49 protein-coding genes and 2 tRNA genes (2 of these 51 running past the window's edge) are annotated in these 57,671 nt (G+C 65.4%); 20 read left to right on the top strand and 31 right to left on the bottom strand.

Features of this window, described 5'->3' with window-relative positions; all coding sequences use genetic code 11:
* Positions 1-325: the beginning of a YgiQ family radical SAM protein gene (locus WOC76_RS03110; RefSeq protein ID WP_445730596.1), read on the bottom strand. The gene continues 1,724 nt to the left of window position 1, outside the view; the window shows 325 of its 2,049 coding nt (coding positions 1-325); it begins with the start codon at positions 323-325; the stop codon falls past the left edge of the window.
* Between the two features lie 154 nt (positions 326-479).
* On the opposite strand from WOC76_RS03110, the gene WOC76_RS03105 reads away from it, so the two are divergent.
* Together WOC76_RS03105 and WOC76_RS03100 are read left to right on the top strand one after the other, a co-directional pair.
* Complete coding sequence (locus WOC76_RS03105; protein ID WP_341103943.1) at positions 480-1,655, top strand: pyridoxal phosphate-dependent aminotransferase; 1,176 nt, start codon at positions 480-482, stop codon at positions 1,653-1,655.
* Between the two features lie 58 nt (positions 1,656-1,713).
* On the top strand, positions 1,714-1,974 hold the full coding sequence (locus tag WOC76_RS03100) for a hypothetical protein (RefSeq protein ID WP_341103944.1): 261 nt from the start codon (positions 1,714-1,716) through the stop codon (positions 1,972-1,974).
* 204 nt (positions 1,975-2,178) lie between these two features.
* Here the strand turns inward: WOC76_RS03100 and WOC76_RS03095 are convergent, their stop codons facing one another.
* The 7 genes from WOC76_RS03095 to WOC76_RS03065 all read right to left on the bottom strand — a co-directional run bounded on the left by WOC76_RS03095 (position 2,179) and on the right by WOC76_RS03065 (position 9,126).
* The gene (locus WOC76_RS03095) at positions 2,179-2,637 is read right to left on the bottom strand and encodes a hypothetical protein (protein ID WP_341103945.1); all 459 of its coding nucleotides are present in this window, start codon (positions 2,635-2,637) and stop codon (positions 2,179-2,181) included.
* 196 nt (positions 2,638-2,833) lie between these two features.
* Positions 2,834-3,076, bottom strand: a complete 243-nt coding sequence (locus WOC76_RS03090) for a hypothetical protein (protein WP_341103946.1) — start codon at positions 3,074-3,076, stop codon at positions 2,834-2,836.
* A 1,098-nt stretch (positions 3,077-4,174) separates the two neighbouring features.
* A tRNA-Gln gene (locus tag WOC76_RS03085) sits at positions 4,175-4,249 on the bottom strand.
* Between the two features lie 90 nt (positions 4,250-4,339).
* The gene (gene rpe, locus WOC76_RS03080; protein WP_341103947.1) at positions 4,340-5,020 is read right to left on the bottom strand and encodes a ribulose-phosphate 3-epimerase; all 681 of its coding nucleotides are present in this window, start codon (positions 5,018-5,020) and stop codon (positions 4,340-4,342) included.
* Positions 5,021-5,142: 122 nt separating this feature from the next.
* Entirely contained in the window at positions 5,143-6,225 is a 1,083-nt protein-coding gene (fba, locus tag WOC76_RS03075; RefSeq protein WP_341103951.1) for a class II fructose-bisphosphate aldolase, read from the bottom strand.
* A gap of 19 nt (positions 6,226-6,244) precedes the next feature.
* The gene (tkt, locus tag WOC76_RS03070; protein WP_341108706.1) at positions 6,245-8,239 is read right to left on the bottom strand and encodes a transketolase; all 1,995 of its coding nucleotides are present in this window, start codon (positions 8,237-8,239) and stop codon (positions 6,245-6,247) included.
* Between the two features lie 11 nt (positions 8,240-8,250).
* Positions 8,251-9,126, bottom strand: a complete 876-nt coding sequence (locus tag WOC76_RS03065; RefSeq protein WP_341103953.1) for a phosphoribulokinase — start codon at positions 9,124-9,126, stop codon at positions 8,251-8,253.
* Between the two features lie 263 nt (positions 9,127-9,389).
* Between WOC76_RS03065 and WOC76_RS03060 the strand changes: the two genes are divergently transcribed.
* Positions 9,390-9,466: transfer RNA gene (locus WOC76_RS03060), tRNA-Met, on the top strand.
* A gap of 123 nt (positions 9,467-9,589) precedes the next feature.
* On the opposite strand, the gene WOC76_RS03055 is transcribed toward WOC76_RS03060, so the two are convergent.
* Together WOC76_RS03055 and WOC76_RS03050 are read right to left on the bottom strand one after the other, a co-directional pair.
* Positions 9,590-9,928, bottom strand: a complete 339-nt coding sequence (locus tag WOC76_RS03055; protein ID WP_341103954.1) for a P-II family nitrogen regulator — start codon at positions 9,926-9,928, stop codon at positions 9,590-9,592.
* A gap of 49 nt (positions 9,929-9,977) precedes the next feature.
* Positions 9,978-11,597 carry an efflux transporter outer membrane subunit gene (locus tag WOC76_RS03050; RefSeq protein ID WP_341389603.1) on the bottom strand — a complete coding sequence of 540 codons (1,620 nt, stop codon included), beginning with the start codon at positions 11,595-11,597 and terminating at the stop codon, positions 9,978-9,980.
* Positions 11,598-11,909: 312 nt separating this feature from the next.
* On the opposite strand from WOC76_RS03050, the gene WOC76_RS03045 reads away from it, so the two are divergent.
* Both WOC76_RS03045 and WOC76_RS03040 read left to right on the top strand, forming a co-directional pair.
* Positions 11,910-13,124, top strand: coding sequence for an efflux RND transporter periplasmic adaptor subunit (locus WOC76_RS03045; protein WP_341103959.1), 1,215 nt, complete (start codon positions 11,910-11,912; stop codon positions 13,122-13,124).
* A gap of 19 nt (positions 13,125-13,143) precedes the next feature.
* On the top strand, positions 13,144-16,401 hold the full coding sequence (locus tag WOC76_RS03040; protein WP_341103960.1) for an efflux RND transporter permease subunit: 3,258 nt from the start codon (positions 13,144-13,146) through the stop codon (positions 16,399-16,401).
* A 363-nt stretch (positions 16,402-16,764) separates the two neighbouring features.
* On the opposite strand, the gene WOC76_RS03035 is transcribed toward WOC76_RS03040, so the two are convergent.
* The 3 genes from WOC76_RS03035 to WOC76_RS03025 form a co-directional block, all read right to left on the bottom strand.
* The gene (locus tag WOC76_RS03035) at positions 16,765-18,705 is read right to left on the bottom strand and encodes a carbohydrate porin (protein WP_341103962.1); all 1,941 of its coding nucleotides are present in this window, start codon (positions 18,703-18,705) and stop codon (positions 16,765-16,767) included.
* 354 nt (positions 18,706-19,059) lie between these two features.
* On the bottom strand, positions 19,060-19,395 hold the full coding sequence (locus WOC76_RS03030; protein ID WP_341103964.1) for a hypothetical protein: 336 nt from the start codon (positions 19,393-19,395) through the stop codon (positions 19,060-19,062).
* A gap of 3 nt (positions 19,396-19,398) precedes the next feature.
* Positions 19,399-19,857, bottom strand: a complete 459-nt coding sequence (locus WOC76_RS03025) for a hypothetical protein (protein ID WP_341389599.1) — start codon at positions 19,855-19,857, stop codon at positions 19,399-19,401.
* Positions 19,858-20,260: 403 nt separating this feature from the next.
* Here WOC76_RS03025 and WOC76_RS03020 point away from each other — a divergent pair, with 403 nt between their 5' ends.
* Entirely contained in the window at positions 20,261-20,926 is a 666-nt protein-coding gene (locus tag WOC76_RS03020; protein WP_341431266.1) for a hypothetical protein, read from the top strand.
* A gap of 14 nt (positions 20,927-20,940) precedes the next feature.
* Here WOC76_RS03020 and WOC76_RS03015 read toward each other — a convergent pair whose 3' ends face one another.
* The 4 genes from WOC76_RS03015 to WOC76_RS03000 all read right to left on the bottom strand — a co-directional run bounded on the left by WOC76_RS03015 (position 20,941) and on the right by WOC76_RS03000 (position 26,777).
* Entirely contained in the window at positions 20,941-22,257 is a 1,317-nt protein-coding gene (locus WOC76_RS03015) for a carbohydrate porin (protein WP_341103968.1), read from the bottom strand.
* 271 nt (positions 22,258-22,528) lie between these two features.
* The gene (gene ppsA / locus WOC76_RS03010) at positions 22,529-24,976 is read right to left on the bottom strand and encodes a phosphoenolpyruvate synthase (RefSeq protein WP_341103969.1); all 2,448 of its coding nucleotides are present in this window, start codon (positions 24,974-24,976) and stop codon (positions 22,529-22,531) included.
* Between the two features lie 86 nt (positions 24,977-25,062).
* Positions 25,063-25,722, bottom strand: coding sequence for a phosphoribosyltransferase (locus tag WOC76_RS03005; RefSeq protein ID WP_341103971.1), 660 nt, complete (start codon positions 25,720-25,722; stop codon positions 25,063-25,065).
* 17 nt (positions 25,723-25,739) lie between these two features.
* Complete coding sequence (locus WOC76_RS03000) at positions 25,740-26,777, bottom strand: hypothetical protein (protein ID WP_341103972.1); 1,038 nt, start codon at positions 26,775-26,777, stop codon at positions 25,740-25,742.
* Positions 26,778-26,857: 80 nt separating this feature from the next.
* Between WOC76_RS03000 and WOC76_RS02995 the strand changes: the two genes are divergently transcribed.
* The 4 genes from WOC76_RS02995 (at position 26,858) to WOC76_RS02980 (ending at position 31,367) form a co-directional block, all read left to right on the top strand.
* Complete coding sequence (locus WOC76_RS02995; RefSeq protein WP_341103974.1) at positions 26,858-27,922, top strand: alpha/beta fold hydrolase; 1,065 nt, start codon at positions 26,858-26,860, stop codon at positions 27,920-27,922.
* Complete coding sequence (locus WOC76_RS02990) at positions 27,919-28,914, top strand: ribose-phosphate diphosphokinase (RefSeq protein ID WP_341103976.1); 996 nt, start codon at positions 27,919-27,921, stop codon at positions 28,912-28,914. The genes WOC76_RS02995 and WOC76_RS02990 overlap by 4 nt, the downstream gene beginning before the upstream one ends.
* Before the next feature lie 66 nt (positions 28,915-28,980).
* A complete protein-coding gene (locus WOC76_RS02985; RefSeq protein ID WP_341103977.1) occupies positions 28,981-30,780 on the top strand; it encodes a PHA/PHB synthase family protein in 1,800 nt (599 codons plus the stop codon).
* Positions 30,781-30,863: 83 nt separating this feature from the next.
* Entirely contained in the window at positions 30,864-31,367 is a 504-nt protein-coding gene (locus WOC76_RS02980; protein WP_341103978.1) for a bactofilin family protein, read from the top strand.
* A gap of 75 nt (positions 31,368-31,442) precedes the next feature.
* Here the strand turns inward: WOC76_RS02980 and WOC76_RS02975 are convergent, their stop codons facing one another.
* The gene (locus WOC76_RS02975; protein WP_341103979.1) at positions 31,443-33,890 is read right to left on the bottom strand and encodes a glycogen/starch/alpha-glucan phosphorylase; all 2,448 of its coding nucleotides are present in this window, start codon (positions 33,888-33,890) and stop codon (positions 31,443-31,445) included.
* A gap of 150 nt (positions 33,891-34,040) precedes the next feature.
* Positions 34,041-35,018, bottom strand: a complete 978-nt coding sequence (locus tag WOC76_RS02970) for an OmpA family protein (protein ID WP_341103980.1) — start codon at positions 35,016-35,018, stop codon at positions 34,041-34,043.
* Between the two features lie 172 nt (positions 35,019-35,190).
* Between WOC76_RS02970 and WOC76_RS02965 the strand changes: the two genes are divergently transcribed.
* Entirely contained in the window at positions 35,191-36,708 is a 1,518-nt protein-coding gene (locus tag WOC76_RS02965; protein ID WP_341103981.1) for a rhomboid family intramembrane serine protease, read from the top strand.
* Here the strand turns inward: WOC76_RS02965 and dnaN are convergent.
* Positions 36,705-37,823, bottom strand: a complete 1,119-nt coding sequence (dnaN, locus tag WOC76_RS02960) for a DNA polymerase III subunit beta (protein WP_341103982.1) — start codon at positions 37,821-37,823, stop codon at positions 36,705-36,707. The two genes, WOC76_RS02965 and dnaN, sit on opposite strands and share 4 nt — an antisense overlap.
* 248 nt (positions 37,824-38,071) lie before the next feature.
* On the opposite strand from dnaN, the gene WOC76_RS02955 reads away from it, so the two are divergent.
* Positions 38,072-40,351 carry a transglycosylase domain-containing protein gene (locus tag WOC76_RS02955; protein ID WP_341103984.1) on the top strand — a complete coding sequence of 760 codons (2,280 nt, stop codon included), beginning with the start codon at positions 38,072-38,074 and terminating at the stop codon, positions 40,349-40,351.
* Between the two features lie 163 nt (positions 40,352-40,514).
* Here the strand turns inward: WOC76_RS02955 and WOC76_RS02950 are convergent, their stop codons facing one another.
* From WOC76_RS02950 to WOC76_RS02930, 5 genes are all read right to left on the bottom strand, one after another.
* Positions 40,515-41,579: a cytochrome-c peroxidase gene (locus tag WOC76_RS02950; RefSeq protein ID WP_341103985.1), complete on the bottom strand. Its 1,065-nt coding sequence runs from the start codon at positions 41,577-41,579 to the stop codon at positions 40,515-40,517.
* A gap of 67 nt (positions 41,580-41,646) precedes the next feature.
* Positions 41,647-42,285: a S24 family peptidase gene (locus WOC76_RS02945; RefSeq protein WP_341103986.1), complete on the bottom strand. Its 639-nt coding sequence runs from the start codon at positions 42,283-42,285 to the stop codon at positions 41,647-41,649.
* A gap of 127 nt (positions 42,286-42,412) precedes the next feature.
* Positions 42,413-44,272 carry a cation:proton antiporter domain-containing protein gene (locus WOC76_RS02940; protein ID WP_341431265.1) on the bottom strand — a complete coding sequence of 620 codons (1,860 nt, stop codon included), beginning with the start codon at positions 44,270-44,272 and terminating at the stop codon, positions 42,413-42,415.
* Positions 44,273-44,446: 174 nt separating this feature from the next.
* Entirely contained in the window at positions 44,447-44,917 is a 471-nt protein-coding gene (locus WOC76_RS02935; RefSeq protein WP_341103989.1) for a DUF2147 domain-containing protein, read from the bottom strand.
* Between the two features lie 135 nt (positions 44,918-45,052).
* On the bottom strand, positions 45,053-46,258 hold the full coding sequence (locus tag WOC76_RS02930; protein WP_341389586.1) for a glycosyltransferase family 4 protein: 1,206 nt from the start codon (positions 46,256-46,258) through the stop codon (positions 45,053-45,055).
* A 130-nt stretch (positions 46,259-46,388) separates the two neighbouring features.
* Between WOC76_RS02930 and WOC76_RS02925 the strand changes: the two genes are divergently transcribed.
* The 5 genes from WOC76_RS02925 to WOC76_RS02905 all read left to right on the top strand — a co-directional run bounded on the left by WOC76_RS02925 (position 46,389) and on the right by WOC76_RS02905 (position 50,681).
* Complete coding sequence (locus WOC76_RS02925) at positions 46,389-47,234, top strand: alpha/beta hydrolase (RefSeq protein ID WP_341431264.1); 846 nt, start codon at positions 46,389-46,391, stop codon at positions 47,232-47,234.
* Positions 47,235-47,339: 105 nt separating this feature from the next.
* The gene (gene metX / locus WOC76_RS02920) at positions 47,340-48,587 is read left to right on the top strand and encodes a homoserine O-acetyltransferase MetX (protein WP_445730662.1); all 1,248 of its coding nucleotides are present in this window, start codon (positions 47,340-47,342) and stop codon (positions 48,585-48,587) included.
* Complete coding sequence (gene metW, locus WOC76_RS02915; protein WP_341103992.1) at positions 48,584-49,213, top strand: methionine biosynthesis protein MetW; 630 nt, start codon at positions 48,584-48,586, stop codon at positions 49,211-49,213. The genes metX and metW overlap by 4 nt, the downstream gene beginning before the upstream one ends.
* A 183-nt stretch (positions 49,214-49,396) precedes the next feature.
* Positions 49,397-50,212, top strand: coding sequence for a Crp/Fnr family transcriptional regulator (locus WOC76_RS02910; RefSeq protein ID WP_341103993.1), 816 nt, complete (start codon positions 49,397-49,399; stop codon positions 50,210-50,212).
* Between the two features lie 106 nt (positions 50,213-50,318).
* Positions 50,319-50,681 carry a DUF1636 domain-containing protein gene (locus WOC76_RS02905; protein WP_341389583.1) on the top strand — a complete coding sequence of 121 codons (363 nt, stop codon included), beginning with the start codon at positions 50,319-50,321 and terminating at the stop codon, positions 50,679-50,681.
* A gap of 31 nt (positions 50,682-50,712) precedes the next feature.
* Here WOC76_RS02905 and ppa read toward each other — a convergent pair whose 3' ends face one another.
* From ppa to WOC76_RS02890, 3 genes are all read right to left on the bottom strand, one after another.
* Positions 50,713-51,246 carry an inorganic diphosphatase gene (ppa, locus tag WOC76_RS02900; RefSeq protein WP_341103996.1) on the bottom strand — a complete coding sequence of 178 codons (534 nt, stop codon included), beginning with the start codon at positions 51,244-51,246 and terminating at the stop codon, positions 50,713-50,715.
* A gap of 192 nt (positions 51,247-51,438) precedes the next feature.
* Positions 51,439-52,323, bottom strand: a complete 885-nt coding sequence (locus WOC76_RS02895) for an anti-sigma factor family protein (RefSeq protein WP_341103997.1) — start codon at positions 52,321-52,323, stop codon at positions 51,439-51,441.
* A gap of 8 nt (positions 52,324-52,331) precedes the next feature.
* Complete coding sequence (locus WOC76_RS02890) at positions 52,332-52,832, bottom strand: sigma factor-like helix-turn-helix DNA-binding protein (protein WP_341103998.1); 501 nt, start codon at positions 52,830-52,832, stop codon at positions 52,332-52,334.
* A 220-nt stretch (positions 52,833-53,052) separates the two neighbouring features.
* On the opposite strand from WOC76_RS02890, the gene fabI reads away from it, so the two are divergent.
* Positions 53,053-53,910 (top strand): enoyl-ACP reductase FabI, encoded by an 858-nt coding sequence (gene fabI / locus WOC76_RS02885; protein WP_341104000.1) that lies wholly within the window; start codon positions 53,053-53,055, stop codon positions 53,908-53,910.
* Between the two features lie 265 nt (positions 53,911-54,175).
* Positions 54,176-54,373, top strand: coding sequence for a hypothetical protein (locus WOC76_RS02880; RefSeq protein ID WP_341104001.1), 198 nt, complete (start codon positions 54,176-54,178; stop codon positions 54,371-54,373).
* Between the two features lie 99 nt (positions 54,374-54,472).
* On the opposite strand, the gene WOC76_RS02875 is transcribed toward WOC76_RS02880, so the two are convergent.
* Together WOC76_RS02875 and WOC76_RS02870 are read right to left on the bottom strand one after the other, a co-directional pair.
* Positions 54,473-55,363 (bottom strand): hypothetical protein, encoded by an 891-nt coding sequence (locus WOC76_RS02875; RefSeq protein WP_341104002.1) that lies wholly within the window; start codon positions 55,361-55,363, stop codon positions 54,473-54,475.
* A gap of 197 nt (positions 55,364-55,560) precedes the next feature.
* Positions 55,561-55,728: a hypothetical protein gene (locus WOC76_RS02870; RefSeq protein WP_341104003.1), complete on the bottom strand. Its 168-nt coding sequence runs from the start codon at positions 55,726-55,728 to the stop codon at positions 55,561-55,563.
* A 351-nt stretch (positions 55,729-56,079) separates the two neighbouring features.
* Here WOC76_RS02870 and WOC76_RS02865 point away from each other — a divergent pair, with 351 nt between their 5' ends.
* Positions 56,080-56,910, top strand: a complete 831-nt coding sequence (locus WOC76_RS02865) for a class I SAM-dependent methyltransferase (protein ID WP_341431263.1) — start codon at positions 56,080-56,082, stop codon at positions 56,908-56,910.
* Positions 56,911-57,036: 126 nt separating this feature from the next.
* Here WOC76_RS02865 and WOC76_RS02860 read toward each other — a convergent pair whose 3' ends face one another.
* Positions 57,037-57,671, bottom strand: the 3' portion of a protein-coding gene (locus WOC76_RS02860; protein ID WP_341104005.1) for a M16 family metallopeptidase. It continues 649 nt past the right edge of the window; the window shows 635 of its 1,284 coding nt (coding positions 650-1,284); the start codon falls outside the window, past its right edge; it ends in the stop codon at positions 57,037-57,039.

Raw genomic sequence — 57,671 nt, 5'->3', positions numbered from 1 at the left:
AATCCATGTTGCCGCTGGTGACGCCGAAGAAGAGGTTGGGCCGCCCGAGCGCCCGGAAGGCGGAGGCGTCGCGCCAGTCGGGCTGGGCGATGATGCCCACGCGAAAGCCCTGCGCCTCCAGCAGCCGGCCGATGATCGCCATGCCGAAGCTCGGATGGTCGATATAGGCGTCGCCCGTGACGAGGATCACGTCGCAGGAATCCCATCCCAGCGCCTCCATCTCCGCGCGCGACATGGGCAGAAAGGGGGCGACGCCGAAGCGGCGCGCCCAGAACTTGCGATAGGAGAAAAGCGGCTTCGCGCCCTGCGTCTCGAGAGTGGCCATGGCCCAAGGGGTTTTCGTGGTTTTCGTGTTTTCGTGGAGGTTGCGTCCGGCCGCGCCGGACCATTGCCCAAATCCTACCACAGGCCGCGCGCCGGACGAACCTCCGTTCGGAGCCTCTATTGAACAGGCGGCGACGCCTGGGGTAGGGAGCGTCATGCACGACTCTCGCCGCCTTCAGGCTGTCACGACGCCCATCATCCCCGTGATCGCCGATCTGATCCGGGCCAATCCGGGCACGATTTCGCTCGGCCAGGGCGTGGTCAATTACGCTCCGCCGCCAGAAGCCGCCGCCGGGATCGCGCGCTTTCTGGCCGAGCCCGAGAACAACAAATATCAGGGCGCCTCCGGCCTGCCCGCGCTGCTCGAGGCGCTGTCCGAGAAGCTCGCGACGGAAAACGGCGTCGCCGTCGGCCCCGGACACGGAAACCGGCTCATGGTCACGGCCGGCGGCAATCAGGCGTTTTTCAACGTCGCGCTCGCCATTCTCGATCCCGGCGACGAGGTCATCCTTCCCGTCCCCTATTATTTCAATCACGAGATGGCCATCGTCATGGCCAATGCGCGTCCCGTGCTGGTCGCGACCGACCGCAATCACCAGCTCGACATCGAGGCCATCCGCGCCGCCATCACGCCGCGCACGCGCGCAATCGTCACCGTCTCTCCCAACAATCCCACCGGCGCCGTCTATCCCGCGGACGCGCTGCGCGAAGTCAATGCGCTTTGCGCGGAGCGCGGCCTCTTCCATGTGAGCGACGAGGCCTATGAATATTTCACCTATGACGGCGCAAAGCCCTTCTCGCCGGCCTCGATCGACGGCGCCGCCGCGCATACGATTTCGCTCTATTCCATGTCAAAGGCCTATGGCTTCGCCAGCTGGCGGATCGGCTGGATGGCCTTCCCCGAAACGCTCGAACCGGCGCTGCGAAAGATACAGGACACGGTGATCATCTGCCCGCCGGTCGTCTCCCAATACGCCGCCCTCGGCGCGCTGCGCGCCGGACGCGCCTTCGTGCAGGCGCAGGTGGAAGAGCTTGCGCAGACGCGCGCCAAAGTGAAGCGCGAACTTTCGCGCCTCGCAGAGGATGGCCTCGCCGAGGTTCCCGATGCGGCGGGCGCCCTCTATTTCCTGCTGCGCCTGAAGTCGGACCTGGCGCCGCTCGATTACGCCACCCGCCTCATCCGTGAGCACCGCGTCGCCGTCATACCGGGCGACGCCTTTGGCCTGACGCAGGGCTGTCATTTGCGCGTCGCTTACGGCGCCTTGCAGCCGGCCACGGCCACAGAGGGCGTCGGCCGGCTGGTCATGGGCGTCAGGGCGCTCGCCGGCTGAAAGGCCGGAACCGGGCTCCCCTTCGCAGGTTGAAGCGCGAAACGGAACGGAGAGGATCATGCGCCCGCGCGCTGCGGTTCTGACGCTCGCTGCTTTCTGCCTCGTCGCCGGGGCGGCCTTTGCGGCCGGGACGCCGCCGAACGAACGCCCCGGCGGCGAAAACGGCAAGTCGGGGAAATCGCTCAGCGAGAAGCTCGACAAGGGAAAAGGCGTCATCAGGCCCGCCCCTGGCGTCGATCCGAACATTGTGAGGCCTGCGCCGGAGTTGCCTCCGCAATCCATGCCGGTGATTCCACCGCCCGCGCCTCAGGCCAAATGACGCGTGCGCAATCGCACGGCGCCGAGCCTGCGCCCGTCCTATCCTTCCCTCATCGAAACAGGGAAATGAAGGGAACAGGACAATGACCAGGCTCTTTGGCGTTTTGATTGGCGCGTCGGTCTTCCTCGCGGTCGGCGTCGGTCTCGCCCATGCGGCGATCTGCTACAGCTGTTTCTGATGCCGCGGGGCCGTGCAAAAGCGGGGTCAGACGTGCTCTCTCAGCGCGCGGACCAGTTTCACGAGTCTGCGAATCACGCGCTGCCAGACGGCCTCATATCTCGATCTGATGACCGGGCGGGCGTCGACGACGGTGAGCCGCCAGCCGTCATCCGGGGCCCTCTCCAGGAGGCCTCGGCTTTCGAGCATGCTCAGCTTTCTGCGCGCGGTTTCCCGCGGGATCGTCGTGATGAGGGAGATTCGCGACAGGGTCAGCGGGTGATGCGGATGATGTGGCTGCGGGCCGTCCTCCGCCCCGGCGCTGATCCGCTCGTCCCGCAGATAATAGCGAGAAATCGAGATGAAGATCAGGAGAGCGTCGAGATCCCCTTCGAAGATCGCCCGCATGTCGACGAGATGGGCGAAGAGAAACTCCAACAGCTCGTGCTGAAACTTGACGTAGTTTTCCTCGGCGACAGTCTGAGGAATATCCAGCCTCTCATCCATCCTTTCGGGCCCTTGGCGTTCGACGCCTTCCCTCGGTCGATCACGACCCTTTAGCGCAGAGCGCGAGCGGAAAGCTTCAATACGAGTATAAATAAGCCAAGCGCGGCGCGCTGACTAAAAAACAGGATTCCGCGTCAAAGTATGGGCGCGATCGTAAACACCGCCCCGGCGGGGTATCAGGCAGGCGGGGACGGACTCACATCCAGGCGCGGCCGTAATGGCGGTCGATGGGCGCGCGATGTCCAACCCGATAGCTCTTGTTCGCCTCGTGGCGCCCATAGGCGCAGCCGGCGATGGCGCCGAGAACGCCGTGATGGCCCGCATAATGGCCAAGGACGCCGCCGACGATCGCGCCTTTCACGCAACCCTTGGCGAAAGCCGCCCCGTTCGGCGCCAGAAGACAGAGCGACAAGGACAGGCATACGGCAATTTTCTTCATTTTCGTTTTCCTCGCGGCGGTAAGCGAACCTGCGAGAGAAAGCTTTGTTCCCGCACAGGCGCCAGGCGCGGGACGTCGGAGCCTCGCGAAAAGGCTTCAGCCTCCCTATATATGAGAGGCTTCCGTTCCAGCTTCGACGACCCGATGAGACGATTGCTTCCCCTGCTCTGTGTCCTCCTGCCTCTACAGGCGCCGCCGGCTTTTTCGCGAACGCCTCATGGGGCCGTCCATGCGGATGGAGCAATGTGCGCCTATGAATCGCAAAGGGCGGTGGCCCGGCGTCATGGCCTGTCCGAGCGAGAATCGGGCTCCGTCGCCTTGCGGATCTACGCTAATCCGCATCTGAGCCTCGAGGCGGACAATGCGTTCGACGCCTGTATCAGGCGGCGATCCCGATAGCGTCGATCCACGCTCCTTCGGCGCCGCCGCGGCGAACCCTCCCGTTTTCGAGAGCCCTATCGGCCGAATTGCCTGGGAGGGAGGACGAAGAGAGCGGAGCCTGCTACGACGCGAAAGTTCTGGAGGGCCTGGATTTCACTTTCATCGAAGCCTATGGCCTCAATGATCACGCCGTCGTGCTGCAGCAGGAACGCGCACAAGACGGGGATCGCCGTCGCGTCGCTCTGGCAGAAAGAAAGCGTCCTTCGTTCCTGGTTTTCGGGAAAATAGACGAGCGCCGTCTTTATCATTCTCACACCCAGCCTTATCCCGCCAACATTCGAACGAAACCCCGCGCCTTTCAATGAGCGGGCGCCCAGACCGGGCTGACGACGCCCAAGCCGGGCGTAAATCTCGATCAGTGTCGATTCCCAGCGACAGCCAGGCGCCGAAATGATCGGATTTCGATCGGTTTTGAGGAGGCCGAGCCTTTTCTATTCTCGTGGAGGCTGCCGAGGCTACGCGGCCATCCTGCTGGCCCGACACGATCCGCTCTTGGCAAGTTTGAGGCCACGTAACAGACGCCGACGACAGCGGCGACGTGGTCGAGACGCAAAAACGATTGCCGGCCGCGCGCGCCTACTCGTCTCGATTCCGCATAAGCCACGACGCGCGGCGCCTTTTCAGCGTCTCTGCAAGTCTGGAGACATAGCGTCTGCGTGGCTGGGGCGGGAGGATTCGAACCTCCGTATGGCGGAATCAAAATCCGCTGCCTTACCACTTGGCGACGCCCCAAAGCGCCCGCTTTCCTTAATGCGGCTCGTCTTCCGCCGCAAGCCGGGGGACGCGCTCTTCACAACCTTGGCGGCTGCGAAGGGTGTGAAGCTAGACGCTCGTCGCGCCGGCCGCCTCCGCCGCCTGCCGCAAGGCGGCGATATTGGCGCCATATTGGCCGGCGCCGCCGCGGAAGGCCGCCGAGCCCGCGACCAGCGCGTCGGCGCCGGCCTCCACGACCGCCGTCGCCGTCTGCGGCGTCACCCCGCCGTCGACCTCGAGGCGGATCGGGCGCCGGCCGATCATCTCGCGGATGGCGCCGATCTTCTCGATCTGCGCGGGAATGAAGCTCTGCCCGCCGAAGCCGGGATTGACGCTCATGACGAGCACGAGGTCGATGTCGTCCAGGACGTAGCGCAGGCAGCTCTCATGCGTTGCCGGATTGAGCGAGACGCCCGCCTTCTTGCCCAGCGCGCGGATCGTCTGCACCGAGCGATGCAGATGCGGGCCGCCCTCGGCGTGAACGGTAATGATATCGGCCCCCGCCTCGGCGAAGGCGCTTATATAGGGGTCAACCGGCGCGATCATCAGATGCACGTCGAGCGGCAGCCGGGTAACCGGGCGCAGCGCCGCGACGACGCCGGGGCCGAAGGTGATGTTGGGCACGAAATGCCCGTCCATCACGTCGAGATGTATCCAGTCGGCCCCCGCCTGCTCCATGGCGCGCGTCTCCTCGCCGAGCCGGGCGAAATCTGCGGAGAGGATGGAGGGGGCGATGATGATGTCGGTCATTTTACTCGCATATCGGGAGGGCCGCTCGGCGCCCTCCCTGGACTTCCCCCGCCGGAGCGCCCGCCTTTCGGCGGGCTCTCGGCGGGAGAGGGAAAGCCAAATGGACTGCGGCGGGCCGCGCCTTACTCCGCCGCCTTCTTCGTTCCGAACTGCGGATCGAGCGCGCCGCTGGCGTAACGCTTGGCCATCTCGGCCATGGGAACCGGCCTGATCTTCGAGGCCCAGCCGGCCGTGCCGAATTCCTCGTAGCGCTGGCGGCAGACCTTCACCATGGCCTCCTGCGCGGGCTTGAGATATTTGCGCGGATCGAACTCGCCCTTGTTCTTGCCGAGCGTGGCGCGGATCGCGGCCGTCATGGCGATGCGGCAGTCGGTGTCGATGTTGATCTTGCGCACGCCGAATTTGATGCCGCGCTGAATCTCCTCGACCGGCACGCCCCAGGTCTGCGGCATTTCGCCGCCGGCCGCGTTGAAGGCGTCCTGCAGATCCTGCGGCACGGAGGAGGAGCCGTGCATCACGAGGTGGGTGTTGGGCAGGCGGCGATGAATTTCCTCGACCACATTCATGGCGAGGATCGCGCCGTCGGGCTTGCGAGTGAATTTATAGGCGCCGTGCGACGTGCCCATGGCGATGGCGAGCGCGTCGACCTTGGTGCGGGCGACGAAATCCTCGGCCTGCGCCGGGTCCGTCAGGAGCTGGTCGTGCGACAGCTTGCCTTCGGCGCCGTGACCGTCTTCCTTCTCGCCCTCGCCGGTCTCGAGCGAACCGAGCACGCCGAGCTCGCCCTCGACCGAGGCCCCGACCCAATGAGCGAGATCGACGACGCGGCGCGTGACGTCGACGTTGTACTGATAGTCCGCCGGCGTCTTCCCGTCGGCCTTGAGCGAGCCGTCCATCATCACCGAGGAGAAGCCGAAGCGGATGGCGCTGGCGCAGGTCGCTTCGCTGTTGCCATGGTCCTGATGCATCACGATCGGAATGTCGGGATACATGGCGATCAGCGCCTCGATCATCTTGGCGAGCATGATGTCATTGGCGTAGCTGCGGGCGCCGCGCGAGGCCTGGATGATGACCGGCGCGTCCACGGAGGAGGCCGCCTCGAGCACGGCGAGGCCCTGCTCCATATTGTTGATGTTGAACGCAGGCACGCCATAGTCGTGCTCGGCGGCGTGATCGAGCAATTGCCGCAGGGTAATCAGAGCCATGTTCGCCTCCGCTGATCTCTTAAGCCTCAATTAGGGTGAGGGCCGCTTCGGCCACGGCCTCGGCGGTAATTCCGAAATGTTCGTAAAGCTTTGCCGCCGGCGCGCTGGCGCCGAAGCCCGACATGCCGATGAAAACGCTCCTGTCGCCGAGCCAGCGATCCCAGCCGAGCCGCACCGCGGCCTCGACGCCGACCCGCGGCGCCGATCCCAGCACCTGCGCCCGGTAGTTCGCCGGCTGCGCCTCGAAAAGCTCCCAGCAGGGCATGGAGACGACGGCCGCCTTCACGCCCTTCGCGGCGAGCGCGTCGGCCCCCGCGAGCGCGATCTCGACCTCCGAGCCCGTCGCGAGGATCGTCACGTCGCGGCCGCCCTCGGGCTCGCGCAGCACATAGGCGCCCCTGGCCGAAAGATTCTCGCTCACGGGGCGCGACAGCGTCGGCAGGTTCTGGCGGGAGAGGCTCAGCACCGAGGGCGTGTTGGTTTGCGCGAGCGCCAGCTCCCAGCATTCGGCGGTCTCGATGGCGTCGGCCGGGCGGAACACCAGAAGATTGGGCAGCGCGCGCAAGGAGGCGAGATGCTCCACCGGCTGATGCGTCGGCCCGTCCTCGCCGAGACCGATCGAATCATGGGTCAGCACATAGACGACCCGCAGGCCCATGAGCGCCGAGAGGCGGATGGCGCCGCGCGCATAGTCGGAGAAGACGAGGAACGTGCCGCCATAGGGCGCGAAGCCGCCATGCAGCGCAATGCCGTTCATGGCCGCGGACATGCCAAACTCGCGTACGCCGTAATGAATGTAGCGGCCTGAGAAATCTCCCGGCCGCACCGAGCCCATGCCCTTGGTGATGGTGAAATTGGAGTGCGTCAGATCGGCCGAGCCGCCGATGGTCGCGTCCGTCGCGCCATTGATGACGGTCAGCGTCATTTCAGACGATTTGCGCGTCGCGACCTTGGGCTTTTCGGCCGCCAGCGTCACGCGGAAGGCGGCGAGCGGCGCGGCGATCTCCGCGGCGACGTCGCCCTTGAGGAAGGTCTCGAAGGCCCGGCCCTTGGGCGAGGCGTCGCGGCGCCTTTCCCAGGCCTCGCGCGCCCCGGCGCCCCGACGGCCGGCGGCCCGCCAGGCGGCGAGAATCGCCTCCGGCACCTCGAAGGGCGTGTGCGGCCAGTCGAGCGCGGCGCGGGCGGCGACGATCTCGTCGGCGCCGAGCGGCGCGCCATGCACGGATTCCTTGCCCTGCTTGCCGGGAGCGCCATAGCCGATCACGGTGCGGCAGGCGATCATGGAGGGGCGCGGGTCGGCCTTGGCCGCGGCGATGGCGGCCGCGACGGCTTCGGAGTCGTGGCCGTCGACGCGCTGTGTATGCCAGCCGGCGGCCGCGAAGCGGGCGCACTGGTCCATGGAGGTCGACAGATCGGTCGGGCCGTCGATCGAGATGGAATTGTCGTCCCACAACACGATCATGCGCGAGAGCTTGAGATGCCCGGCGAGGTCGATCGCCTCGTGGCTCAGGCCCTCCATCAGGCAGCCGTCGCCAGCAATGACATAAGTGTTGTGGTCGACGAGATCGTCGCCGAAACGGGCGGCGGCGAGGCGTTCGGCGATGGCCATGCCCACCGCGGTCGCCAGTCCCTGGCCGAGCGGGCCGGTCGTCGTCTCGACGCCGGGGGCGTGGCCATATTCCGGATGGCCGGCCGTCGGCGCGCCGAACTGGCGGAAGTTCTCGAGGTCGGCGCGGGTCATGCCGGGATAGCCGAGCAGGTAATGCAGCGCATAGAGCAGCATCGAGCCATGGCCGGCGGAGAGGACGAAGCGATCGCGATCGGGCCAGTTGGGCTCGGCTGCGTCGAATTTCATGAAGCGCTGGAACAGCACGGTCGCGACGTCGGCCATGCCCATCGGCATGCCGGGATGGCCGGATTTGGCCTTTTCCACCGCGTCCATGGCGAGCGCGCGAATGGCGTTGGCGCAGGAGCGGGCGTCGGCGGTCGTGGGGGCTTCGAGTGCGTCTGACATTTCCTTGACTTTCACGTCGCGCTCTTGCGGCGCCTGACGAGTTCGAGAATCCTCGGCGTGAGGATGAGTTGCATCGCGAGGTCGAGCTTGTTGCCCGGAATGACGATGGAATTGGCCCGCGACATCCAGCTGCCCGCGATCATCGTCACGAGATAGGGGAAATCAACCCCGCGCGGCTCGCGGAAACGGATCACGACGATGGACTCGTCGGGGGTGGGGATGGAGCGGGCGACGAAGGGGTTCGAGGTGTCGACCGTCGGCGCGCGCTGGAAATTGATGTCGGTCTCGGAAAACTGCGGGCAGATGTAATGCACGTAGTCGTTCATGCGGCGCAGGATCGTCTCGGTGACGGCCTCCGTCGTATAGCCGCGGGCCTGGCGGTCGCGGTGGAGCTTTTGCGTCCACTCCAGATTGATGACCGGGACGACGCCGATCTTGAGGTCCGCATAGCGCGCGACATTGACCTCGTCCGTCACCACGGCGCCGTGCAGGCCCTCGTAGAAGAGAATGTCCGTGTTGGGCGGCAGCTCTTCCCAGTCCGTGAATTCGCCGGGCGGGACGCCGAGCACCGCGGCCTCGTTCTCGTCGTGGGCGTAGTGGCGGTAGCGGCCGGAGCCGGTCTCGCCATATTCACGGAACAGATTTTCGAGCTCCGAGAGGAGATTGGCGCTCGGGCCGAAATGGCTGAAATGATAATTGCCGCCGGCTTGCGCCTCGGCCATCCTGAGCTTCATTTCCTCGCGGTTGTGGCGGTGGAAACTGTCGCCCTCGACATAGGCGACCTCGATGCGCTCGCGGCGGAAAATCTGCTCGAAGGTCTGCTTGACGGAACTCGTGCCAGCCCCGGACGATCCGGTGATCGAGATGATAGGGTGTTTGACCGACATGGGCGCGCTACCCGGGGTGTTTCCTGTCGAGCTCGCGGCGTGACGCGCCCGCAGGGCTGCCGCGCCCGGCTTGTCGCACGCCAGACCGGCAAAGAAAAGGCTCTTGAGGGCGGGCGGCGCAAAGCGGCCCGGACTTTGCGGCCTGGGAGCGGCCCGAGGCGGCGCGGTCGCGCTTTTTCGCGCAGGGCCGCCCTGGCGTCTTGACTTGGCGCGCGCGGGCGAACTATATCGCTCGCGTTCCAAGGCTGCGCCAAGACAGCCGGGGCGGAGTAGCTCAGTTGGCTAGAGCAGAGGAATCATAATCCTTGTGTCGGGGGTTCGAATCCCTCCTCCGCTACCATCGATCCACCCGGCGCGATGAGCCGCCATCTCGGGGTCGGTCGTTTGGCGTGTCGATCCGCAAATCACAGCCATCCCTGAAGCTCGATCTGGCTCCGCGCCAGGGGAGCCTCCCAACGGTCCCTCAGAGCGCTTTGGCTCCCACAGCGCCGGTGCTTATCTTGTAGACCTCGTCCAGGGCTGTGACGTAGATCTTGCCGTCGCCCTCCCGTCCGGTGCGCGCCGATATCATGATCGCTTTGACGACGGATGACGCGAGGGCGTCCGGCACGATCACCTCGATCTTCAACTTCGATATGAAGTGCGCCACATACTCGACCTCCCCAAGCACCTCTGAGTGGCCTTTTGCATGCCCGTGTCCCTTGGCCTGGGTGACGGTCATCCCCGATACGCCCATGGCATGGAGGACATTGTGCACGTCATTCAATTTGAAGGGCTTGATAATAGCCGTGACCACCTTCATCGAGACCCCCTGCAAGAATCTCCAGGTTTGCCGAATGCTAGCACCAATCTCAATGAGCTGAAATCGTTGGCGCGTTTCCGATCGGGTCCGGGAGCAAGCTGGGGTTGACCGGCCCGTCGATTGTTTCGATTTGCTCCCGGGTTGGCGATCCGGGGCCAGTCGGGGGCAGGTTCCTGAGGTTCTGGTCTTGCCAGCCGCCCCCGAGCGCCATGAAAAGCCCGGCGACATCGGAGAGCAGGTTTCCTCGCGCCTGCGCGTGAGCGACAATTGCGAGAAGATAGGTTTGTTGCGCGTTGAGCATGGCGAGAACGCTGACGCTGCCAATGCGAAGCTGACCGCGCACGATTTCCAGGTTTCGCCCCGAGACCTTCTCGGCATAGGCGGCGGCCTTTACGGCTTCCGTATCCGCCTGAATGGCCCGCAATAAATCAGCGACATTCTCGAAGGCCGCGATGACTGTCTGGCGATATTGCGCCTCGGCCTGCTCGAAGGCCGACTCGGCCGCTTTCTGCTGGTTGAGCAGAGAAAAACCCGAGAACAGCGGCTGGGTGGCGTTGGCGGCGACCGTATAAAGCTGCGTGCCGGGCGTGATCAGTTGCGCAAGCTTGTAGGCGCTGAAACCGCCACTCCCGCTCAAGGTGATGTTTGGCAGCCGCGCGGCGACGGCGACGCCGACCTGAGCGCTTGCCGCATGGAGCTGGGCTTCGGCGGCGCGAATGTCGGGTCTTTGCCGCACGAAAACTGACGGCAGCGTCACCGGCACGGCCCGAGGGAGCTTGAGCTCGTCAAGGTCAAAGGTCTCTGGAGCCTGATCGGTGGAATAGCGTCCCGCCAGCGCGGTGATGAGATCCTGCTGCTGTGCGATCTGCTTCTTGAGCGGGGGAAGCAGTTGCAGGGCCTGCGCGAGGGCCGCCTCCTGCGTCAGAACATCGGCTTCCGAAGCCCAGCCGACGCCCTGTTGTTTGCGCAAGATGTCGAGCAGGTCGCGCTCGATCCTGATCACCTTTTCAACGGCGGCCTGCTGCCCCCGCAGAGCCGCTTCCTGTATCGCGGCGACAGCGACATTGCTCGTAAGAGCGAGATAGGCGGCTTCCGACTGGAAGCGCATCAGATCCGTCTGCGCCTCGAGAGATTCGACCGTGCGCCTGTTCTGCCCCCAGATATCGAGCGTGTAGGAGACCGTCAGCTGCTTCAGGAACAACGAATAAGACCACAAGGGCGGGTTTTGCGTCACATTGAGGAGCGGCTGATTGTTGACGATATTGTAGAGCGATGGATAGGTCTGGTTGAAAATCGTCTGGTTGATGGCGCTCAGCGGACGGAGATTCGAGGGCAAACTCAGACTATCGTTCGAATTTGCGGCTAGCGCCGGCAGAAAGGCGCCCTTTTGCGCCTCCGCTGTGTAGTAAGAAACTTTGATCGCCGCTTCGGCGGCCTGGATCGAGGGGTTATGCTCGATCGACGACTCGATCAGCCGATTGAGTTTGGGATTTCTGAAGGTTTCCCACCAGCGCTGCGGCACGTCGCCGCCCGCAAAGCCTATGCTGGCGGACTTGTCGCCGGCACGCGTTATTTTCTCGGGCGTGAAGCGATCGACTCCGGGCGGCGGCGGCGAAACGAAATCCGGACCGACCGCGCAGCCCGCCAGGGGCAGCGCGATGAATGCCAAGAGCGCCCTCGAGGAAGCTGCCTGCGCAGCGGAAAAACGCGCGGCATGAGCATGAAGTGACTTCATCGAGCGAGGTTCGCTTTCCCATTTTAAACTGCAAAGTCCTGATTTACCCGAGTGCTACACAGCGATTTGCGACTAAACTTTGTCGGGGCGCAGGTGTCCGTCAAATATCCTCTGGCGCTTTTCACAAGCTTTTCTCGAATGTTTCGCTACTGTTACGTTTGGAAAGTCGGGCTGGACAGCAAAAGATGAGAGGGCGATAAGAACCCGCTTATCGAGCGGATGAAACCCCACAACGACCTGGTCCGAATGGCTTTCCACCGTTTTTCCGCACTTCCGGAGAGGAAGCGGCTGTTCGCGCTGCTCGCCGGGCTCATCGCGGCGGCTGCGGCCGCTATTTTTCTCTTTCACAAACCGGCGGCGATCCCACCGCGAGACAACCATTCGCGCGGCCAGGATCTCACCAGTGGACCCATTCAGATCGAGCTGACGGAATCCCAGGCCGCGGCGCTGAAAGCGGAGAAGGCGGTTTTCCGGGAATTCAGCCAGGAAAAACAGGCCGTCGGCGCCATCGACTTCAATCAAAATCGTCTTGTCTCCGTTTTCACGCCCTATCAGGGACGCATCATCAGCGCTCTCCTCAATGTGGGCGATGCCGTCGAGAAAGATCAGGTGCTGTTCACCATCGACAGCCCGGATCTCCTGACCGCGGAATCCAACCTCATCTCGGCCGCGGGCGCGCTGCTGTTGCAGAGCCGCACCCTCAACCGCACGAAATCCCTGTTGAAGATCGGCGGAATTTCGCAGCAGCAGGTCGATCAGACGACAGCGGATCAGCAGGCGGCTGAAGGGGCTTTGAAAGCCGCGCGGGACGCCGTGAGGATTTTTGGCAAAAGCTCAGAGGAGATCGACAAGATTGTCGCCGACCGCCTCGCCGATCCGCGGCTCGTCGTGAAAAGCCCGCTGACCGGCACGGTAACCGCCCGGGCGGCGGTTCCCGGTCAACTTGTTCAGCCGGGGGTCGCGCCTGCGCCCTTCGTCGTCGCAGACACATCGACCATGTGGATGGTTGCAAATGCGGTTGAAAGCGACGCCGCCGCGCTCCACGTCGGCCAGGAGGTGAAAGCAAATATCTCAGCCTATCCGGGCCGTTCCTTTGACGGCAAGATCACGGTGCTCGGCCCCTCGGTCGATCCGATCACGCGGCGCCTCTTTGTCAGAAGCGAGATCGCGGACCCCGAGCATCTGTTGCGGGCTGGCATGTTTGCGAATTTCGTCATTCGCATCGGAGATCCCATTCGCGCGCTCGCCCTCCCGCAGGCCGCCGTCGTGCGGGAGGGCGACGGCTCGATGATCTGCTGGGTGACTGAGAACTTCCGACGCTTCACCCGACGGATTGTCGTGACCGGACAGAGACAGGGAGATTTCGTGCAGATTATTTCGGGTCTGGACGCCGGCGAAACAGTCGTTGGCGAAGGAGCCGTGTTCCTCAGCAATCAGGCTGCGGTCGAAATGTCGCATTAGGTCCCCGCGGAGAACACGATTGCTCAAATCCATTCTCGAATTCGGCCTGACGCGCCGCGCCATCGTTGTGATCGGCGTCATCACCTTCGCAATTGCGGGCCTGGTCGCATTCTCCAGATTGAACATCGAAGCCTATCCGAACCCGGCTCCCGTCATCGTCGAAATCTCCGCGCAGTCGCCCGGTCTTTCCGCCGAAGAGATGGAAAAATACTATACGATCCCAATCGAGATCGGGCTGTACTCGACCCCCGGCGTCACCAACATCCGCTCGACCTCCTTCTACGGGCTCAGTTTCATCCGCGTCACGTTCAAATACGGCACGGATTATTATTTCGCGCGAACGCAGGTCGCGCTCAATCTCCAGCAGAACGTCAATCTTCCAAACAACGTCACGCCGCAGATACAGCAATCGAGTCTCACGGGCGAGATCTACCGCTACCAGGTCAAGGCGCCGCCAAATTTCGGCTTGACGAACACGCGCACGGTCCAGGACTGGATTGTCGCGAGACGCCTGCTGACCGTCCCCGGAATAGTTCAGGTCACCTCATGGGGAGGGACGACGAAGCAGTTCTCCGTCGAAGTCGAGCTTCCCAAACTCGAAGCCCACAACGTCACGATCCCGCAGGTCATTTCGGCGATCGGCAACTCCAACATCAATGTGGGCGGCCGTGAAATTGAAGTCGGACAGCAATCCGTCAATATCAGGGGCGTCGGCCTGATCAACGACGGAGGCGGCGCGGACCTTACAGCCGGCTATCGAACCGAAGACATAGAAAATATCGTTCTTGGCCAGTCGAATGGCGTGCCCGTAAGAGTGCGGGACATCGCCAGGGTCACGGTCGGATTCGTGCCGAGGCTGGGCATCGCCGGTCGCGATTTTCAAGATGACATCGCAGCGGCCATTATCCTCATGGGTCGCACGCAGCATACCAACGACATGCTTCCCAAGGTCAAGGAAGAGATCGACCGGATCAATAGCGACGGGTCCCTGCCTTCGGGCGTTTACATCGATCCCTATTATGATCGTGGCGCGCTTGTCGACGTCACGACTCACACCGTTCTGCACAATCTCTATTTCGGCATGATCCTGGTGTTTCTCATTCAGTGGATTTTCCTTGGAGACCTGAGAAGCGCCCTGACAGTCGCCGTGAATATCCCCTTTGCGCTTTTCTTCGCGATCATCGTCCTCGTCCTGCAGGGGGAGGACGCCAATCTCCTCTCCGTCGGCGCGGTGGATTTCGGCATCATCGTCGACTCGGCCGTCATCATGGTCGAAAATATTTTCCGTAATTTTCAGGCCACCCGGGACAAGCGGCTTCAGCTCCTCCAGCTCCTGGCGGAAGGATTCTGGGGACCCGACCCCACCGCGGCGACAGAGACCGCCGGCTCGTCGCAACTGTGGACCGATCGCCTTCGATTGATCTTCGTCAGCGCGCTACAGGTCGACAAGGCCGTGTTCTTCACCGCGACGATTACGATTGTCGCTTTTCTTCCCCTGTTCACGATGACGGGCGTCGAGGGGCAAATCTTCGGTCCCATGGCCCGGACCTATGCTTACGCCCTCGCGGGCGCTCTTCTCGCGACATTCACGGTGACGCCGGTTCTCGCATCCATCGTGCTTCCTGAAAACGCCAAGGAAGTCGAGACCTGGCTGGTCCAGCGGCTGAGGTCGATCTATACGCCCGCCCTGAAATTCTCACTCGATAACGCAAAGAAGACCATCGCCGCGGGCGCAGCCTTCCTGTTTCTCTCGTTCCTCGTGGCGACAAGGTTGGGCAGCGAATTCCTGCCGACGCTGGAAGAAGGAAATCTCTGGATCAGGGCCTCCTTGCCGCCAACGGTCTCTCTGGATGCGGGCACCTCTGCGGCGCGGAAGATGCGCGCGATCCTGCTACGCCACCCCGAGGTCATTACCGTCGTCTCGCAGCACGGACGTCCCGACAACGGCTCGGATGCGTCGCCCTTTTCCAATGTCGAACTGTTCGCGCCTTTGAAGCCGTTTGATCAGTGGCCCGAAGGTCTGACCAAGGAACGGCTCACCGAAGAGATCGAGAAGGAATTCGGGCAAGAGCTTCCGGGCGTCAATTTCAACTTCTCTCAATATATCCAGGACAATATCCAGGAAGCCCTTTCGGGCGTCAAAGGCGCGAATTCGATCAAGATCGTCGGTCCCGACCTCGAGGTGCTGGAAGATCTGGCCGAGCGGACATTGAAGGTGGTGAGCGATGTTCCCGGGGTGGAGGACCTCGGCATGTTCCATGTCATCGGCCAGCCAAATCTCAACGTCAAGGTGGATCGCGCGAAGGCGGCGCGATATGGGCTGACGATTGGCGACGTGAACGCCGTCGTTCAATCGGCGATGGGCGGAACTGTCGCCACGACCGTTCTCGAAGCGGATCGCCAGTTTCCCGTTCTCGTCCGTCTCGCTCCGCAATATCGGAAATCGATTGACGCCGTTGGCAATGTCAGGGTGGGCTACGCTAACGGGAATGGGGTCAATACGTATGTGCCGCTGAAAGAGCTTGCGGACATCTCCCTGGATACCGGCGCGTCATTCGTTTACCGGGAACGCGGTCAACGCTACGTCCCCATCAAATTCAGCATACGCGGGCGAGATCTCGGCAGCACGGTCGCCGAGGCCCAGGCGCGGGTCGCTAAAGCGATCAAGCTTCCGACCGGCTATCAGATCCTCTGGGCGGGAGAATTCGAAAATCTCCAGGAAGCCAAGAAACGGCTGATGGTCGTCATCCCTGTGACGCTCGCGCTCGTTTTACTGCTCCTGTATGGCTTGTTCAACTCCATGCGCGAAAGTCTCCTCGCATTCGGCGGCATTCCTTTCGCCATGGGCGGAGGCGTGATCGCTCTCTATGTTTCAGGGCTGAATTTCAGCGTATCAGCCGCGATCGGCTTCATCTCGCTGTTCGGCGTCGCTGTGATGGACGGCATCTTGAACATCACCTATATCCGCGAGCTGATGGTTCAGGGCATGGGATTTGGCGAGGCGGTTTTCTATGGCGCCGAGCAGAGAATGCGGCCGATGCTCATGACGGCGCTATCGGCCGGCGTCGGCCTTTTTCCGGCTGCGATTTCCCACGGCGTCGGATCACAGGTGCAGCGGCCATTGGCGACAGTGGTCGTTGGCGGGATGCTGTTTGGGCCCATCATGATCCTTCTCGTTGCGCCGGCGCTTCGTCAGATGTTTCTCGTGCCGATCACGAGAGCCAACCAGGAAAAGAAGCAGGATCTGGAAACCAAAGGCGAGTCGGAACTCCGCTGAGGAGCCTGAAAGGGAATCACGCCATGTGCTTTTCTACCGGCATAGCGACATTGTTCGGTTTATCGTTTCTTTCCTGCAACGCTTTGAGTGTCCCCGGCCCGGATCCGTCGACCGATACCGTCGCCGTTCCTGTCTCCATGAAAGAAAGCCGCGCCGCCTATCGAATTTCCTGCCCGCGCGCGACAGCGTCCTGCCTAAGTCGCGCGGAGGCGATTTGCGGCGGAAGATACAGGCTCGTTCATCCCGCAGGCCGAGCCCCCCAGGTTCAGGCCCTCGTCGATCTCAAAGTTACGGTGGTGGATACCGACAATCCATATGAAATCACGGTCGCCTGCGAATGACGGCGTGACCCGGCAGGATCGGTCAGAACGCCGCGCGCAAACGCAATCCGAAGACATTCACCGGGCCACGCGAGCTGTTGAACGCAGGGTTGATCACCAGCTGATAGTCCAGGGTCGCATCGAGGTTCTTGCCGAAGCTCAGCTTGTAATAATTTTCAAGAATTTTCTCCCCTGAATATGCGAGGGCGCCGTCTCCGACGTAAATTCCGGTCCCCCCGAGAGCAAAATATTGCACATGGCTCCCCGACAGGCCGCTGAGCGCGCCGGCAACGCCGATCTCGTCGTCCTCCCTCCCCCAGAGTTTCCCGTCGAGGACAAAGCCAGCGGAAATTTGCCGATCGACGTCAGTGTATTCAATCGTCTCATATCGCCCGTCGGCGGCGCTTGCGCGGGCGAAGAAGCCCACGCCATCGGCGATTTCCTGCTTGATGTTTATCCCCCCGCCCGTCTTGAAGTGACGACGGCGAAGCGACGCGGCGTCTGGAGGAAAGTCACCGGTCGCATATGCAAGACCGACAACATCCTGAAGCCGCGCAAATCGTCCGTTGTCGCCATAGAGGAGGAACTTGACGGCGCCCGGATGGCCAAACAACTCGTATCGCGCTTCAAACTCGGTCACCGCCATATATTGGCGGAACAACTCGGGTTCGATGATCGGGCCGTTCGGCACGGTCGACAGCTGGAAGGCTCCCGCGCGGGCTGTCCACCAGCTCTGCTTCCACTCGGCGGCCAATCCATATGTATAACCCCAAGAGTCGGCCGCATAATCAAAGGCGCCCATATTGTTGAAAGCGAAATTCAGGAAGCCTGTCGTGGGGTCGTGAGCGTAGACGTTATCGTCGAAAACGTCTCCAACGGCGAATTTGCCAAGCGTCACAATGATCCGGTCTCTATCGACCTTGCCCGAAACCTGGTTTTGGACCGACTCCAGCACCTCGCTGCGCGAGCCCTCGTCTGGATCGTGGTAGAGGTCTCCGCCCGAGTCGAGGCCGATGATCTGTCGCAGGAAATAACGCTCGAAGCGCATGTAGGGAGCAGCGCGGCCCAGCTTCTGCGCGACGCCGTCGACATAGGACGCGACCCCGACGGAATTGGCCAGCCCATAGCCGAGGTCCGCCTCCGGATTGACATAGGCCGCGCCGCCTTCCCAGAGACGAACGCCAAGGAAAAGGCTGTTGGTCGTGAGCACGTCGCCAAGTCCCTTCGAAGGCAGGCTCAACGGGCCGTCATAGAAGGCGCGAAACTTGGGGTAGGCCTGCGCAACAGTCGTACTCTGGCCATGAACGCTATATTGCTCCTCCCGGCCCGCCTTGTCTTCACTGTCGCGGTCGCTTTGCCTTCCATATTCGATCGATCCCGGTATGCGGTTCTCGTCTCCGAAATGAAAATTAAAACCCATCCGAAAAACATGATTTTCGTTGCGAAGGCGAGACGCATAGTCAAAGCCGGCGCCGTTGTCGAATATTTGCGTATTCATCGACTGGCTCAAAAACAGATATTCCGCGCGCGTCGACCAATTTGCCGCGAAGGCGTATTCAAAACCGATTCCCGCCACGAATTTCATCCGCGACGATTGCGACCACGACGCGGAAAAATCGGCTCCCCCTCCAAATGACAGGAAAGCCGGTCCGCGCGCGCCGCCGCTTGCGACGCCCCCTGTCAGGTAAACAAAGGCGCGATCGTAAGCGACGCCGACCCGTCCCCGGAAGCTCGCGAAGTAATTCGAACTGGCGTTCGTGCTGAGCGTAAAGATGGGCAGCCCCGTATAAACGGGAGAGGCTGGAAAGACGCCGTTCGGCCCATGGCGCCCGTCGAGAAGATCGAGCTCCGTCTCCAATCCCCAGACCCAGTGGCCTTTTTGCCAGTTGAAGCCGGCGCTGATTCCTGCTGTAGCGCCGGGACGCGTCGCGCTTGCCGGATAGAGATCATAGATGGGCGATCCGAAACCGCTGAGCGCCTGCAAATGCTCGCCTGGATGAAGCGGGAAAGCGGCGCCCAGATTTGCGCCCAGATACAGTCCCGCCCAGTTATATCTGAAGGACGCACTGTCTGAGGCGACCGAGGAACCAGGCGCCATGAGCGCAAAGACGACCAAGCCTTTCCGGAGCGGCAATTGATACAAGGTCGTTCGGCCAAAATGAGACCAGAGGCTGCACGAAAATATACGATCTCCGCGTTCACGTAATATCGAAGAATAAGGACGCGGCCGAATTCTCATACCTTGTGCTCTTGATGCAACAGGCGGCGGCGAATGTCGGAACCATCGAGGATCAAAAAAGCGAAAGCTGTTGGGCCGCAGTTTGACCTGCGTCGTCGTTCATCGCTTGGGTACGATGCTCACGCCCGAAATGAAGCCAGGCGTTTCCCTGCCCAGCAAGACTTCTTCCTCAAAGGCGGCGCTTACGGTTTCGCAGATCGCTTCGATGACGCTCCTTTGAAAGCCAGGCGCATTGGGATCCGTGTCGAAATCGACCTCGACCACGAGCTTCTTGTCATCGGGGTGTGCGGCGCCGTTCCACTCGAACCATGTCCGATTGACCCCGGCGATATTTTCGATCCGCTCGCGAACAATTGCTTTCCCACTCAAATCGCCAGCTCCAGCTCCCGGCGCGGCCACCGCGCGCAAGCGAGGCAATAAATCATGATCACGCAATCTTTACCACTGCCACCAGGATGAGAACCAAGAAGGCGCATGTGATTTTGACCAGACTCTTTCTGAATTGAGGCGCGCTTCGCTCCTTGCCCTGGAAAGCTGCGCAAAGGTTTTCCGTTCGAGGGCGCGCCTTGAAGCGACAGCCTGCTCGAGCGCCATCTTCTTGCGCCAGAGCGGCGCGGGCTCGATCCATGAGCCCGTTCTGGCGAGGGATTCACGCCTCAGCCTGCCTTCGCTTTGCCGAAACTCCTCCAGCGCAGTCTGTGCGGCGATCAGCGCAGCCTCCGCCTCCTTATGTCTCTGTGTAGCCCTTGAAAGAAATTCGTGCTCGGCGCCCGCAGGCGCTGCAGGAACCGGCGGCGCGCGGCCGCCAGCAAGAGCGCCAACCGGATTCGCGAGCGAGATGAAAACCAGCGCCGCCGCGAAGAAGGACATGCGACGCAAGATCGGCTTCGCCTCCATATGAAACCACTCCTCTTCGGACTCAACCGGGAACGCCGCCTTATAGTTTCATTCATAAATTAATTTCCTGAAATTTCCATGTCGCCGTCGAGCACCCCAGCGTCGCTCAAGCGCAACCCTGGAACCAGAACCGACGCTCAAAGGAAGGACGAGACGCGAAAGCCGTTCCCCGATCGCGCGTTTTTCTCACCGTCCGACATGTCGACCCCGTGTCTCCGGCCTAGGCGATCGAGCGGAATCACACAGCCATGCTTGGCAAAGCGAAACACTCCAGACACGTTTCGATCAAGCAAACGCTCGCCTCGATAAGCCATCCTTGCTAAGCGACAACCCACGGCAAGCGTCGCCCGCATATGACGCGTCATCATTAGGCTGTTTTTGTCTCGTGTGAGGGAGTTTAGTTTTGAGCATCATGTATCGCGGGCGGCCGGATTTGAATTTCATTAGCCTTGGGGACTTGAAGCATCTCAACTGGAATGTGCAGGATCTGCTGATACGTATCAGGGAACTGGATCGCAGCCTTTATTCTCAGAGCTGCCAGGCTATGGGCAGCCTGCGCCAATGGTTGCCTGTCTTTTCACAGCACCCCGAGACATGGCGCGCGATCGTTTCCGAAGGTCGCGATCTTGCAGCCTATTGGCAAACGGCGGCGGTCGATGAGGAATTGTACCGAGCTTTGAAATCAGGCGCAGCCAGCGAGACCGACCTGAGCGCAAGTTCATATATGAAGCTGACCGAGCCGGGCATTTACAACCTTTACTTTGTCTCGGTCTGCGTCAACCCGGCTTTCAGGGGCGCAGAGACGAACCTGGCCCTGATCGAATCTTTTTTTTCCGTGATGAACCGGCTCTCGGAGAAAGGCGTTTTTCTCGAGGAGATCACCTGCTCCGTATGCTCTCCCGACGGCGAGCAAATTTGCCGAACATTCCGTCTCGATTATCTTCGCGACAATGTGATCGGGAAAGTCTATTCGGGTCCGGTCGGCAATGTGATCAAGAGATTCCAGAATCCGCTTGCGTCGCGCTGCCCTGGCCTGTTCGAGCGTTATCAGGAAGTGGGCCTCTGCTGATATTCAGGCCGCTTTCAAAAGCGCGTCTGGAGGCGCAGCGCCATATAGGTGGCGCGCGGTTTCAGGGCGTTCCAGGGCTCGACAATCTGCAAATCGCCCGAGAGCCGCACCCAGGGCGTGATCGCCCAATTGTAAAAGGCCTCGACGCCGCCTTCGCTGCGCCGGTAGAGGCGCAGATCCGCAAGGCCCGCAAGAAGCGGCGTCGTCAGGCCATAGTGGAAAAAGCCGACGCCCCACTGATCATTTACCCGGCCCGGCAGCAGATTATTGCCTGCAAGGCCCGCGAGCGCGCTCCAGCGCACGGGGTTCGGATTGCCGTCCGAAAGCGTCGCGAGGCCAAATAACCCCCAGCCCACGGATGGATCGTCGGCGCTCGCGACGAGATATTGCTGGACCGCATAGGAGGCGAGCCAGAAGCCTTTCTTGGTGATTGGCTGACGCGTGACGAGCCGCGCGCGCAGGTCGTCGGTGTCGTCAAGATCGAAGCCGCGCGCATTGCTGTAGCCGCCGCGCAGCGTGTGAAAGCCGCGCAGCCCGGCGATCTCGATGGGCACGGTGACGCCGCCGACGACGCCGACGCCGCGCTCGAAGGGACGCTGGAGCACGCGCGGATTGGCGGCGTTGCGCGGATCGGCGAAAACGAGCGTCATCGTCGCGACCTGCGTCTTCAGCGTCGCAATGCCGCCGAGGATATAGGGCGGCGAGACGATGAGCCGGTCGGCGACAGTGCGCGCCGAGGCGACGCCGATGCCGGTGGAGGGCAAGGCGAAGGCGCGGTTCATGAATGTGTCGAGCCCGCCGCCGCCGATCAGCGGCGTCTGCGAGGCGACTGTCATCATGTTGAACTTGCCGACGCTCAGCGATAGTTGCTCGCTCAATTGCTGCGTCACGACCACCGACAGCGCCGAATGATAGCTTTGACTCGCGACAAAGGCCTGCGCCGCATTCACCGGCACAAGGGTGAAGTCCTTGTTGTTGATATTCAGGCCGAAGTAATGCTCGTATTGCGCATTGACGCGCAGGCCGCGCCACAGGCCGAGCTTTTCGGCGTCAATCTTCAGGAAGCCGTCGACCTTGCCGCCATAGCGGGACAGGCCGTCGTTCGCGCCCGCCGCGATGCCTTGGAAGAACTGCGTGACCCAGACGTCGGCGTCGATCCCGAAGCGGCGGAGTAACGCCTTGGGTCCGTCCGGCGCGTCGGCGAAGGATTTCCTGGTCAACAGGGAGGCGCTCTCGGGCGCGCGGGCCGCGCCGCCTTTGCCGCCGGGGACAGCCCCGGCGGATGCGGCGCCGGCGCAAAGACACGCGGCCGCCGCCAGAGCCCGCGCCATTAAGCTGATCCGTTCCAAAACGCCTCCCCGCCTGCTTCGACAACCGTGGGCGAGAGTGCATATTTTGCGCCGGCGCGGCTAGGACAGCTTCGCAACAGCCAAAAATTGTTTAATCCAAACCGCGCGAAGGACGGTCCGCCTTGCAACCGTCCGATCCGCGCCTATCTCTTGAAAGAGCCGGCGGCCGTCCCGCCGGAGAAAAACGGCCCGAGCGCGGATGTACCGCCGGGCCGTTTTTCGCATCATGCCGCCGCGATCGCCCCTCTCGCCGCTATTGTCGGACGCGGCCGAGCGTCTTTTCGAGTTCGAGGATACGCGTCGTAGCGTCGAGGATGGTGTCCGGATTGAGGCTCATGGAGTCGATGCCGAGCCGAACGAGGAACTCGGCGATCTCGGGATAATCCGAAGGCGCCTGCCCGCAGATGCCGATATGACGCCCGTTGCGCTTCGCCCCTTCGATCGCCATGCGAATGATCGTCTTCACGCCCTCGTCGCGCTCGTCGAAATCGAAGGCCACGATTTCGGAATCGCGATCGACGCCGAGCGTCAGCTGGGTCAGATCGTTGGAGCCGATCGAGAAGCCGTCGAAATGCTTCGAGAAGTCGTCGATGAGTAGCACATTGTTGGGGATTTCGCACATGACGTAGATTTCGAGCCCGTCCCTCCCGCGTTCGAGGCCGAGCTCGCGCATGAGCGATAACACGCGCTCCGCTTCCTCGACGCGCCGGCAGAAGGGGATCATGAGCCTCACATTGGTCAAGCCCATCTCGTCGCGCACGCGCTTCATCGCGGCGCATTCGAGCGCGAAGCCCTCGCGATAATTGGGATGCGCGTAGCGCGAGGCCCCGCGAAAGCCGATCATCGGATTTTCTTCCCTGCCCTCGAAGGCGCGCCCGCCGAGCAGCGTCGCATATTCATTGCTCTTGAAGTCCGACATGCGCACGATGACGGGCTTGGGATAGAAGGCCGCGGCAATGGTTCCGACGCCCTCCGACAGGCGCTCGACGAAATAATCGCGCGGGCTCGGATAATGCGCCGTCAGCGACGCAATCTGAGCCCGCTCGGTCTCATCGAGTTTTTCCGGATGAATTAGCGCCATCGGGTGCGCCTTGATCGACTCGGAGATGATGAACTCCATGCGCGCCAGTCCGACGCCGTCGTTGGGGAGCGCGGCGACGCCGAAGGCGACCTCCGGATTGCCGACATTCATCATCACATGGGTCACGGGCCTCGGCAGGCTGGACAGATCCGTTTCGATCACGTCGAAGTCGATCTCGCCCTCATAGACCTTGCCCACGTCTCCCTCCGCGCAGCTCACCGCGATGAGGTCGCCCGTGCGGATGAGATGCGTCGCGCGGTCGGTTCCGACGATGGCGGGAATGCCGAGCTCGCGCGCCACGATCGCCGCGTGGCAGGTGCGCCCGCCGCGATTGGTGACGATGCCCGCCGCCGATTTCATCACCGTGCCCCAGTCGGGAGACGTCGTGTCGGCGACGAGGATTTCGCCGGGAACGAATTTGGAGAGTTCGCTCGCATGTTCGACGACCCGCGCCCTGCCCGAGGCGATCCTCGCACCGACGGCGCGGCCCTCGACCTTCACGAGGCCGTGCGATTTGACGCGATATTCCTGGATGACGTTGCGATTCTTCCGCGACGCGACGGTTTCGGGGCGCGCCTGCACGATATAAAGCTCGCCGTCGACGCCATCCTTGGCCCATTCGATATCCATGGGGCGCGGCGCGCCGGCCTTGGCGCTGTAATGTTTTTCGATCGTGATCGCCTGACCCGCGAGCGTCAGCGCCTCGGCGTCGGTGATGCAGTATTTCTCACGCTCCTTGCGGTCGGTCGGAATATTGCGCGTCGTCGCGCGACCGCGGCTCGAGAAGATCATCTTGATCTTCTTTGGCCCGAGCGTGCGCTTCAGCACCGCGCGCTTTCCCGCCTCGTAAGTCGGCTTGAAAACGTAAAACTCGTCGGGATCGACGGCGCCCTGCACGACATTCTCGCCGAGCCCATAGGCGCCCGTGATGAACACCACGTCCTTGAAGCCGGTTTCCGTGTCTATTGTAAAAATGACGCCCGACGCGGCGAGATCGGAGCGCACCATCTTCATGACGGCGACGGAATTGAAGACCTTGAAATGATCGAAGCCATTGTCGATCCGGTAACGGATGGCGCGGTCGGTAAAGAGGCTCGCAAAACAGTGGCGCACGGCGTCGAGCACGGCCGCCGCGCCCTGCACGTTGAGATAGGTGTCGTGCTGCCCCGCGAAACTGGCGCTCGGCAAATCCTCCGCCGTCGCCGACGAGCGGACCGCGACAGAAACATCTGCGCCATATTCCTCGACGAGCCGCGCGAGGCCCGCGCGTATGTCGGCCTCGACTTCCGCCGGCAGGCCGGCGCCATAGACGATGTCGCGGGCCTGCGCGGCGCGGCGCGCGAGGTCCTCCACATCGTCCGCGTCGAGGCCGTCGAGCGCCGCCTCGAGCGCGCCCCAGGCGCCGGCAGCGTCGAGGACATGGCGATAGGCTTCGGCCGTCACCGCGAAGCCGTTGGGAACGCGAAGGCCCTTCGCCGTCAGCTCGCGATACATCTCGCCGAGCGAGGCGTTCTTGCCGCCGACGAGCGGCACGTCCTCGATTCCGATCTGCGAAAAGAAGCGGACATAGCGGCCCGCGCCGCGCGTCGGGGAGTGAACCGGCTGATCCTTGTCGTGCATCTTCACCACTTCTCGTGTTTTGCGCCGCAATCGAAAGAGACGCGAAGAAAATAAACCTGCGCCTGGTCGCCGCGACAGCGAGGCATTTAGCCGCGCGCCGCGCCGGGCCCGTAGCGATCGAGGAGCGCGATCACTTCCGCGTCGCCGACTTGCTGGAAATCGGCGTAATAGCCGCCGACGCCCCTGAAATACTCATGCGCCTCGAGGCAGAGAATTTCGTCGGCCTCGGCGCGCAGCAGTTCGAGGGCTTCGGTCGAGGCGACGGGGACGGCGAGAATGAGCCGTTTGGGCGCCTGTATGCGCACCGCCCGCAGCGCCGCGCGCGTGGTCGCGCCGGTCGCCACGCCATCGTCCACGACGATGGCCGTCCGCCCTTTCGCGTCGGCGCGGGATCGCGTTCCGAGATAGAGGCCCCGTCGCCGCCCGATCTCGGCGCATTCGCGTGCGCAGGCCTCATCGAAGCGCGCTTCGCTCACGCCGAGAAGCTCGATCACGTCTTCATTGCGCACGACGACGGGCGTTCCGCTGTCGGCGACGGCGCCCATGGCGAGCTCTGGCTGATAGGGCGCGCCGATCTTGCGCACGAGCGCCAGATCGAGCGGGGCGTTCAGCGCCTCGGCGATCGGCGCCGCCACCGGCGCGCCGCCGCGCGGCAAGGCGAAGACGACGACATCCTCGCCCGAAACACGCGGCGCCAATTCCTCCGCGAGCCGCCGGCCAGCCTCTTCACGGTCGATAAACGGCACGGTTCTCCTCCTTCCCTTCAAAATTCCTGAGCCAGAAGGCGCGAGGCGATCGAGAGATAGCGGCGCGCGAGCGGCGTCCATTTCTGAGGGTTGCGCGGCGCGGGCTCCAGGAGATGCGCGAAGGAGAGACGCGCGCGCAGGGCCGCCCGCCAGGCGCCATAAAGCGCGACGAGTTCGAAGGGCGGCGCGCATCCGAGCCGTCGCGCCAGCTCTTCCGTGAATCGCCGCAACAGCGCGTCTGCGCCAAGTTGCGCGCATTCGACGCCGAGCAGTGCGATCTCATCGAAAGGATCCACCTGCCGGAGCGCCGCATTGAATTCGAGGCAGTCGAAAATCACAGGGGGATGATCGAGGCAGATATGCTCGGGCCTCAGATCGCCATGGCCGTCGACGACGCGCCCCTCGCGCTGGCGCGCCTCGAGCGTCGCACGCGCCGCGACGAGGCGCGCGTCGAGTTGATCGAGCAAGCGCGCCGCCTCGTCGCGGAAGGCGAAATCCGGCCGCGTCAAAATCTCGCGGTTCATGCGTTCCTCGACGAAAAAACGCTCGGCATAGTCCTCGGGCGCGAGAAAGCTCGGCTCGGCGCCGCGGTAGAAGCGCGCCAGAACGTCGCAGATGTCGACAAGCTGCGCCGCGCTCGGGCCGCCCGCCGCAATGATCCTGTCGAGCATGAGGTCGCAGGGGAGGCGCCGCATCTCGACGAGCCAGTCGACCACGGCGCCGCCGCCGCCGATCATCAGCCTGTCGCCTTGCGCGGTGAGCGGCGTCACGCCGAGATAGACATCGGGCGCAAGGCGCCGGTTGAGGCGCGCTTCCTCCCGGCAATCGCGCTCACGCGCCTGAAGCGTCGAGAAATCCAGGAAAGGATAGCGCACCGGCTTCTTGAGCTTGTAGGCGCGATCGCCGGCGAGGAAGACATAGGACATATGAGTCTCGATGACCTCGACCGAAGCAGGCCGGAGCGGATAGGACGCCGGCGCGCTCAGAAAGCGCAGCTTCTCCGCCGTGGAGGGGCGCAATCCCTCGACGCTTTCGGTAAGGCCGTCCCTGCTCACTGCTCCGCTCCCGCCATCGTTCGCCTTTCCGATCCTTCATCACATATGATAGCCCGCTCGCGGGCGGGACGGAAAAGGCGATGGCCTTCCACGATTGGACACGGGATTTCACCGGCTGGCCGTTGGCCTCCCTCGAATTCTGGCGGCGCCTCTTCGAGGTCGGGGCAGGCGCGGTGCCGGAGTCGCGGCCGCCGCCGCAATGGGCGACGCCCGCGCGTCTCGCGCTCGACCTCGCCGCGCTGCGTCTTTGGGACTTTTCGACCGGAAACGCTGCTCGGCCCGTCGTCGTTCTGGCGCCCTTCGCCCTGCACGACGCGCAGATCGCCGATCTCGCCCCCGGCCACAGTCTGATCTCGGCCCTGCTCCGCCATGGTTGCCCGCGTCTTTTCCTCATCGAGTGGAAATCCGCGACGCGCGCCACCTGCCGCGCGACGACGGACGACCTTCTCGCGGCGCTCAATGTCGCCATCGACGACGTCGGCGCGCCGGTCGATCTTGTCGGCCTGTGCCAGGGCGGCTGGCTTTCGCTCGTCTATGCGGCGCGTTTTCCCGCCAAGGCCGCCCGCATCGTTCTCGTCGGAACGCCTGTCGATGTGAGGGCGGCGCCCTCGGCCTTGTCGGAGCCGGTCGCCTCGACCTGCGAGGAAGACATTCGCCGCCTCATCGACATGGGCGGCGGCTGCGTGAGGGGCGAGCGCATGGCGACGGTCTGGCCGCGCGAAGACGACGAAGAGAAACGGCTCGTCGACTCGCTCGAGATCGACCCGCCCTTCGCCGGACCTGAGGCGCAGCAGGCGATCGCCGCCTTTCGGGACTGGGACCGGCGCCCGCTCGATCTGCCGGGGCCTTATTTTCAGGAAGTGTTCTCGAGGCTCTATCGCGACAATCTGCTCGCCTCCGGCGGCTTTCCGGCGCTCGGGCGCAGCATCGATCTGCGCGCGCTGCGCCAGCCGCTGTTCCTACTCATCGGCGAGAGAGACGCCATCGCGCCGCCGGCGCAGGCGCTGGCCGTCACACGTCTTGCGCAAGGCCGCGCGGAGACGGCGCAGGCGCCCTGCAGCCATCTTGCGCTCTTCATGGGCCGGCGCACCATAGAAACGCAATGGCCGCGCGTCGCCGCGTGGCTCGAGGAGGCCCGAAGATGAAGGCGCATCCCACGATCTTCGCGCTCGGCGACAGCCGGGCCTTCGGCGAGGCGGTCGCCGCGTCTCTCGGCCTCGCGCTCGCGCCGATGGAGGAGCGCGATTTCGAGGACGGCGAATACAAGCTGCGGCCGCTCGAAAGCGTTCGCGGCGCCGACGCCTATGTGATTTCGAGCCTCTATGGGCAACCGGGCGCGAGCGGGTCGGAGAAGCTCCTCAAGCTCCTGTTCTTCATCGGCGCGCTCAGGGACGGCGGCGCCGCCCGCGTCACGGCCGTCGCGCCCTATCTCGCCTTCTCGCGCAAGGACCGGCGCACCAAGCCGCGCGATCCGATCACGACGCGCTATGTCGCGCAGCTCTTCGAGGCCATGCGCGCCGATGCGGTGATGACGGTCGACGCGCACAACGTCGCGGCCTTCGAGAACGCCTTTCGCTGCGAATCCATTCCGCTCGACGCCCATGCGTTGTTCGCGAGGCGTCTCTTGCCCCTCGTCGGGCAGGCGCCGGTTGCGGTCGTGTCGCCGGATCTCGGCGGCGAGAAGCGCGCCGAGCTTTTTCGCCAGAGGCTGGAGCGTCTGCTGCAACGCCCCGTCGCCAAGGCTTTCATGGACAAGGTGCGCAGCGAGGGCCGCGTCACGGGCGAGCTTTTCGCGGGCGACGTGGCGGGGCGCATCGCCCTCATCCTCGACGATCTCATTGCCGGCGGCGGCACCATCGCGCGCACGGCCGCCGCCTGCCGCGCACAGGGCGCGGCGCAGGTCTTCGCGCTGGCGACGCATGGCGTTTTCGCACAGGCGGCGCCGCAAGTCCTGGGCGACGCGCCCGTCGACCGGCTCATCGTGACCGACTCGGTCCCCGTCGCGCCAGACGGCGCGGTCGCGCAGGCGCTCGGCGGGCGGCTCCTGGTTCTTCCGCTCGCCGGACTGATTGCGCAAGCCATCCGCCGCCGCAGCGAGAACGGCTCGATCACGCAATTGCTGGCGGACGGCCCCTGACGCGCCTTCATGGAAGCGCTACAATTCGTCCCCATTGTCGAAGACGAACGCATTTTCAGGAGAGCCATGACGTCCTTGCCGACACGCCGCGCCGACGCGCCCCGCCCGCAGGATCGCCGCGCCTCGCCGCCGCTCCCGCCGATCCTGCGGCCGCAATCCTTCGAGACGGTGGACCGCGTCGCCCAGGCGACAGCCGCGCGCTTCACGCAGGGCATATCGCCGCATGCGCAACTCTCGGCCTGGGTCGATTGGGCTGCGCATCTCGTCCAGGCCCCCGGCCGGCAGATGGAGCTTGCGATCGACGCCTGGTCCTCCGCCGCGCGGCTCGCGCATTTCGGGCTGCACAATCTGGTGAGCGACAAGGCCGAGCGGCCTTTTCCGCCCGAGCCCGGCGACCGGCGCTTCGACGATCCGGCCTGGGGTACCTTCCCCTATCTCTTCATCGAGCAGGCTTTCCTGGCGCAGCGGCAATGGTGGCGCAAGGCGACGCGCGAGACGCGGGGGATGCGGCCGAACAACGCCGCGCGCGTCTCCTTTCTCGCGCTCAAATATCTCGACGCCTTCTCGCCGTCGAACCAGCCCTGGCTCAACCCGGTGGTCATCGACCGCACGCAGCGGGAAGGCGGCGCCAATCTGCTGCGCGGGTTCGAACATTTCATCGAGGATTTTCTCGATGTCGCGACGCACAGCGAAAACGGCAATGGCTTCGTCGTGGGCGAGGATGTCGCGGCGACGCCGGGCGAGGTGATCTTTCGCAATCATCTCATGGAGCTGATCCAGTACGAGCCGGCGACGGAGAACGTGCTTGCCGAGCCGCTGCTGATCGTCCCCGCCTGGATCATGAAATATTACGTTCTCGATCTTGCCCCCTATCATTCGCTCGTGCGCTATCTCGTCGAGCAGGGTTTCACGGTCTTCATGATTTCGTGGCGCAACCCTTCCGCCGAGGATCGCGACATCACGCTCGACGATTATCGCACGCAGGGAATCATGGAGGCGCTCGACGCCGTTCGAGCGATTGTGCCGGGGCGAAAGATTCACGCCGTCGGCTATTGCCTCGGCGGCACGCTGCTCTCCATCGCCGTCGCGACCATGGCGCGCGACGGCGACGACCGTCTCGCTTCCGTGACGCTCCTCGCCTCGCAGACGGATTTCAGCGAGCCCGGCGACCTCATGCTCTTCGTCGATGCGGCGCAGGTCGCCTTTCTCGAAGACATGATGTGGGATCAGGGCTATCTCGACACGCATCAGATGGCGGGCGTCTTCATGGCGCTGCGCTCCAACGAACTGTTCTGGGCGCGCGCGATCCGGGAATATCTGCTCGGCGAGCGCGAACATGCGACCGACCTCATGGCCTGGAGCGCCGATCAGACGCGCATGCCCTATCTCATGCATGCGCAATATCTGCGCGGGCTCTTTCTGGAGAACCGCCTCACCGCCGGACGCTTCGCGGTCGAGGACGAAGTGATCGCCTTGAAGGACATCGACGCGCCGATGTTCGTCGTCGGCACGGAGACGGATCATATTTCGCCCTGGCGCTCGGTCTACAAGGTCCATCTCTTCACCGACAACGACATGACCTTCGTGCTCACCAATGGCGGGCACAACGCCGGCGTCGTCTCGGAGCCTGGCCATCCGGGCCGCCGCTTCCATATTGGCGTGCGCGCGCGGACCGATCGCTACGTGAGCGCCGACCGCTGGCGCGAGCGCGCCAAGCGCGTCGAAGGCTCCTGGTGGCCCGCCTGGGCGGCATGGCTCGAGCGCCACAGCGCAGCCGCGCGCGTCGCCCCGCCGCCGATGGGGGCGCGCGAAAACGGTTATGCGCCGCTCGAATCCGCGCCGGGGAGCTATGTCCGCCAGCGGTGAATTTGCGCGGAAAATTCCCCGGCCCGGCGTGAATGGGTTTAACCTTCCGCCCGCAAAGCGCGATTCGAAACGAGGGTAGCAACATGCCGACATTCAGGCCGGATCAGGAAAATTCCGTCTATATCGGACAGGGCGCGGAACTGACGGGCGAATTGAGGGCGCAGGACATCATCGTCATCGACGGCGCCTTCGACGGGGAAATTTCCTGCAACCATCTCGTCGTCGGGCAGACCGGCGTGGTGAAGGGCAAGATCGTCGTGTCGAGCGCCGAGGTCGCCGGACAGGTGAGCGCGGAGATCACCGCCAAGCAATTGATGACGGTGCGCGCCACCGGCCGCGTCGAAGGCAGCTGGGATTGCGGCGCGCTCGAGGTTGCGCGCGGCGCCGTGCTGAACGGCTCCGCCAATGTGGCCGAAACGACCGGCGCCCCGCAGCAGCGGCGCGAAGTCGCGGCGCCGCGCCGCCTGGAGCCGGTTCTGATCGAGGACGAGCGCGAGGAGCCCGAGGCCGCCGCCATTGCGGCGCCGATCGCGCCGCGCCGCCTCACCAAGCTCAATCTGCGCGTTCCCCGCCGCTCGGTGGGGTGATCTCGCCGCAGCGCCAGGCTGCGCATTGGCTGCGCCTCTCGCCATGGCCCTGCGAGCCACGAAAGGCGCGGCCGCTCAAACCTTCCAGATTTCTTCCGCATATTCCCGGATCGTGCGATCCGACGAGAACCAGGCGACGCGGGCCGTGTTGAGAATGGCGGCGCGCCGCCAGGCCTTCTCGTCCCGCCGCAGCGCGTCGACCCGCCGCTGCGCCGCGCCATAGGCGTCGAAATCCTTCGTCACCAGAAAGTGATCGTAATAAGTGAGCGTATCGACGAGCTGCGCATAGCGATGCTTGTCATCGGGCGAGAACAGCCCGCTCGAAATGGCGGCGAGCGCCGCGGAGAGGCGCGGGCTCGCGGCGATCGTCTCGCGCGCGTCGATGCTCCGCGCCCGGCTCTCCTCGACCTCCTGCGCGGTCAATCCGAAGATAAAGATGTTTTCGTCGCCGACGCGCTCGCGGATTTCCACATTCGCGCCGTCCAGCGTGCCGATGGTGAGCGCGCCATTCAGGGCGAATTTCATGTTGCCCGTGCCCGAGGCCTCCATGCCGGCCGTGGAAATCTGCTCGGAGAGATCGGCGGCGGGGATGATCCGTTCGGCGAGACTCACATTGTAGTTGGGCAGGAAGACGATCTTCAGAAGCCCGCGCGCGGCCGGATCGGCGTTCACGATCTGCGCCACGTCATTGGCGAGCTTGATGATGAGCTTGGCCTGATGATAGCTCGCCGCCGCCTTGCCGGCGAAGATCTTCACGCGGGGAACGACGTCGCGGGTCGGCTGCGACACGATGTCGAGATAGAGCGCCGCCGCTTCGAGCACGTTGAGAAGCTGGCGCTTGTATTCGTGGATGCGCTTGATCTGCGCGTCGAAGAGCGCGCCGGGATCGACCCGCACGCCGACGCTCTCGAAGATCGTCGCCGCGAGCCGCTCCTTGTTCTCGCGCTTGGCCGCCGCGAAGCGCGCCTGAAAGGCCGGGTCGTCGGCCAAGGCTTCGAGGCGGCCGAGATTTTCCGGATCGTCGAAGACCGCCGTCCCGATCGTCTCGGCGAGGAGCCGCGAAAGCGGCGGATTGGCCTCGAGCAGCCAGCGCCGGAAGGTGACGCCATTCGTCTTGTTGACGATGCGGTCGGGATAGAGACGATGAAAGTCCCGGAACACCGTCTCCTTCACCAGTTCGCTGTGCAGGGCGGAAACGCCATTGACCTTGTGCGAGCCGAGAAAGGCGAGATGGCCCATGCGCACATGGCGGCCATTGTGCTCGTCGATGAGCGAGACCGAGGCGAGCACGGACGGGTCCGTCACGCCCTGCGCCCTCAGCCCGTCGAGATGAATGGCGTTGATCAGATAGATGATCTGCATGTGGCGCGGCAGCAGCTTCTCCATGAGCCACACCGGCCAGGTCTCAAGGGCCTCGGGCAGCAGCGTGTGATTGGTGTAGGAGAAGGTCGCCTGCGTGATGCGCCAGGCCTCGCTCCAGTCCACGCCATGCACGTCGACGAGAAGCCGCATCAGCTCCGCGACGCCGATCGCCGGATGTGTGTCGTTGAGCTGGATGGCGACCTTTTCGGCGAGCTTCCCGATGTCGCCCGTTTGCTTCATGTGGCGGCGGACAAGGTCCTGCAGCGAGGCCGAGGCGAAGAAATATTCCTGCCGCAGCCGCAGCTCCTGACCCGCGGGCGTCGCGTCGCTGGGATAGAGCACCTTGGAAATCGCCTCTGCGCGCACCTGCTCCGTGAGCGCGCCGACGTGATCGCCCTGGTTGAAGGCGTCGAGACGCAAGGGGTCCGGGGCGCGGGCGGACCACAGGCGGAGCGTGTTCACATGCCGGCCGCGCCAGCCGACGACGGGCGTATCGTAAGCCACCGCCACAATCGTCTCCGCGGGACGCCAGACATGGGTCAGCAGGCCGTCGGAGAGCCGCGCGCTTTCGACATGACCGCCGAATCCCACGTCGTAGGTGATTTCAGGGCGCGGAAACTGCCAGGCGTTGCCGAAGGAAAGCCAGTCCTCCGGATATTCGTGCTGCCAGCCGTCCTTGATGGTCTGGCGGAACAGGCCGTGATCGTATCGGATGCCATAGCCCATCGCGGCGATTTCGAGCGTCGCCATGCTGTCCATGAAACAGGCGGCGAGCCGGCCGAGGCCGCCATTGCCGAGCGCCGCGTCGGGCTCGATCTCGCGCAGCCGGTCGAGATCGACGCCGAGTTCGGCGAGCGCGTCGCGCATGGCGCCGGTGAGGCCGAGATTGGTCAGCGTGTCGATGAGCAGCCGCCCGACCAGAAATTCGAGCGAGAGATAATAGACCCGGCGCCGGTCCTCGCGGTAATTGCGCGCCGTCGAAGCGAGCCACGACTCGACGAGCCGGTCGCGCGCCGCCAGCGCCGTCGCCACGAACCAGTCGCGCGGGCTCGCGGCCGCATTGTCTTTGCCGACCGTATAGGTGAGGCGGCGCTGCACCTCGGCTTTCAGGGCGGCGACGGTCTCGGCGTGGGAGTGCGGGTGCAGGTCGACGACGTTCAACTGGGGTTTCTCTCTCACCAAGGCCGTTGCAAAGGCGGCGCCGGACGAACCGGCCGCGCCCTCCCGAGCCGGCGGCGCCGCAAAGCAAGATTAAACAAGGGGATCGGCGCGGTAAACAAAGGGCGGCGCGACGCTGCGCCCAAATGCGCTTCAGCGCAAAATATAATCGACGGCGCCCGCGCCGCGGCGCGGCTCCTGCGCGGTCGCGCAGCAGGCGACCCCCACGAGCTTGCGGCCCGCCACGCCCTCGCGGCGCAGATAACGCTCGGCGGCAAGCGCCCGGCGGCGCGCCAGCGCCTCGTCGGCCGCTCCCGCGTCGGCGTGGCCCCTCACCTCTATCGTCGCCATTGGACAGCGCCGTATCGCCTCGACCGCCTTGTCGAGCGCGAAGGCCGCGCGGCGGTCAATGGTCGCGCGCGCCGGGCGGAAGGCCACGGGTTCGGCGAGCGCCACTGCGTCGAGCGCGCGCTGGCAGGCGGCCGGGTCGAATTCGCCGTCCGGCAGGGCGGCGGGCGTGGGTCGGGCGTCCTCGGCCGGCGGGGGCGGGGGCGCGGAAATCGACGCCGTCTGATCCGGCGCCTTCTCGGGCGCGGCGTCCCGCGCGAGGATCACGCGCCGCACGCCCGGCGTCGCGGCGATCTCCGCCGCCAGATCCGTCTTCCCGGCGAGAGCGCCCGGCGCCGTCTCGTCGCGGCCCGAGACGGTGAAGCCCGCGGGATCGAGGCCAGCGCCTTGCGCGAGCGCGGCGACGCGCTTTTGCGCCTGCGCCTCATAGGCGGGCGCGGCGATCTCGACCGCCCCCCACCACAGCAGGGCGACAGGGACGAGGCCCACGGCCCAGCGTTCGTGATCTTTCAGCGAGCCCCGCCGGGCGGCGGCGAGGAGCGCCGCGCCGAGGATGAAGGCCAGGAAACAGGCGAGCGCGATTTCGATCGCCGCAGCGACGGCGCCCTCCACCGCTCCGAGCGCGACGGCGGCGGCGCCCGCGACAAAGGCCGCGCCGAACCAGGAGAGCCAGCGGGCCGGGCGCCGTCGCAGCGTCCCGCCATGCAGAAAAGCGCCCGCCGCCGCGCCTGTGGCGAGCGAACCGGCAAGCCAGGGCCAAAGATGAATGAGGAAATCCAGCATGGCGGCCTTTGTCGCGGGCGAAAGCCGCGCTTTCGTGACAATGGGGCGCCCGAAGTCGGATCGCAAGCGAGAGGGGGCGCGGGAACAGGGATTCCGAAGGGCCAGGATTTGACTTTGGCGCGCGCCCGCGCACATCCTCACCTCCGTCCGTTTCAGCCCGCTCGTGACGAGAATGGATTTTCAAACGGTCCTCGCCGTCAATCTGATGGCGCTCTCCGCCCTCTCGCTCGCGCTCGACCTGGCGCAGCGCCGGAGCGGGCGGCGCACATTCGCGCTCGTCAATGCGCTGGTGCTGATCGTCGGCGGCTTCGGCCTGTGGTTGTTTCCCCAGGAGGCGGGCAAGCTCGTTTCCCTCGTCTTCTTTCCGCTCGTGGCCGCGCCGGTGACGCTCGGCGCGCTTCAGGCGCGCTTCACCCGCGCGGGCGAACTCGACAAGGCCGCGCGCTGCGCCGATCTCGCGGCCTTTTTTCACCCCACCAAGGCGATGCGGCTTTCGGCGGCTTACGCCCGCGCCGCGGCGATCGAGGACCCGCGCGAAAAGGCGCGCGCCTTCGCGGCGCTCGCCGCGGACGCGCCACCCGAACAGGCGGCGGCGATCGAGACGCGGCTCCTCGCCGAGCGCGGCGACTGGGAAAAGGCGCTCATCCTCGCGCAGGACCCGGAGAACGCCCGCCAGCTCGCCGCCTACCGTTTTCGCGCGCTGGGCGAAACCGGCCGCATCGAGGCGCTGATGCGCGATTACGCCCGCTCGGTCGATTCGACGCCGCTGGAGCAGACGGCCTTTTCCTGGCTCTTCGTCCTCGCCTTCGGCGGGCGGCCGCGCGAGGTCGCGGAACTCGTCGGCCTTCTCCTGCGCCTCGACCCGGACTCGGCTGATTACTGGATCGCCGTCGCGCGGAAACACGCCGGAGAGGAGGCGCCGGCGCGCGCGACCTTCGAGCGGCTCGCCGTCAGCCTCAAGGAGACGTCGGCGGCGATCGCAGCCCGGCGCCAGCTTGCGGCGGCCTGGGAGGAGCCCGCGCCGCTCTCGCCGCGCGCGCAGGAAATCGTCGACGGGGTGGCGGGGCGCGTCGCCCTGGAATGCGCCCGCCAGACGCGGGGCTGGCGCCTGCCGCCCGTCACCCTCGCCCTCATCCTCGTCAATTCGGGCATGTTCGCGGTCGAGATCGCCATGGGCGGCTCGCAGGATGTGCAGACGCTGATCCGGCTCGGCGCGCTCTGGGCGCCGCTCGTCCTGCATGGCGAGAGCTGGCGCCTGCTCAGCGCCACCCTGCTGCATTACGGCCCGCTGCATTTCTTGCTCAACATGGCCATGCTCGCCCTGATCGGCCGCGAGACCGAGGACGAAATCGGCTCCTGGCGCCTGCTCGCGGCTTATCTCGGGGCGGCGCTCTTCTCCTCGGTCGTGGTGCTCGGGGTCATGGTGCTCGGCGCGGGCTATGGGCTTTATGTCGGGGCCTCGGGCGCGATCTTCGGCCTCTTCGGCGTCCTCGCGGCGCTGCGGACCCGGGATTGGCTGCGGGCCCGCGCCAGCCTCGACGCCTTCCGCGCCACGGCGCTGGGCCTCGCCATGCTCACGCAAATCGCGGCGGATTTCATCCTGCCCATGTCGAGCCTCGCCGCGCATCTCTCGGGCTTCGGCTTCGGGCTCCTGGTCGGGATGATCGTCGAGTCGAAGCGCCGTCCCTAGACGCGCATCGGCATCAGCACATAGAGCGCGCTGGCGCCGTCGCGGTCCTGGACGAGCGTCGGCGAGCCGGGGTCGGCGAGCTTGAAGAGCGCCGTGTCGCTGTCGAGCTGCTGGGTGATGTCGAGCAGATAGCGGGCGTTGAAGCCCACGTCGAGCGGCGCGCCGTCGTAATCGGCCTCGATCTCCTCGACCGCCGATCCCTGATCGGGATTGGTCACGGAAAGCACGAGCTTGCCCTCGGTCAAGGCGAGCTTCACGGCGCGGCCGCGCTCGGAGGAAATCGTCGAGACGCGGTCCACCGCCTTGGCGAAGACGTCGCGCTCGACCGTGAGGCGCTTGTCGTTGCCGGAGGGAATCACGCGGGCGTAATCGGGGAAGGTGCCGTCGATGAGCTTCGTCGTCAGCAGCGCGTCGCCGAAGGAGAAGCGCATCTTGTTGACCGAGAGCTCGACGCGCACGTCGCCCTGCGCATCCTCGATGAGGCGCAGAACCTCCTGCACCGCCTTGCGCGGGAGGATGACGCCGGGCATGCCTTCGCAGCCCTCGGGCGCGGGCAGTTCGAGACGGGCGAGGCGGTGGCCGTCGGTCGCGACCGCGCGCAGCATCAGCCGGCCCTCGACCTCCATGGCGTGAAAATAGATGCCATTGAGGTAATAGCGCGTCTCCTCGCTCGAAATCGCGAATTGCGTCTTCTCGATGAGGCGCTTGAGATCGGCGGGCGCCAACGTGAATTGGTGGCTGAAGTCGCCCGAGGTCACGTCGGGGAAATCGCTCTCCGGCAGAGTCGACAGATTGAAGCGCGAGCGGCCGGAGCGCAGGGTGAGCTGGCCGGTTTCACCGCTTTCGTCGAGCGAGACCTGCGCGCCCTCGGGCAGCTTGCGCACGATGTCGTAGAGCGTATGCGCGGGCAGAGTCGTCGCGCCCGCCTGCCCGACTTCGGCGGCCGCCTTTTCAGTGATCTCGAGGTCGAGATCGGTGGCCTTGAGCGTCAGCGCGCCATCGCGGGCGTCGATGAGGACATTGGCCAGGATCGGGATGGTCGTGCGCCGCTCCACCACCCTGTGCACATGGCCGAGCGCCCGCAGCAGCGCCGCTCTTTCGATCGTGACCTTCATCGCAGGATTACCCGCATCTTATTCTGGCGGCGCCTCGCGCCGGGGGCGCAGACTTTGGCAAGCCGGGCGTCGAAGCGCAAGGGGGCGGTCTCATGCGGCGTGTGGAGAAATCCGGCCGCCCTCGCGCGGACGAAGCGGCTTGCCGGCGGGCGTTGCGCCGCGCAATCCTTAACCTGCCCTTAAACGGCCTTTCTTAAGTTGGATCGGATACGCGGGAGGCTGCGGCGGAGCCTCGGGGCGGGTGTGGCATGGCGCGTAACGGCAATCGCCGGGAACCCAGGTTCGACGACGACGACGACCTCCGGGCCGAGCCCCGCCCTTCGGCTCGCGCGCGCAAGGCCGAGAGGCCGCGGCGGCGGCGCTCGGGGTCGCTGATCGGCGGCCTGATCTACTGGTCCCTGACCCTGTCCGTCTGGGGCGCCGTCGGCGGCGGCGCGCTCGCGGTCTATTACGGCTCGCAACTGCCGCCCATCGACCAGCTTTCCGTCCCCAAGCGCCCGCCCAACATCGCCATCCTCGGCGCCGACGGCGAGCTTCTCGCCAATCGCGGCGACACGGGCGGCGCGGCGGTCAAGATTTCCGAGCTGCCGCCTTTCGTCCCCAAGGCCTTCGTCGCCATCGAGGACCGCCGCTTCTATTCGCACTGGGGCGTCGATCCGCAGGGCATAGCCCGCGCGCTCGTGCGCAACGTCTCGGGGCGCGGCGGCATGCAGGGCGGCTCGACGCTCACCCAGCAGCTCGCCAAGAATCTCTTCCTGACGCAGGAGCGCACCCTCTCGCGCAAGATTCAGGAGGCGATCCTCGCCATCTGGCTGGAGCACAAATATTCCAAGGACCAGATTCTCGAGCTTTATCTCAACCGGGTCTATTTCGGCTCGGGCGCCTATGGGGTGGAGGCGGCCTGCCAGCGCTATTTCGGCCACAGCGCCAGGACCGCGACCCTCTCCGAGGCGGCCGTGCTCGCCGGGCTGATGAAGGCGCCGAGCAAGCTCGCCCCCGACCGCAATCCGGAAGGCGCGACCGAGCGCGCCGCGCAGGTCGTCGCGGCCATGGCGCAGGAGGGGTTCGTCACCGACAATGCGGCGAAGGCCGCGCTCGCCCATCCGGCGCAGGTCCAGAAGGAGACGGGCGCGGGCTCGATCAATTACGCGGCCGATTATGTGATGGACATGCTCGACGACACGATCGGCGCCGTCGATCAGGACATCGTCGTCACCACCACCATCGACCCGCGGCTCCAGACCGTCGCCGAAGGCGCGCTCAAGGAGGAGCTCGACAGGAAGGGCGCGAAATTCGGCGTCTCCCAGGGCGCCGTCGTCTCGCTCGATCCGACGGGCGCAATCCGGGCCCTCGTCGGCGGGCGCGACTATTCGGAAAGCCAATACAATCGCGCCGTCTCGGCGAAGCGTCAGCCGGGCTCGGCCTTCAAGCCTTTCGTCTATCTCGCCGGGATCGAGCATGGGCTGACGCCCGACACGGTGCGCGAAGACGGCCCGCTCAACATCAAGGGCTGGACGCCGGAAAATTACAGCCACGAATATTTCGGGCCCGTCACGCTCACCAAGGCGCTGGCGCTCTCCCTCAATACGGTGGCGGTCCGCGTCGGCATGGAGGTCGGTCCCAAAACGATCGTGAAGACCGCGCGCCGGCTCGGCATTCAGTCCGACCTGCAGGCCAACGCCTCGCTCGCCCTTGGCACGTCCGAAGTCGCGCCGCTCGAACTCGTCGCGGCTTACGCGCCCTTCGCCAACGGCGGCTTCGTCGTTCAGCCCTACATCGTCGCGCGCGTGAAGACGGCCGGCGGCAAGACGCTCTATCAGCGCAAGACGCCCGCGCCGGTCCGGGTCGTCGATCCGGACTATGTGGCGATGATGAACGCCATGATGCAGGAAACGCTGCTCACCGGCACGGCCCGCAAGGCGGAGCTTCCCGGCTGGCAGGCGGCCGGCAAGACCGGGACGAGCCAGGATTTCCGCGACGCCTGGTTCATCGGCTACACGGCCAGGCTCGTCACCGGCGTCTGGCTCGGCAACGACGACAATTCGCCCACGAAAAAGGCCTCCGGCGGCAATCTGCCGGTCGAAATCTGGAGCCGCTACATGGGCATCGCCCACCGCGGGCTCCAGGTCGCGGGGCTCCCCTCGGGCAATTGGCGCGCAGATGGCGCGCTCGATGAAGTCGTGGCCCGCCCGCTCGACGATCTCATCGGCATGTTCACGGGCGGCGCGGCCGAGCCGGCGGCCCCAGCTCCGCCCACGCCCACGCCCACGCCCACGCCGCGCCCACGGCAAGCCGTCTCCGTTCCGCCGGCGGAGCAACCAGCGGGCCGGCGGGCGCAGGACGACGAAACCGCCACCATCCCGGTCACGCCCCCGCCGACGCGTCCGCGCGCAGCGCCGCCGCGCGCCATAGACGACCTGCTGCCGCCGGAAGACATTCCCGACGCCGGCGCCCCCGCGCCGCCGCCCCGGGGCCGCCGGCCGGCTGCGTCGAGGAGCATCTTCGAAGATCTCTTCGGCGGCGGTTAGACTGGGACTTCGGCAAGGCCCGCCACGCTTGCGCGCTTGGGGGGACGCCGCGCCGGGGCGCGAGAACACCGGGCGAGAAAAAACACCGGCAAGAAAAACACCGGCAAGAAAAAAGGGCGGGCCGCGAGGCGCCCGCCCTTTCATCATCCGGCGCTCAGGCCGCTCAGCGGTTGCGCGGCGGAAGGATCGGCAGCACGATCTCGGGCTGCTTGCCGGTGAGCGATTTGAGAAATGCGACGACCTTCGTCGCCTCGTCGTCCGAAAGCTTCGTCCCGAGCTGCGAGTCCGCCATGATGTCGACGGCCTTCTTCAGATCGAAGGTCGACCCGGCATGAAAATAGGGCGCGGTCAGTTCGACGTTGCGCAGCGACGGCGTCTTGAACACGTAGCGGTCTGCGATGGACTTGGTGACGGTGTAGCGGCCGGCGTCCTCCGCCGGCAGATGCTCCGGGCCGGGACTGGCGACGACGCCGAATTTGGCGTAGCTCGCGCCGCCAATGTTCATGCCGTTGTGGCAGGAGGCGCACCCCTTGTCGATGAACAGCTTGAGGCCCGCCTTTTGGGCGTCGTCCAGCGCCGCGTCGTCGCCCGTGAGCCAGCGGTCGAATGGCGCGTCGGGCGTGATGAGCGTCGCCTCGAAGACGGCGATCGCGCGGCCGATATTGTCGTAGACGAGCGGGTCGGGACTGCCGGGGAACGCCTTCTGGAAAGCGTCCCGATAGCCGGGGATGGTTTTGAGCTGGTCGATCTCGCGCTGCTTCGTCGCGGAGAGCTCCACCGGGTTGATCGCCATCGGGCCGCCGCGGGTCTTCAGCATGGCTTTCGGGTTGGCCATCACCGAATTGACCACCTGATCCTGAAGGTCCGAGGCGCGGCCGTCCCAATACTGCGATTTGTTGAAGACGGCGTTGAGCACCGTCTGCACCTCGCGGCCCGCGAGCTGGGCGGCGCCGGAGGAGAGCGCGCCGCCGTCGACGCCGCCCATGCTCAGATTGTGGCAGGTGGCGCAGGCGAAGCTGCGGCTCTCCGAGAGACGCGGCTCGAAATAAAGCATCTTGCCGAGCGCGAGCTTCTCGGGCGTCGCCGGATTGTCGGGAAGCGCCGGCGCGGTCTTGGGGATCGGCTGGAACAGGCCTTTCGCCTGGTCGCGCAAGGCGTCCTCGCCGCGGGCGGAGCCGGCGCAAAGCGACAGGAGGGCAAGGAGCGGGACGATCAGGTGCTGGCGCATGTTCCAACCCATCTTCGGGAAAGGGCCTTCGGGGAATCGTTCTATAGCACAGCTCCGTGCGCGCGACTCACTGGCTCGCCCATAAAATCCGCGCCATCCAGGCAAGTTCGTCGCGTGAAATGACGCGGTCGGGATAGGCCGGATTGATGGAGCGCAACTCCACCGAGCGGGCGGTCTGGCGCTTGAGCTCCTTGGCCATGATCTCGCCGGAGACGGTCCTGACCACGACTCGGTCGCCGCGCCGCACGGGGGCCGAGGGAGAGACGATCACAATGTCGCCGTCGCGATAGAGCGGCGCCATGGAGTCGCCCGAAATCTCGAGCGCATAGGCGTTTTCGTCGGCGGCGGCGAGCAGCTCGATCTCGTCGAAGCCCGCTCCGATCACAAAGCCCGCATCGTCGAAAAAGGCGCCCTCCCTGGCTTGCGCCACGCCGATCAACGGCCGCGTATGGCGCCGCGCCGCGCCGATGTTGTCCGAAACCAGGGCCATGAATTCATCGAGGCTGGCGCCCGTCGCCTGCAACACCTTTGCAATCGATTCCGTCGAGGGCCAGCGCTGGCGCCCCGTGGGCGTTTCGCGCTTGGACCGGTTGAAGGTCGTCGGATCGAGACCCGCCTTGCGCGCAAGCCCTGACGGCGTCAGCCCGTAACGCTCGCCGAGCGCGTCGATCGCGGCCCAGATTTGCGCATGAGAGAGAATGTCCATGGCGGCCGCCTCTGGAAGAATTCCTAGGGCGCGGAATAAATGCTCCCGAACATTTCAGCAACACCATTGTTCTCGTCCTGACGGGCGAGAGCCCCGGCCCATCCTCTTCCCGTAAGGCGGGGGGGCCTCAGGCTTCCTCTCCCGCCTCCTCGGCCGAGCGGCCGGAAATGCGGCGCCGCGCCTGTTCGCGTTTGATCTCCTTGCGCCGCTCGACCTGCCGCGCCCGCGCCTCTTCGCCAGTGGGTTGCAGGATCTTGCGGAATTCGTCGCGTTTTTCGTGGATCGACGCGATCACATAGCCCATGGGCACGCCCACATCGACGAGCACGGTCTCGGCGAGCTGGAGGCTCGCCTCGATGGTTTCGGGAATGGCGTCGCTGGCGCCCAGCCGATAGAGCGTCGTGGCGTGGCGCGCGTCGCGGGCGCGGGCGACGATCACCAGATCGTCCCGGATCTCATGGGCGATGCGCACGATCTCCTCGACCGCGGGCGCATTCTCGATGGTGACGACGAGCGCCCGCGCCTGCTCGATCCCGCATTTGAGCAGGAAGTCGCGCCGCGCCGCATTGCCCCAGTAGATTTCGACGCCCTTCTCGCGCCCTTCGGACACGAGCGACACGAGATTTTCGACCGCGACGAAAGGCACATTGTGGCGCTCGAGCATTTCCCCCACGAGACTGCCGATGCGCCCGAAGCCGACGATGACCACCCGCCCTTCCGCGATGGGGTTGCCCGGCGCGAGATGCGCGTATTGCGCGTCTTCGTCCTCGGGCCCGGCGGGCCGCGCCAGACGCGCCCCGAGCCGCCCCAGCAGGGGGATGAAGAAGATGCTGAGCGTGACGACCACCATGGCGTCGGCGCCGAAATGGCCCGGCAGCACGCCCGCGATCATCGCCGAGGTCAGCAGGGCGAAGGCGAATTCGCCTCCCGGCGCGAGCAGCAGCGCGGCTTCGGCCGCCGCGCGCCAATCAATGTCGAACAGCAGCGCCAGCGGAAAGATGATCGCCGCCTTGACGAAGATGAGGCCCAGGGCGTGCAGGACGATGGGCCCCGGATCGGCCGCGAGCGCGCCAATGTCGAGCCCGGCGCCGACCGAGACGAAGAAGAGCCCGAGCAGCAGCCCCTTGAAAGGCTCGATCGTCACTTCGATCTCGCGGCGGAACTCGGTTTCCGCGAGCAGCAGCCCGGCGATGAAGGCGCCGAGCCCCATGGAGAGGCCCGCCGCCGCGGTCACCAGCGCCTCGCCGATGACGACGAGCAGGCAGGCCGCCATGAACAGCTCGGTGAGCTGCACGGAGGCGACGAGGCGAAACAGCGGCCGCAGCAGGAGGCGGCCGAAGACGATGAGCGCGCCGAGCGCGACGAAAGCCGGCAGAAACGCCGTCACCGCCTCCAGGGCGCCGAAGCCCCCGGTCTTGGCGCGCGCCAGCACCGAGACGAAGAACAGCGCCGGCGCGACCATGAGGTCCTGGAGCAACAGCACCGAGAAGGCGACGCGGCCCGGCGCCTTGTTGACGCGGCGCGCTTCGGAGAGCACCGGCATCACCACGGCCGTCGAGGACATGGCGAGCGCCGCGCCCATCAGGATCGAGGGCGCCGGATCGACGCCGAACCAGTAATGGCCGACCGCCGCCAGCATCGTGGTCGAAACCGCGACCTGCGCAAAGCCCAGCCCGAAGACGAGCCGGCGCAGGCGCGCGAGGCGCTCCCAGGAGAGTTCGAGGCCGATCATGAACAGGAGGAAGACGAGGCCGAATTCGGCGAGCTGGGAGACTCCCTCGACATCCGTGATCGTGAACAGGGAGGCGACGGCGTGATTTTGCGCAAAGCGCCCGAGACCATGCGGCCCGAGCGCCGCGCCGGCCAGCAGAAAGCCGAGGACAGGGCTGATGCGCAGCCGGTGGAACAGCGGCACGACGACGCCGGCGGTGGCGAGAAAGACCAGCGCCTCGCGATAGGACTCGAAATGCAACGTCTGTTCGACCACGAAGCCCCCTGCGCGCCCCGAAAGGACGGAGATTCGCGAATTTCGAATCTCGAATGGCGAGGCGCAAGTCTAAATGGAGCAAGTTGCGATCCAAAAGACAGCCGTTCGCGACCTGGAGGCGACAAAAAAAGCGCCCCCCGAAGGCGGCGCTCCCTTTGCTCGCGGAAGGCGCGCCTATTGCGCTTGCGCCGCGCCCGCCTCCCTGCCGCGCGGCTTTGTCGCAGGCGCCGCCGCAGCGACGCGGGTCCATGTCTCGCCGCCGCAGAGAAAACCCCACAGGCACCCCTTGAGTCGCAGCTCGTTGGCCGAGCGCAGCGTGACGTACCCCTCGTAGATCTTGCCGTCGCGCGCATTGTAGAGCTTGCCCTTCCATTCGTTGGGGCCGCTCTTGGAGGCGCCGCGCAGGATCACCGTGCCGACGGCGCCGGCGTCTTCGGGCTTCGCGACGGCGACGAGTCTGGCGCAGAGCAATCCGCCGTCGCAGTCATAGAAGCTGAACTGCTCCCCGCCGTCGGGCCGCCGCCAGACGCCGTGCGGGTCGCCGGGGTCGCTCGCGCCGAAAGCCGCGGACGCCGCCGTCAGCGCGAACAGGACCACGGCGCAAAGACGGCGCGCAAAGGGATCGAAGACCGAGAAAAGCTTCATGTCGATCGCTCCTTGGTTGGCGATGACAGGAGCCTGCGGGTCTTTGTGGGCGATAGTTCGGCGCGGATGCGCGCCTTCCTGGGCGCAATTTTGCGTCCAGGAAGGCGCGCCCCACGGCGCGCCCCAGCCTCGGGCCTAACCGCGCAGCAGACGCCTGTACGCCTCGAGCGTCGCATGCTGCATCTGCTCGACGGAGAAACGCGCCTGCACGTTCTGGCGCGCGCGCAGCGCCATCTCGTCACGCTCTGAGGCGCGCATGGCCAGCGCCTCGCGAATCGCCTCGGCGAGCTTCTCCGGATCGCCCGGCGGCACGCGCCAGCCTGTGGCCTGCTGGCGCGGGGTTTGTGGGGGCGCCAGCACGATCTCGGGCGAGGCGCCGATGTCGGAGACGATGACCGGAGCCCCCATGGCCTGCGCCTCGATGGCGACGCGGCCGAAGGCCTCGGGCTCGGTCGAGGGCGCCACGATGACGGCCGCGGCGAGATAGGCCGCCGACATGTCCTCGCAATGGCCGACGTTGCGCACGAGGCCCTCGACGCCCGCGCGCGAGATCTGAGCCTCGATCGCGTGGCGGAAACTGTCGCTGTGCGGATCGCCGACGAAGAGGATGCGAATGTCGTCGAGCCCCTCCGCCGCGAGGCGGCGCGCCGCGTCGATCATCACCGCATGGCCCTTGCGGGCGGCGAGTCGCGCCGGCAGCAGCGCCACACGCTCGTGCGGCGCGACGCCCCATTCCGCGCGCAGCCTCTCCACGCGCGCGGACGATACGGCGTCGGGCGAGAAGACGCGCAGATCGGCGCCGCGCGGAATGACGACGACGCGGCCCGCGGCTTCAGGATGCAAGCTGCGGATGCGCTCGGCCGCATAATCCGAGATTGCGATCACGACGTCGCCCGACGCCATGATCGCATTATAGCGAAGCTTGATCGGCGAGCCGCCGTAATAGGCGCTGTGATAGGTCGTGACGAATTTCGCGCCGGTCTGACGTGTGGCGTAATAGGAGACCCAGGCGGGCGCCCGCGACCGCGCATGAACGATGTCGACGCCCTCGTCGCGAATGATGCGCGCGAGCTGCATCGAATTCAACGCCATGGCGATGGGGTTCTTCGTGGCGGCCGGGAAGGGAAGCCAGACGCCGCCCTTCGATTGCAGCTCGCTCACCATCCGTCCGCCGCGCGAGGCGACGAGCGATCGGCAGCCGAGCTGCGCGAGGGCCTCCGCCATGTCGATCGCGGCGCGCTCCGCGCCCCCCGATTGAAGATCGGGCACGATTTGCAGCACCGTGCGCCCGGCGAGGATGGGGTCGGCGGCGGCGGCGAGAGGGGCGAGCGTCTGTGACATGCGGCGATTGGGCGAGCGTTCGATCCGATATCCGACCGGCTCGCATTCTCTGGCGAGATTATTTACCAACTGTGAGCGCCGGGGCGGAAAAACAGGCCTGGAGCCAGCAACGGGCGGATGTGGGAAGTCCATGAATCACAGCGAAATAGACGTTGATTACGTCGACATTGAGGACCCTGCCGGCGGCGCGCCCTGGCGCATCGCGCGGCGGCTGCGGCCGGCCGCGCCGGAGGGGGACGGCGGGCCGGGGCTGGTCTGGCTCGGCGGATTCGCCTCCGACATGGCCTCGACCAAGGCTTCCCGTCTCGACGAGTGGGCGCGCGCGCATGGCCGCGCCTTTCTGCGCTTCGATTACTCCGGACACGGACTTTCGGGCGGCAAGTTCGAGGACGGCTGCATCGGCGACTGGCTCGCCCAGGCCGAGGGCGTGTTCCTGCGGTCGACCAGGGGGCCGCAAATCCTGATCGGCAGCTCCATGGGCGGCTGGATCGCTTTGCTGCTCGCCAGGCGCCTGGCCGAACGGGGCGAGGACGGGCGCCTCGCGGGGCTCGTCCTGCTGGCGCCGGCGGTCGATTTCACCGAGGAGTTGATGTGGAAGAACCTCGACCCCGCCGCGCAGCGCGACATCATGGAGAAAGGCGCCTTCCTGCGCGCCTCACAATATGCCGCCGAGCCCACGCCCATCACGCGCCGGCTCATCGAGGACGGGCGCCGGCATCTCCTGCTCGGCGGCATGATGCGCGCGCATGCGCGGGTGCATATCCTGCAAGGCATGGACGACCCCGACGTGCCCTGGCGCCATGCGCTGACGCTCGTCGAGCATCTCTCCGCCGATCCGGTGACGTTGACCTTCATCGCCGACGGAGACCACCGCCTGTCGCGGGAGCAAGACCTCGCCCAGCTTTGCGCCGCCGTCGAGCTGATGGGCGCGCCCCCTGCGGGCGCGCCGCCGCGCGACCTCTTGTCCAGGGATTGACGCGCCCGCGGTCTTTGGCCGCGCACGGATATGTCGGGCCTTGACAGGCCCGGCTCGCGCCTCGATGTTGCCGAACAATTCGTTCGGCATATCGAACGCGAGGACATTTTGACCCAATCCGATCAGGCTCAGCAGGCGGCCGCCGAGCCCAAGGCCACGGAGAGCGGCGGCAAGAACAGCGGCGGCAAGAGCAGCGGCGAGGCCAGCGGCCTTACGGGCCGCGCCAATGGCAAGTGCGTCGTCTTTCCGGCCGGGCAGGCGCTCGTCACCGACGGCGGCGGCCGCATTGCGCCGCTTTCCATCGGCTACGAGACCTATGGCGCCCTCAACGCCGAAAAGAGCAACGCCATTCTGCTCTGCCACGCGCTGACCGGCGACCAATATGCGGCCGGCGTCAATCCCGTGACCGGCAAGCCCGGCTGGTGGGAGGCGATGGTCGGGCCGGGCAAGCCTTTCGACACCGAGCGTTATTTCATCATCTGCTCCAATGTCGTGGGCGGCTGCATGGGCACGACGGGGCCGGCGTCGATCAATCCGGCGACAGGTCGGCCCTATGGGCTCGACTTTCCGGTCGTCACCATCCGAGACATGGTGCGCGCCCAGGCGATGCTCATCGACCATCTGGGAATCGAGACGCTGTTTTGCGTCGCGGGCGGCTCCATGGGCGGCATGCAGGTGCTGCAATGGGCGGCGAGCTATCCCGACCGCGTCTTCGCGGCCATGCCCATCGCCACGGCGGCGAAACATACGGCGCAGAACATCGGCTTCAACGAGGTCGGCCGGCAGGCGGTGATGGCCGATCCCGACTGGCGCGGCGGGCGCTATCTCGAACAGGGCGTGCGCCCCGAAAAGGGGCTCGCGGTCGCGCGCATGTCGGCGCACATCACTTATCTGTCGGAGGCCGCGCTTCAGCGCAAATTCGGGCGCAAGCTTCAGGACCGCTCGGCGCCGACCTTCTCCTTCGACGCCGACTTTCAGGTCGAGAACTATCTGCGCTACCAGGGCCTCGCCTTCGTCGAGCGCTTCGACGCCAATTCCTATCTCTTCGTGACGCGCGCCTGCGACTATTTCGATCTCGCGGCCGATTACGGCGGCTCGCTGGCGCAGGCCTTCAAGGACACGAAGACGCGTTTTTGCGTCGTCGCCTTCGATTCCGACTGGCTCTATCCAACTTCGGATTCGCGCGCGATCGTCCATGCGCTCAACGCCGGCGGCGCGTCGGTTTCCTTCGTCGAGATCGAATCCGACAAGGGCCACGACGCCTTTCTGCTGCATGAACCCATGTTCATCGCGACGACGCGCGGCTTTCTCGAAGCGGCCGCCGCGGCGCGCGGGCTGAAGGGACGCGCATGAACAGGATCGACGCTCCGCGCCAGGATCATCTTCTCATCGTCGACATGGTCGAACGGGGCGCGCGCGTGCTCGACGTCGGCTGCGGCGACGGCGCGCTGCTGCAGCTTCTCGCGCAGAGAAAGAACGTCGACGGACGCGGCGTGGAGCTCTCGCAGCGCGGCGTCAACGAATGCGTCGCCAAGGGACTCTCCGTCATTCAGGGCGACGCCGACACCGATCTCGCCGACTATCCCGACGACGGCTTCGACTATGTGATCCTCTCGCAGACATTGCAGGCGACGCGCCGGCCGCGCGATGCCTTGCGCAACATGCTGCGCATCGGGCGGCGCGCCATCGTCTCCTTTCCAAACTTCGGCTATTGGCGCGTGCGCACGCAGCTCGCCTTCCGCGGCCGCATGCCGGTCACCGGCAATCTCGCCTACAGCTGGCACGACACGCCCAATATCCACCTTTGCACGATCCGGGATTTCGTGGAGCTGATCGACGAACTGGGCGCCGGCATCGAGCGCGGCGTCGCGCTCGACCACGCCGGCGTGCCGATCCGCGTCAATGCCCCCTGGTGGGTGTGGAATTTCTTCGGCGAGCAGGCGGTGTTTCTGCTCGCCCGCGGCGCGCCGCCCGAATAGGCCCGCCCGCGTGCGACGGTTTGTCCCGCGCGCTCGTCTTTCGCGTCGTCCCCATTCGCGTTAGCCTTCCCTTATCGACCGGTTGCGCTCCCTCGCCTTCGAGCTGGCGGCCCCGGCGGGAAGCAAGCTTTTATGCCCATGAACAGGCCGCGAAGCCGTTTTCGCGAAAAGGGGGATGCGGGCGTGTCCACACAGACGAGCGACCCTGCGCTGGGCCTCGCCGCGCCCCGGAAGGGCCGGGCGAACCGCCGCAACGGGCGCGCGGCCGTCGCCGAACAGCCGGCGCTGCGCGATCTGCGCCTTTTCTCCCTTGTCGACGAGCCGACGCTCGCGCGCCTCGCGCTCGAAGCCAAGATGGAAGCTCTCGACGACGGGGACGTCATATTCCGCCAGGGCGATCCTGTCGCGGCGGTCGTCGTCATTCTGCGCGGCTACGTGAAAATGCTCCGCACCGCGCCCAGCGGCGACGAGACGCTGATCGGCATCCGCTCGAACGGCGAGACGGTGGGCGAGCCGCCGGTGAGCCCCGGCGAAGCCTATCGCATCTCGGCCGAGGCGATCGGGCCGACCTCCGTGCTCAAGATCCCCGCCGCCCGCTTCATGAGGCTGATGAGGGAGTCGTCGGCGCTCGCCGCCGCCGTCTCGCAGGATGGCAACGACAAGATCGCAGCGCTCGTGATGGAGATCGAATCGCTCAAGGCCCAGAACGCCGATCAGCGTCTTGCAAACTTCATCCTCTCGCTCTGCCCTCCGGGCGTCGAGCAATGCCGCTTCCGCCTGCCTTACGACAAGCGCCTGATCGCCGCGAGGCTCGGCGTGAAGCAGGAGACCCTGTCGCGGGCCTTCGCAAAGCTCCGGGAGCATGGCGTGCGCACCGAGACGCGCGATATTCTCGTCGAAAGCGTCGCCCGTCTGGCCCTGCAGTGCGACCCGCTCGGCGGACCGGCGAGGCTGCCCTCGGAGAAGTCTGCGACGCGCCGGCGCGAGGACGCGGCGTGAGCCTTCGAGAGCCCCCTGCGCGGCCCGCGCCGGCGCCGCGCTGGCCCTTGTCATTCTTGCGCCTTTGACACAAAACAACTCTCGCAAGATGCGGGAGAATCGAAGCGTGTCCAGGAAGGATGTAAGAATTGTCGTCTGCGTGTCCTGCCGGGACGGGGCGGAGCCGGATTCGCGCCCAGGCGCCCGCCTCCTCGACGCTCTCCGCCACAGGCTCGCCGAGCGCAATCTCGAGATCCCCACCGAGCCCGTCGAATGTCTCGCCGTGTGCAAGCGGCCCGCGACCATCGCCCTCGCGGCTCAGGGAAAATGGACCTATGTGATCGGCGACCTCGATCCGCAGGCCGGCGTCGACGATCTGATCGACTCGGCGCTGCGCTTCGGCGAGAGCGAAAACGGCATCGTCGCCTGGAAAGACCGTCCCATCTGTTTCCGCAAGGGCGTCGTCTCGCGCACGCCGCCGCTGCCCTGACGGCGGGGAGCGACGGCGTCCGACCGCGCCCTTACTTGGCGGCCTTGGCCCGTTCGATCGCCGCGGAAATGAGCGCGCGTGCGTCGGCGGCGTCGCCCCAGCCTGCGACCTTCGCCCATTTGCCGGGCTCCAGATCCTTGTAATGCACGAAGAAATGCTCGATCCGCCGCCAGGTCATCTCCTGGAGGTCGGTGTAATTGTGCACGTCCGTGTAGCGCGGAGTGAGGCGCGTGGCGGGAACCGCGACGATCTTCTCGTCCCCGCCCGCTTCGTCCGTCATGCGCAGCACGCCGATCGGCCGCACGGCGATCACCGCGCCCGGCGCGACCGGCCGCGTATTGGCGACGAGCACGTCGCAGGGGTCGCCGTCGTCGGAGAGCGTGTGCGGAATGAAGCCGTAGTTCCCCGGATAGCGCATCGCCGTGTAAAGAAAGCGGTCGACGAACAGCGTGCCCGAGGCCTTGTCGAGTTCATATTTGATCGGCTCCCCGCCGAGCGGCACTTCGACGACGACATTGACTTCATGCGGGGGGTTCACGCCGATCGGAATGGCGTCGAGACGCATATCTAGCTCCGGTTTTCCTGGGAAAAGACCGCCCTGGGCGCGAGCCGCGCCGGGACGGTCCCGCCGATCGCCGGCCCGCTCCAGCGGGCCTCATCCGGCCGCTTACGTTCCGGCAGGCGACCGGCGCGCTTCTTAGGGACTGGAGGCGGCGCCAAAGTCAACCGTTTTTGCGCGCTCGGTCGGGATCTGGCCTCAGCGCGGCTCCTGCGCCGCCGCGACGGCGCTCGCGGCGCGTTCGCCGGCGGCCTGCATGTCTTCGGACGCGAGCGCGCCGAGGAGGACGAAAGCGAAGCCCCCCGCGCGCCACTCGACCGCCGTCACGCCCTGCCCCGCGCGCGGTCCCTGCGGCGCGAGCGCCGCCTCGGCGCGCTCGACATAGAGTCCGACCCTCGCGCCGTCCGCGCGCTCGTACATGAGCAGGCCGGCGGGCGCCGCGACCCCCGGCGTCACGCGGCCGCCGATCAGCCGCAGGCCCAGATCCGAAAGATCCGGCGCGGCGGAAAAGCCGACGCGCTCCTGCAGCCAGGCCATGAGTTCGCCGCGGCGTGAACTGTCGATCTCGACCGGGCGCGCATCCCCGGCATAGGTCGCGTAGGTCAGGCTGGCGCGCCCGGCGTAGCTCTGCGTCAGCGACGCCGCGACCGGCGGGCGCGGCCCCTCGTGCCGGCTTGCGATCACGAGCGCCGCGAGCCCCGCCACGGCGGCGCCGGCGAGGAGCGTCAGCAGCGTCGACAGCATGGCCTGCCGGCGCCGCTGGGCGCGAATCTCGTCGAGCCGCTGAGCCGGCCGCGAAGCGCCCGGCCGGCCCCAGTGGATGGCGCCCGTTTCGATCGGCCCCTGCGTGGCGAGCGGCGGGCGCGACGCCGCGTCCTTGAGCGAGAGGGGCGGCGTCTCATGGGCTACCGGCTCGAAGGCCGCGCGCAACGCGGCGTTCTGGCGCCGCCAGCCCTCGACGAGCGCCGCCTGTTCCGGGCGCTGAAGAAGATGATCCTCGACCTTGCGCCGCCGTTCGGCGTCGAGTTCGCCGTCAACGAGGGCGTGGAGGTCGGTTTCCTCGATGAAGCCTGCGGAGCTCAAGACGATGCCTACTTGACGACGCGCAGATGCGAGGCCGCGCGGCGCGCGCCGGCGTCCAGGCCGGGCGCCCGCATTCCGTCGACGGCGAGTGTGGCGCGGGCGCGGGCCAGCCGGGCCAGCAGCGTCTCGCGCGGCGCGCCCGCGATGCGCGCCGCCGCGTCATAACTGAACCCTTCGAGCGCGACCAGCAGCAGCGCAGCCCGGTCGTCGACCGAAAGCTCGGCGAGGCCCTGGACGACGGGCGGATGGCGCGGCGCGGGCCGGGGCGTATGCGAAAGCCGCTTCGCCGCCATGGCGGTCAGCGCCGCATAGGCCTCGATGCGCGCCTCGTCGAGATCGGCCGGCCGCAGCTCCCTGGCGCGCACCCTTGCGCCGACGCTCTGCAACGCGCTCTGCACGAGTTCGTCGGCAAGCGCCGGGCCGGCGCCTGCGGCGAGCGCGCGGGCGTAACGACGCAATGCGGGAACGACGTCGCAGAGCCTTTCGAGGATCCCGGCTTTCCTGGACATATCCGGCTCGTTCTAGAAGATGACGGACTCTTGGAAGAAGACGCACTCGCCTCTAGTGGCGTTTCCTATGGGATGATAGGTCAAGCGCCGGCAAATGGCCACAGGGTCGGCGCCGGCATTTTTCGCCTGGCCCCGCAGGCGGCGCCGGCCAGGGTTTCCTTTGAGCGAAATCCACGCTAAAGGGCGCGCAATCCGTTTCCGCTTCACTATGGACGCCCCGATGACACAGCCAGCCGCGCCCGCCGCTCCTTTCGCCGGAATTCTCGCCGGGAAAAAGGGCCTGATTCTGGGCGTCGCCAATAACCGCTCGATCGCCTGGGGCATCGCCAAGGCCTGCGCCGACGCCGGCGCGGAGCTCGCCCTCACCTATCAGGTCGAGGCGCTCGAAAAGCGCGTGCGCCCGCTCGCCGCGGAGCTGAAGGCCCATGTCGTCGGCCGCTGCGACGTCGCCGAGCCCGAGACGATCGACGCCGTTTTCGCCGAAGTCGAAAAGCTCTGGGGCAAGGTCGATTTCGTCGTGCACTGCCTCGCCTATTCCGACAAGGACCAGCTCGACGGCCGCTACGTCGACACGACGCTCGACAATTTCCTGATGTCGATGAACATCTCCTGCTTCAGCTTCACGGCGATCGCCCAGCGCGCCGAAAAGCTGATGCCGGAAGGCGGCTCGCTGCTGACGCTCACCTATTACGGCGCCGAGAAATGGATGCCGCATTACAATGTAATGGGCGTCGCCAAGGCGGGGCTCGAGGCCTCCGTGCGCTATCTCGCGGCGGATCTGGGCGAGAAGAACATTCGCGTCAACGCCATCTCGGCCGGCCCGATCAAGACCATGGCCGCCTCCGGCATCGGCGACTTCCGTTATATCCTGCGCTGGAACGAATATAACGCGCCCCTGCGTCGGGTCGTGACGATCGAGGAAGTCGGCGAGACCGCTGTTTACCTGCTCTCGCCCATGTCGCGCGGCGTCTCCGGCGAAATCCTGCATGTGGACGCCGGCTATCATGTCGTTGGCATGATGAACCCCGCCGCCGCGCCGAAGATGGCCGATCTGCTGGCGCTGCTGCCCCAGAAGTGACCGCATCAGGGGCCCGCTCGACTGGCGAGGGCTTTTTCTTGCGATCTCCCGTTTACCATTCGGCGCAGGGGCCAGTTTGTCGGTTACATTGCCGGATGGACCTTCCTCCAGCCTGCGCCTGAAGGGGGCCGGCGATCACGGCGCCGACGGGGAGCAAATTCGGACTGCCGGGAGCATGCGCCACTGCTCGAAATCAAGCGCCGCAATTCCAATCTCCTGATTCTCTCCAACCTGCCCCAGCAGCTTCATCTCAGGGCGACAGACGATGCTCCGCACAGACACTACCGGCTCAACGGGTGAACGGGATTACGCTACGCTCCAGCGTGAGCTCGGTTTTGCGCTGCGCGCCGCCTTGTCCAATGTGCTCTGGCAACCGCTCCCCGAGTCTATCCGCCTGCTCCTCGAGCAGCTCAAGGCGGAGGAACGGCGGAAAGAGGAGCGGGCGTCGAAAGGGAGCGTTTGAACGACGCGCCCGGATGATCGCCGGCCGCCCGAGCCCGGAACACCGGACTCCACGGCCCCGATCGTTCGAGCGGGGCCGAAGGGAGCCGCAAGGCAATCGTCACTCTGGTCCAAGCTGAGGGAAGAAGCTGCCGCCGGCATGTTCGGCGGCCGTCTCGGCAAGGAGATCGCGCCACATGCGATATGGATCGCCGAAAACAGCTCGACCCAGATCCTTTTCGACGATTGCGGCGGCCAGGAACCTGAGTCCGTCGGGGATCGAAAGGGCGTTTTCCAGATAGAGGAGACGGACGCCGACAGCGTCGCGCCCCATGATCGTCATCGCCGCGGAAATTTCGATATTGTCGCGCCGGCCTTGTCCGGGGCCGCAGACGCCGACAAAACATTGCCGCCAATGATCCGGGTCGCTCTCGTCCTTCAATGCCTGGAATCCGCCCGTCAGCGAGTCGAAGCAGGCTTGGCCCACGGCCCTGATGATCTCTTCGAGCTGCGGATTGACTCGCTTGAGCGCCGCCGGAAACTGGTCAGCCGTCGCCTCCTGGCCCGAACGCCATGCGTCGGAAAGCGTCTTCAGTTCGGTAAGGACCGCATGCGCCGGCATCGCCAATTCGGCTGGCAATTCGGCTGAAACCCTCTCGATTGCCTCGCCGAGCGCTGCGTTCAGCTGCATCGCCGCCTTTGACGAGGCGTCGTCCCGATTGCGCAGCAACAGGCCCCAGGCCCCATGAGCGCCGAGCACCGCATGCATCAATCCCTTGATCTTCGGCAGCAGTTCCGCCGGCGGGTAGGATTTCGTCACCTGGCCGTATTCGACGCGCCAGATTTCGCCGGTTCCAATCAGGGTGAGCGCCGCCAGCGGAGTTTCCGCCAGAAGTTGGTCCCGATTGGCGCCATACAGCGATCGGAAAGTCATGTTCAGATTGGCGACAGTATCGGGAACGGCGTCTTCCCGAGGCGTTCCCGGACACGTCTCCACCGGGCCAGCATCCATGAAAAGCTCCTGCCGCATTCAAATTCGGGCGAGATATTGGCTCCCTCCCGCGTTCGCGATGGATGGCCCGCCGCAAGGATTAGGAATTGACCGGATAACTCGTCATGAGCGACGCTCTGAAACGACGGTCCGATCGCGCGTGCGGGGAGTCGACGCTGGGACTATGCGCCCAGCGTCGTGAGGCGAAAAGGAAGTTTTTAGAAGAACAGGCCGAGGCATCCGCCCGCCAGACCGCCGACGACGGCGGCGGCGATCGTATTCTGCAGGCCCCCGAGCGCCGCAGCCGCAAGGCCGCCCAGGATGACGGCGCCAACGCCGGCCATCATATAGGTTGTCGAGGTGATTTCGAGTTCTTTGCCAGCCATAAACGTTACTCCTCTTTGGATCGGTGGATCGGTGAGTTCGCTTTAGGCGCTGTCGCCCTCCCTCACAGGGGACGACGCGTCACTTTGACGCAGGGAAAGGCTAGCACGAATCAACCCTGTGTCCAGCCAAATCTGGATCCCCGGAAAGCGGACCTCGGGCCAGGCGGTGGCATCAAACACGGGCGGCCTGGCTCGCGTCCTGCGCCTGTTCTATTGAGGCGCCGGTTCTTCGCGCGCCAGCGCCCGGACGAGCTCCGACACGGAGGGCAGGGGCGCGCCCGAAAATGCGCCAGATATAGACTTCGCCATCATCGCCAGCCTTTGGCTCGCGCCATTTGGAGCAACGCGCCCATGACCCGTGTCCACAACGTCGAAGGCACAGCTTTCATCGTCGCCGAGTTTCGCGACGACGAAAACAGAGAAGCTTCCCCCCTGTACCGGGACCCGTACGTCCGGCTTTTCCTCGACGAAGAAACAAGGAAGGCTGCGGATTGCATTTCCGCCTCCTTCCCGCCTGTCAGAAACAATGTGCGGCTGAGAACGCGTTACCTGGACGATCAGCTCGACATGCAGCTCAAGCGCGGATGCAGGCAAGTCGTCCTTCTCGGAGCGGGTCTCGACACCAGAGCCCAAAGGAAGGCTGCGCCGAATGTCGCCTATTTCGAAATCGACGATGGCGAGACCCTGGCCTTCAAGAAGGCGAAGCTCGAGGAGAGCGGAATCACTCCCGGCGCGACCTTCATCGCGGGAAACTATGTCGAGGCGGGGCTCGGAGACCTCCTGCGGCCGCAGGGGTTCGATTTCGATCGCCACGCTCACTTCATCTGGGAAGGAAACACCATGTATCTTTCACAGGAAGCGATCGTCCAGGTCCTGACACAGATGCGGCGAGAGATAAGAAGCTGCTCGGTGTCTTTCGATTATGTCGCCGAAGAGCTGATCGCGAAAAAAACCGGAGAGCCAGAGGTGACGGAGATCGCCGAGAGGTTCGCGGCCATCGGCGCCCCGTGGATCTCCGGTGTGAACGACCTCGGAGCCCTGGCCGCCACATGCGGGATGAGGGTCGCCGACAAGGCAAGGTTCGCCGATCTTTATCGCGCCTATTGGCCAGGCAGGAAAACGGACTCGGTCATGTACGATTATTATTCCATTTGCACGCTGGACTCTTCCGCGCAGGCGTGAGAAGCGCGCGTGTCGCGCTGCGCTGCGCCTCGCTTCCGGGAGGCAGGATGAAGGTCGCGGATCGCGCCTCGTCCTGTCTCAGATCTGGCGTCGGCTGATCGGTTCGCGCCGGATCGGCGCCGATCCTCACACGCCCTCCGGCCGCCCCACCATCGCCACGAGCAGCTTCCCGTCTCCGAGCAGCTTTCTGGCCGCGCGTTTGCAGTCTTCCAGGCCCACGGCGGCGATCCGGCCGTTCCTTTCGTCGAGATAGCTCGGCTCGAAGCCGTCCATCTGGAGGTGAACGAGCTGGCTCGCGATCTTGGTCGAGGTGTCGAAGCGCAGCGCATAGGAGCCGATGAGGAATTTCTTGGCCTTGTCGAGTTCGTCCTCGGTCGGCCCTTCTTCCGCAAAGCGGCGCGCCTCTTCCTCGATCACGCGCAAGGCTTCTCCCGCGCGCTCGTTTCTGGTCGCTGCGGCGCCGATCAGCATCGGGCACTGGTCATATTCGTTGAGCTGCGCGTAAACGCTGTAGGCCATGCCGCGCTTCTCGCGCACTTCCTTGAACAGCCGCGCCGTGAAGCTGCCGCCGCCGAAGATGTGATTGGCGACCACCACGGCGAAATAATCCGGATCGCGCTTGGTGACGCCGGTGCGGCCGAAGCGGATCGTCGTCTGCGGCACGTCGAGCGTGACGATGTGGCGCGAGCCCTCGCCGGCGATGGTCGTCGGCGCGATCTCGATCAGATCATTGACCATGGCGAAGGCGCCGAAGGTCGCAT

The sequence above is a fragment of the Methylocystis sp. IM3 genome (assembly GCF_038070105.1).
Taxonomy (GTDB): Bacteria; Pseudomonadota; Alphaproteobacteria; order Rhizobiales; family Beijerinckiaceae; genus Methylocystis.
Note: the sequence above shows the minus strand (reverse complement) of the source record. Positions and strands in the feature narration are given on the sequence as shown.

Coding starts and splice junctions, on each gene's coding strand:
- WOC76_RS03105 (WP_341103943.1), top strand. CDS start 480: ATGCACGACTCTCGCCGCCTTCAGGCTGTCACGACGCCCATCATCCCC.
- WOC76_RS03100 (WP_341103944.1), top strand. CDS start 1,714: ATGCGCCCGCGCGCTGCGGTTCTGACGCTCGCTGCTTTCTGCCTCGTC.
- WOC76_RS03095 (WP_341103945.1), bottom strand. CDS start 2,637: ATGGATGAGAGGCTGGATATTCCTCAGACTGTCGCCGAGGAAAACTAC.
- WOC76_RS03090 (WP_341103946.1), bottom strand. CDS start 3,076: ATGAAGAAAATTGCCGTATGCCTGTCCTTGTCGCTCTGTCTTCTGGCG.
- rpe (WP_341103947.1), bottom strand. CDS start 5,020: ATGACCGACATCATCATCGCCCCCTCCATCCTCTCCGCAGATTTCGCC.
- fba (WP_341103951.1), bottom strand. CDS start 6,225: ATGGCTCTGATTACCCTGCGGCAATTGCTCGATCACGCCGCCGAGCAC.
- tkt (WP_341108706.1), bottom strand. CDS start 8,239: ATGTCAGACGCACTCGAAGCCCCCACGACCGCCGACGCCCGCTCCTGC.
- WOC76_RS03065 (WP_341103953.1), bottom strand. CDS start 9,126: ATGTCGGTCAAACACCCTATCATCTCGATCACCGGATCGTCCGGGGCT.
- WOC76_RS03055 (WP_341103954.1), bottom strand. CDS start 9,928: ATGAAGGTGGTCACGGCTATTATCAAGCCCTTCAAATTGAATGACGTG.
- WOC76_RS03045 (WP_341103959.1), top strand. CDS start 11,910: ATGGCTTTCCACCGTTTTTCCGCACTTCCGGAGAGGAAGCGGCTGTTC.
- WOC76_RS03025 (WP_341389599.1), bottom strand. CDS start 19,857: ATGGAGGCGAAGCCGATCTTGCGTCGCATGTCCTTCTTCGCGGCGGCG.
- WOC76_RS03015 (WP_341103968.1), bottom strand. CDS start 22,257: ATGGCGCGGGCTCTGGCGGCGGCCGCGTGTCTTTGCGCCGGCGCCGCA.
- ppsA (WP_341103969.1), bottom strand. CDS start 24,976: ATGCACGACAAGGATCAGCCGGTTCACTCCCCGACGCGCGGCGCGGGC.
- WOC76_RS02995 (WP_341103974.1), top strand. CDS start 26,858: ATGGCCTTCCACGATTGGACACGGGATTTCACCGGCTGGCCGTTGGCC.
- WOC76_RS02990 (WP_341103976.1), top strand. CDS start 27,919: ATGAAGGCGCATCCCACGATCTTCGCGCTCGGCGACAGCCGGGCCTTC.
- WOC76_RS02985 (WP_341103977.1), top strand. CDS start 28,981: ATGACGTCCTTGCCGACACGCCGCGCCGACGCGCCCCGCCCGCAGGAT.
- WOC76_RS02980 (WP_341103978.1), top strand. CDS start 30,864: ATGCCGACATTCAGGCCGGATCAGGAAAATTCCGTCTATATCGGACAG.
- WOC76_RS02970 (WP_341103980.1), bottom strand. CDS start 35,018: ATGCTGGATTTCCTCATTCATCTTTGGCCCTGGCTTGCCGGTTCGCTC.
- WOC76_RS02965 (WP_341103981.1), top strand. CDS start 35,191: ATGGATTTTCAAACGGTCCTCGCCGTCAATCTGATGGCGCTCTCCGCC.
- dnaN (WP_341103982.1), bottom strand. CDS start 37,823: ATGAAGGTCACGATCGAAAGAGCGGCGCTGCTGCGGGCGCTCGGCCAT.
- WOC76_RS02955 (WP_341103984.1), top strand. CDS start 38,072: ATGGCGCGTAACGGCAATCGCCGGGAACCCAGGTTCGACGACGACGAC.
- WOC76_RS02950 (WP_341103985.1), bottom strand. CDS start 41,579: ATGCGCCAGCACCTGATCGTCCCGCTCCTTGCCCTCCTGTCGCTTTGC.
- WOC76_RS02945 (WP_341103986.1), bottom strand. CDS start 42,285: ATGGACATTCTCTCTCATGCGCAAATCTGGGCCGCGATCGACGCGCTC.
- WOC76_RS02935 (WP_341103989.1), bottom strand. CDS start 44,917: ATGAAGCTTTTCTCGGTCTTCGATCCCTTTGCGCGCCGTCTTTGCGCC.
- WOC76_RS02930 (WP_341389586.1), bottom strand. CDS start 46,258: ATGTCACAGACGCTCGCCCCTCTCGCCGCCGCCGCCGACCCCATCCTC.
- WOC76_RS02925 (WP_341431264.1), top strand. CDS start 46,389: ATGAATCACAGCGAAATAGACGTTGATTACGTCGACATTGAGGACCCT.
- metW (WP_341103992.1), top strand. CDS start 48,584: ATGAACAGGATCGACGCTCCGCGCCAGGATCATCTTCTCATCGTCGAC.
- ppa (WP_341103996.1), bottom strand. CDS start 51,246: ATGCGTCTCGACGCCATTCCGATCGGCGTGAACCCCCCGCATGAAGTC.
- WOC76_RS02890 (WP_341103998.1), bottom strand. CDS start 52,832: ATGTCCAGGAAAGCCGGGATCCTCGAAAGGCTCTGCGACGTCGTTCCC.
- fabI (WP_341104000.1), top strand. CDS start 53,053: ATGACACAGCCAGCCGCGCCCGCCGCTCCTTTCGCCGGAATTCTCGCC.
- WOC76_RS02880 (WP_341104001.1), top strand. CDS start 54,176: ATGCTCCGCACAGACACTACCGGCTCAACGGGTGAACGGGATTACGCT.
- WOC76_RS02875 (WP_341104002.1), bottom strand. CDS start 55,363: ATGGATGCTGGCCCGGTGGAGACGTGTCCGGGAACGCCTCGGGAAGAC.
- WOC76_RS02870 (WP_341104003.1), bottom strand. CDS start 55,728: ATGGCTGGCAAAGAACTCGAAATCACCTCGACAACCTATATGATGGCC.
- WOC76_RS02865 (WP_341431263.1), top strand. CDS start 56,080: ATGACCCGTGTCCACAACGTCGAAGGCACAGCTTTCATCGTCGCCGAG.